Origin of the sequence: Leuconostoc mesenteroides subsp. mesenteroides ATCC 8293 (genome assembly GCF_000014445.1) — a bacterium.
In the GTDB taxonomy this organism is placed as follows: Bacteria; Bacillota; Bacilli; order Lactobacillales; family Lactobacillaceae; genus Leuconostoc; species Leuconostoc mesenteroides.
Map to the genome: position 1 here is coordinate 1,978,015 of NC_008531.1, position 57,671 is coordinate 2,035,685.

60 protein-coding genes and 1 tRNA gene (2 of these 61 only partly in view) are annotated in these 57,671 nt (G+C 37.8%); 18 read left to right on the top strand and 43 right to left on the bottom strand.

The annotated features are described in order from the left end of the window. Nucleotides 1–568: the 5' portion of an aldo/keto reductase gene (locus LEUM_RS09785; RefSeq protein WP_011680530.1), read on the bottom strand. The gene continues 407 nt to the left of window position 1, outside the view; only the first 568 of its 975 coding nucleotides appear in the window; it begins with the start codon at nt 566–568; the stop codon falls past the left edge of the window. Between the two features lie 92 nt (nt 569–660). Between LEUM_RS09785 and LEUM_RS09790 the strand changes: the two genes are divergently transcribed. After that, nucleotides 661–1,131 carry a MarR family winged helix-turn-helix transcriptional regulator gene (locus LEUM_RS09790; RefSeq protein WP_010285549.1) on the top strand — a complete coding sequence of 157 codons (471 nt, stop codon included), beginning with the start codon at nt 661–663 and terminating at the stop codon, nt 1,129–1,131. Between the two features lie 10 nt (nt 1,132–1,141). On the opposite strand, the gene LEUM_RS09795 is transcribed toward LEUM_RS09790, so the two are convergent. Continuing rightward, nucleotides 1,142–2,119, bottom strand: coding sequence for an aldo/keto reductase (locus tag LEUM_RS09795; protein ID WP_011680531.1), 978 nt, complete (start codon nt 2,117–2,119; stop codon nt 1,142–1,144). A 543-nt stretch (nt 2,120–2,662) separates the two neighbouring features. On the opposite strand from LEUM_RS09795, the gene LEUM_RS09800 reads away from it, so the two are divergent. Next, nucleotides 2,663–3,175 carry a hypothetical protein gene (locus tag LEUM_RS09800; protein WP_011680532.1) on the top strand — a complete coding sequence of 171 codons (513 nt, stop codon included), beginning with the start codon at nt 2,663–2,665 and terminating at the stop codon, nt 3,173–3,175. Between the two features lies 1 nt (nt 3,176). Here the strand turns inward: LEUM_RS09800 and LEUM_RS09805 are convergent, their stop codons facing one another. Next, the gene (locus tag LEUM_RS09805; RefSeq protein ID WP_011680533.1) at nt 3,177–4,409 is read right to left on the bottom strand and encodes an MDR family MFS transporter; all 1,233 of its coding nucleotides are present in this window, start codon (nt 4,407–4,409) and stop codon (nt 3,177–3,179) included. Nucleotides 4,410–4,824: 415 nt separating this feature from the next. Between LEUM_RS09805 and zwf the strand changes: the two genes are divergently transcribed. Further along, nucleotides 4,825–6,285, top strand: a complete 1,461-nt coding sequence (gene zwf, locus LEUM_RS09810) for a glucose-6-phosphate dehydrogenase (protein ID WP_002815576.1) — start codon at nt 4,825–4,827, stop codon at nt 6,283–6,285. 46 nt (nt 6,286–6,331) lie between these two features. Here zwf and LEUM_RS09815 read toward each other — a convergent pair whose 3' ends face one another. Beyond that, nucleotides 6,332–7,231 (bottom strand): D-alanyl-D-alanine carboxypeptidase family protein, encoded by a 900-nt coding sequence (locus LEUM_RS09815; RefSeq protein WP_011680535.1) that lies wholly within the window; start codon nt 7,229–7,231, stop codon nt 6,332–6,334. Nucleotides 7,232–7,326: 95 nt separating this feature from the next. On the opposite strand from LEUM_RS09815, the gene LEUM_RS09820 reads away from it, so the two are divergent. Together LEUM_RS09820 and LEUM_RS09825 are read left to right on the top strand one after the other, a co-directional pair. Then, nucleotides 7,327–7,767: a MarR family transcriptional regulator gene (locus LEUM_RS09820; protein WP_010285771.1), complete on the top strand. Its 441-nt coding sequence runs from the start codon at nt 7,327–7,329 to the stop codon at nt 7,765–7,767. Further along, nucleotides 7,764–8,645, top strand: a complete 882-nt coding sequence (locus tag LEUM_RS09825; RefSeq protein WP_010285772.1) for a metal ABC transporter solute-binding protein — start codon at nt 7,764–7,766, stop codon at nt 8,643–8,645. The genes LEUM_RS09820 and LEUM_RS09825 overlap by 4 nt, the downstream gene beginning before the upstream one ends. Before the next feature lie 104 nt (nt 8,646–8,749). On the opposite strand, the gene ubiE is transcribed toward LEUM_RS09825, so the two are convergent. The 20 genes from ubiE to LEUM_RS09925 form a co-directional block, all read right to left on the bottom strand. Further along, on the bottom strand, nt 8,750–9,460 hold the full coding sequence (ubiE, locus tag LEUM_RS09830; RefSeq protein WP_011680536.1) for a bifunctional demethylmenaquinone methyltransferase/2-methoxy-6-polyprenyl-1,4-benzoquinol methylase UbiE: 711 nt from the start codon (nt 9,458–9,460) through the stop codon (nt 8,750–8,752). Then, complete coding sequence (locus tag LEUM_RS09835) at nt 9,457–10,896, bottom strand: o-succinylbenzoate--CoA ligase (protein WP_011680537.1); 1,440 nt, start codon at nt 10,894–10,896, stop codon at nt 9,457–9,459. The genes ubiE and LEUM_RS09835 overlap by 4 nt, the downstream gene beginning before the upstream one ends. Nucleotides 10,897–10,971: 75 nt before the next feature. Continuing rightward, nucleotides 10,972–11,487, bottom strand: a complete 516-nt coding sequence (locus tag LEUM_RS09840) for a GNAT family N-acetyltransferase (RefSeq protein ID WP_010295526.1) — start codon at nt 11,485–11,487, stop codon at nt 10,972–10,974. Between the two features lie 157 nt (nt 11,488–11,644). Further along, nucleotides 11,645–12,670, bottom strand: a complete 1,026-nt coding sequence (locus LEUM_RS09845; RefSeq protein WP_011680538.1) for a HoxN/HupN/NixA family nickel/cobalt transporter — start codon at nt 12,668–12,670, stop codon at nt 11,645–11,647. 492 nt (nt 12,671–13,162) lie between these two features. Continuing rightward, a complete protein-coding gene (locus LEUM_RS09850; RefSeq protein ID WP_011680539.1) occupies nt 13,163–14,140 on the bottom strand; it encodes a DUF4097 family beta strand repeat-containing protein in 978 nt (325 codons plus the stop codon). A 1-nt stretch (nt 14,141) separates the two neighbouring features. Next, nucleotides 14,142–14,747 (bottom strand): DUF1700 domain-containing protein, encoded by a 606-nt coding sequence (locus LEUM_RS10535; RefSeq protein WP_011680540.1) that lies wholly within the window; start codon nt 14,745–14,747, stop codon nt 14,142–14,144. A 4-nt stretch (nt 14,748–14,751) separates the two neighbouring features. After that, nucleotides 14,752–15,060: a PadR family transcriptional regulator gene (locus LEUM_RS09860; RefSeq protein WP_011680541.1), complete on the bottom strand. Its 309-nt coding sequence runs from the start codon at nt 15,058–15,060 to the stop codon at nt 14,752–14,754. A gap of 204 nt (nt 15,061–15,264) precedes the next feature. Further along, entirely contained in the window at nt 15,265–16,053 is a 789-nt protein-coding gene (locus LEUM_RS09865; RefSeq protein WP_011680542.1) for an L-threonylcarbamoyladenylate synthase, read from the bottom strand. A gap of 17 nt (nt 16,054–16,070) precedes the next feature. After that, entirely contained in the window at nt 16,071–17,357 is a 1,287-nt protein-coding gene (locus LEUM_RS09870) for an MFS transporter (RefSeq protein WP_011680543.1), read from the bottom strand. A 10-nt stretch (nt 17,358–17,367) separates the two neighbouring features. After that, nucleotides 17,368–17,952 carry a 3-isopropylmalate dehydratase small subunit gene (gene leuD, locus LEUM_RS09875; protein ID WP_010290567.1) on the bottom strand — a complete coding sequence of 195 codons (585 nt, stop codon included), beginning with the start codon at nt 17,950–17,952 and terminating at the stop codon, nt 17,368–17,370. A 9-nt stretch (nt 17,953–17,961) separates the two neighbouring features. Beyond that, nucleotides 17,962–19,338 (bottom strand): 3-isopropylmalate dehydratase large subunit, encoded by a 1,377-nt coding sequence (leuC, locus tag LEUM_RS09880; protein ID WP_011680544.1) that lies wholly within the window; start codon nt 19,336–19,338, stop codon nt 17,962–17,964. Beyond that, entirely contained in the window at nt 19,335–20,408 is a 1,074-nt protein-coding gene (leuB, locus tag LEUM_RS09885; protein WP_011680545.1) for a 3-isopropylmalate dehydrogenase, read from the bottom strand. The genes leuC and leuB overlap by 4 nt, the downstream gene beginning before the upstream one ends. Before the next feature lies 1 nt (nt 20,409). Further along, nucleotides 20,410–21,582 (bottom strand): 2-isopropylmalate synthase, encoded by a 1,173-nt coding sequence (locus LEUM_RS09890; RefSeq protein ID WP_011680546.1) that lies wholly within the window; start codon nt 21,580–21,582, stop codon nt 20,410–20,412. A 302-nt stretch (nt 21,583–21,884) separates the two neighbouring features. Further along, complete coding sequence (locus LEUM_RS09895) at nt 21,885–22,190, bottom strand: metal-sulfur cluster assembly factor (protein WP_011680547.1); 306 nt, start codon at nt 22,188–22,190, stop codon at nt 21,885–21,887. A gap of 3 nt (nt 22,191–22,193) precedes the next feature. Next, on the bottom strand, nt 22,194–23,624 hold the full coding sequence (sufB, locus tag LEUM_RS09900) for a Fe-S cluster assembly protein SufB (protein WP_011680548.1): 1,431 nt from the start codon (nt 23,622–23,624) through the stop codon (nt 22,194–22,196). 13 nt (nt 23,625–23,637) lie between these two features. Further along, nucleotides 23,638–24,072 carry a Fe-S cluster assembly sulfur transfer protein SufU gene (gene sufU / locus LEUM_RS09905; RefSeq protein WP_010289660.1) on the bottom strand — a complete coding sequence of 145 codons (435 nt, stop codon included), beginning with the start codon at nt 24,070–24,072 and terminating at the stop codon, nt 23,638–23,640. After that, nucleotides 24,059–25,285, bottom strand: coding sequence for a cysteine desulfurase (locus LEUM_RS09910; RefSeq protein WP_011680549.1), 1,227 nt, complete (start codon nt 25,283–25,285; stop codon nt 24,059–24,061). The genes sufU and LEUM_RS09910 overlap by 14 nt, the downstream gene beginning before the upstream one ends. Further along, nucleotides 25,272–26,456: a Fe-S cluster assembly protein SufD gene (gene sufD, locus LEUM_RS09915; protein WP_011680550.1), complete on the bottom strand. Its 1,185-nt coding sequence runs from the start codon at nt 26,454–26,456 to the stop codon at nt 25,272–25,274. Before sufD ends, LEUM_RS09910 begins: the two co-directional genes overlap by 14 nt. Before the next feature lies 1 nt (nt 26,457). After that, nucleotides 26,458–27,258, bottom strand: a complete 801-nt coding sequence (gene sufC / locus LEUM_RS09920) for a Fe-S cluster assembly ATPase SufC (RefSeq protein ID WP_011680551.1) — start codon at nt 27,256–27,258, stop codon at nt 26,458–26,460. 1 nt (nt 27,259) lies between these two features. After that, the gene (locus LEUM_RS09925; RefSeq protein ID WP_011680552.1) at nt 27,260–28,102 is read right to left on the bottom strand and encodes a helix-turn-helix domain-containing protein; all 843 of its coding nucleotides are present in this window, start codon (nt 28,100–28,102) and stop codon (nt 27,260–27,262) included. Between the two features lie 448 nt (nt 28,103–28,550). Here LEUM_RS09925 and ilvD point away from each other — a divergent pair, with 448 nt between their 5' ends. The 3 genes from ilvD to LEUM_RS09940 are packed head-to-tail and all read left to right on the top strand — an operon-like array spanning nt 28,551 to nt 31,653. After that, entirely contained in the window at nt 28,551–30,293 is a 1,743-nt protein-coding gene (ilvD, locus tag LEUM_RS09930; RefSeq protein WP_011680553.1) for a dihydroxy-acid dehydratase, read from the top strand. 35 nt (nt 30,294–30,328) lie between these two features. Beyond that, nucleotides 30,329–30,649 carry a metal-sulfur cluster assembly factor gene (locus LEUM_RS09935; RefSeq protein ID WP_011680554.1) on the top strand — a complete coding sequence of 107 codons (321 nt, stop codon included), beginning with the start codon at nt 30,329–30,331 and terminating at the stop codon, nt 30,647–30,649. 41 nt (nt 30,650–30,690) lie between these two features. Further along, nucleotides 30,691–31,653: a bile acid:sodium symporter family protein gene (locus tag LEUM_RS09940; protein WP_011680555.1), complete on the top strand. Its 963-nt coding sequence runs from the start codon at nt 30,691–30,693 to the stop codon at nt 31,651–31,653. Nucleotides 31,654–31,743: 90 nt separating this feature from the next. Here LEUM_RS09940 and LEUM_RS09945 read toward each other — a convergent pair whose 3' ends face one another. Both LEUM_RS09945 and tyrS read right to left on the bottom strand, forming a co-directional pair. Beyond that, nucleotides 31,744–32,733, bottom strand: coding sequence for a D-2-hydroxyacid dehydrogenase (locus tag LEUM_RS09945; protein WP_011680556.1), 990 nt, complete (start codon nt 32,731–32,733; stop codon nt 31,744–31,746). Between the two features lie 30 nt (nt 32,734–32,763). Continuing rightward, complete coding sequence (gene tyrS / locus LEUM_RS09950; protein WP_011680557.1) at nt 32,764–34,011, bottom strand: tyrosine--tRNA ligase; 1,248 nt, start codon at nt 34,009–34,011, stop codon at nt 32,764–32,766. Nucleotides 34,012–34,404: 393 nt separating this feature from the next. On the opposite strand from tyrS, the gene LEUM_RS09955 reads away from it, so the two are divergent. From LEUM_RS09955 to LEUM_RS09965, 3 genes are read left to right on the top strand one after another with little or no spacing between them, the layout of a single operon-like run. After that, entirely contained in the window at nt 34,405–34,755 is a 351-nt protein-coding gene (locus tag LEUM_RS09955) for a PadR family transcriptional regulator (RefSeq protein ID WP_010293234.1), read from the top strand. Then, nucleotides 34,742–36,076 carry a DUF4097 family beta strand repeat-containing protein gene (locus LEUM_RS09960; protein ID WP_010293237.1) on the top strand — a complete coding sequence of 445 codons (1,335 nt, stop codon included), beginning with the start codon at nt 34,742–34,744 and terminating at the stop codon, nt 36,074–36,076. The genes LEUM_RS09955 and LEUM_RS09960 overlap by 14 nt, the downstream gene beginning before the upstream one ends. Before the next feature lie 55 nt (nt 36,077–36,131). Further along, the gene (locus LEUM_RS09965; RefSeq protein ID WP_011680558.1) at nt 36,132–36,395 is read left to right on the top strand and encodes a PspC domain-containing protein; all 264 of its coding nucleotides are present in this window, start codon (nt 36,132–36,134) and stop codon (nt 36,393–36,395) included. Between the two features lie 81 nt (nt 36,396–36,476). Here LEUM_RS09965 and LEUM_RS09970 read toward each other — a convergent pair whose 3' ends face one another. After that, complete coding sequence (locus tag LEUM_RS09970; protein ID WP_011680559.1) at nt 36,477–37,370, bottom strand: alpha/beta hydrolase; 894 nt, start codon at nt 37,368–37,370, stop codon at nt 36,477–36,479. A 128-nt stretch (nt 37,371–37,498) separates the two neighbouring features. On the opposite strand from LEUM_RS09970, the gene LEUM_RS09975 reads away from it, so the two are divergent. Beyond that, entirely contained in the window at nt 37,499–38,953 is a 1,455-nt protein-coding gene (locus LEUM_RS09975; protein WP_011680560.1) for a glutamate--cysteine ligase, read from the top strand. 35 nt (nt 38,954–38,988) lie between these two features. On the opposite strand, the gene LEUM_RS09980 is transcribed toward LEUM_RS09975, so the two are convergent. The 4 genes from LEUM_RS09980 to LEUM_RS09995 all read right to left on the bottom strand — a co-directional run bounded on the left by LEUM_RS09980 (nt 38,989) and on the right by LEUM_RS09995 (nt 42,434). Further along, nucleotides 38,989–40,170, bottom strand: a complete 1,182-nt coding sequence (locus LEUM_RS09980; protein ID WP_011680561.1) for an ABC transporter permease — start codon at nt 40,168–40,170, stop codon at nt 38,989–38,991. Beyond that, the gene (locus LEUM_RS09985) at nt 40,157–40,846 is read right to left on the bottom strand and encodes an ABC transporter ATP-binding protein (protein ID WP_002815509.1); all 690 of its coding nucleotides are present in this window, start codon (nt 40,844–40,846) and stop codon (nt 40,157–40,159) included. Before LEUM_RS09985 ends, LEUM_RS09980 begins: the two co-directional genes overlap by 14 nt. After that, a complete protein-coding gene (locus tag LEUM_RS09990) occupies nt 40,839–41,879 on the bottom strand; it encodes an efflux RND transporter periplasmic adaptor subunit (RefSeq protein ID WP_011680562.1) in 1,041 nt (346 codons plus the stop codon). The genes LEUM_RS09985 and LEUM_RS09990 overlap by 8 nt, the downstream gene beginning before the upstream one ends. A 66-nt stretch (nt 41,880–41,945) precedes the next feature. Continuing rightward, nucleotides 41,946–42,434: a hypothetical protein gene (locus tag LEUM_RS09995; RefSeq protein ID WP_010287976.1), complete on the bottom strand. Its 489-nt coding sequence runs from the start codon at nt 42,432–42,434 to the stop codon at nt 41,946–41,948. 428 nt (nt 42,435–42,862) lie between these two features. Between LEUM_RS09995 and LEUM_RS10000 the strand changes: the two genes are divergently transcribed. From LEUM_RS10000 to LEUM_RS10010, 3 genes are all read left to right on the top strand, one after another. Beyond that, the gene (locus tag LEUM_RS10000; RefSeq protein WP_011680563.1) at nt 42,863–43,630 is read left to right on the top strand and encodes a helix-turn-helix domain-containing protein; all 768 of its coding nucleotides are present in this window, start codon (nt 42,863–42,865) and stop codon (nt 43,628–43,630) included. A gap of 459 nt (nt 43,631–44,089) precedes the next feature. After that, the gene (locus LEUM_RS10005) at nt 44,090–44,878 is read left to right on the top strand and encodes a 2-keto-4-pentenoate hydratase (protein ID WP_010280823.1); all 789 of its coding nucleotides are present in this window, start codon (nt 44,090–44,092) and stop codon (nt 44,876–44,878) included. Nucleotides 44,879–44,914: 36 nt separating this feature from the next. Next, nucleotides 44,915–44,985, top strand: a tRNA-Ile gene (locus LEUM_RS10010). Nucleotides 44,986–44,997: 12 nt separating this feature from the next. On the opposite strand, the gene LEUM_RS10015 is transcribed toward LEUM_RS10010, so the two are convergent. Beyond that, a complete protein-coding gene (locus LEUM_RS10015) occupies nt 44,998–45,990 on the bottom strand; it encodes a YeiH family protein (protein ID WP_011680564.1) in 993 nt (330 codons plus the stop codon). A gap of 139 nt (nt 45,991–46,129) precedes the next feature. Between LEUM_RS10015 and LEUM_RS10020 the strand changes: the two genes are divergently transcribed. Further along, entirely contained in the window at nt 46,130–46,957 is an 828-nt protein-coding gene (locus tag LEUM_RS10020; protein WP_011680565.1) for a LysR family transcriptional regulator, read from the top strand. Here LEUM_RS10020 and LEUM_RS10025 read toward each other — a convergent pair. The 7 genes from LEUM_RS10025 to rpmH form a co-directional block, all read right to left on the bottom strand. Continuing rightward, nucleotides 46,952–47,521, bottom strand: coding sequence for a xanthine phosphoribosyltransferase (locus LEUM_RS10025; RefSeq protein ID WP_010293912.1), 570 nt, complete (start codon nt 47,519–47,521; stop codon nt 46,952–46,954). The genes LEUM_RS10020 and LEUM_RS10025 overlap by 6 nt on opposite strands. Nucleotides 47,522–47,640: 119 nt before the next feature. Next, nucleotides 47,641–48,564, bottom strand: coding sequence for a magnesium transporter CorA family protein (locus tag LEUM_RS10030; protein WP_011680566.1), 924 nt, complete (start codon nt 48,562–48,564; stop codon nt 47,641–47,643). Further along, nucleotides 48,561–49,025, bottom strand: a complete 465-nt coding sequence (locus LEUM_RS10035) for a GNAT family N-acetyltransferase (RefSeq protein WP_011680567.1) — start codon at nt 49,023–49,025, stop codon at nt 48,561–48,563. The genes LEUM_RS10030 and LEUM_RS10035 overlap by 4 nt, the downstream gene beginning before the upstream one ends. Continuing rightward, nucleotides 48,994–49,599, bottom strand: a complete 606-nt coding sequence (lepB, locus tag LEUM_RS10040) for a signal peptidase I (RefSeq protein WP_011680568.1) — start codon at nt 49,597–49,599, stop codon at nt 48,994–48,996. The genes LEUM_RS10035 and lepB overlap by 32 nt, the downstream gene beginning before the upstream one ends. 117 nt (nt 49,600–49,716) lie before the next feature. Beyond that, on the bottom strand, nt 49,717–50,553 hold the full coding sequence (locus LEUM_RS10045; protein WP_010280494.1) for a YidC/Oxa1 family membrane protein insertase: 837 nt from the start codon (nt 50,551–50,553) through the stop codon (nt 49,717–49,719). Further along, nucleotides 50,550–50,900 (bottom strand): ribonuclease P protein component, encoded by a 351-nt coding sequence (gene rnpA, locus LEUM_RS10050; RefSeq protein ID WP_010280488.1) that lies wholly within the window; start codon nt 50,898–50,900, stop codon nt 50,550–50,552. The genes LEUM_RS10045 and rnpA overlap by 4 nt, the downstream gene beginning before the upstream one ends. Nucleotides 50,901–51,038: 138 nt before the next feature. Continuing rightward, entirely contained in the window at nt 51,039–51,173 is a 135-nt protein-coding gene (rpmH, locus tag LEUM_RS10055; protein ID WP_002816117.1) for a 50S ribosomal protein L34, read from the bottom strand. A 278-nt stretch (nt 51,174–51,451) separates the two neighbouring features. On the opposite strand from rpmH, the gene LEUM_RS10060 reads away from it, so the two are divergent. Further along, nucleotides 51,452–52,126 carry a Crp/Fnr family transcriptional regulator gene (locus LEUM_RS10060; protein ID WP_011680569.1) on the top strand — a complete coding sequence of 225 codons (675 nt, stop codon included), beginning with the start codon at nt 51,452–51,454 and terminating at the stop codon, nt 52,124–52,126. 79 nt (nt 52,127–52,205) lie between these two features. Next, complete coding sequence (locus tag LEUM_RS10065) at nt 52,206–53,561, top strand: FAD-dependent oxidoreductase (protein WP_011680570.1); 1,356 nt, start codon at nt 52,206–52,208, stop codon at nt 53,559–53,561. Nucleotides 53,562–53,736: 175 nt separating this feature from the next. On the opposite strand, the gene LEUM_RS10070 is transcribed toward LEUM_RS10065, so the two are convergent. The 4 genes from LEUM_RS10070 to LEUM_RS10085 form a co-directional block, all read right to left on the bottom strand. Further along, nucleotides 53,737–54,006 carry a hypothetical protein gene (locus LEUM_RS10070; protein WP_010279386.1) on the bottom strand — a complete coding sequence of 90 codons (270 nt, stop codon included), beginning with the start codon at nt 54,004–54,006 and terminating at the stop codon, nt 53,737–53,739. Nucleotides 54,007–54,216: 210 nt separating this feature from the next. Next, nucleotides 54,217–55,080, bottom strand: a complete 864-nt coding sequence (locus LEUM_RS10075; protein ID WP_011680571.1) for an NAD(P)-dependent oxidoreductase — start codon at nt 55,078–55,080, stop codon at nt 54,217–54,219. A 54-nt stretch (nt 55,081–55,134) separates the two neighbouring features. After that, nucleotides 55,135–55,944, bottom strand: coding sequence for an HAD-IIB family hydrolase (locus tag LEUM_RS10080; RefSeq protein ID WP_011680572.1), 810 nt, complete (start codon nt 55,942–55,944; stop codon nt 55,135–55,137). 107 nt (nt 55,945–56,051) lie between these two features. Next, on the bottom strand, nt 56,052–57,671 hold the 3' portion of the coding sequence (locus LEUM_RS10085) for an FAD/NAD(P)-binding protein (protein ID WP_011680573.1). It continues 231 nt past the right edge of the window; only the last 1,620 of its 1,851 coding nucleotides appear in the window; its start codon lies beyond the right edge, outside the window; it ends in the stop codon at nt 56,052–56,054.

The following is a 57,671-nucleotide window of genomic DNA, read 5'->3' on the forward strand; positions in this document are numbered from 1 at the left end:
GTAGTAAATTATATTTAACTTGATTGGAAGCAAGTGTCATCCCATACTCTTGCAGTAAATGATGGGCTTTGACCATTTGTTTAGCAGAAAAGTTGCTCACCCCAATCTGTTTCACTTTGTGTTGTTCTGCAAGCGACACCATGGCTTCAATCTGCTTTCTTAAAGATGACCGAGATGTCGGTTGATGAATTTGATATAAATCAATGGTCAGTATTTGTAGGTATTCTAAACGGTCATCAATCGTTTTAGTAATTGATGACGCCGAACGAGCCAAAGGAAACCATTTACTCGCGATGAAAGGATTGGTTGCTAAGGCTTCTTCTCTTTGCAAGCGCTGCGTTACTTCCCCAATAAATGTTTCAGAGGTTCCATTGCCATAAATTTCAGCTGTGTCTATCCAATTCATCCCATTCTGTAAGGAATGCTTGATAATTTCATAAACTGTCTCCGTCTCGGTATTTCCCCACATTGAGGTTCCGCTGCTATTTTTTGTGCTATATTGCCAGGTACCTAGTCCCAGTGGAGATAAATACAGGTCAGTCTGTCCTAATTGTCTACTTTTATTCATGGTTATTTTATTTCCTTTTTTATTTTCAATCGTACGATGTTTGTGTAGTATGCTATTATAGATAAAAATACTTTTACTATAGGATGAAGAAAATGAATGATGCTGATTTATTAAGATATCTTATCAACGCTGTCCAAAAAGAAGGACAGAAAAAATATGCTGAGTTCTTAGCTCCTCTTGGTATAACACCTAATCAAAGTGAGGTGTTACAAGTTTTGTCAAAAAAAGAACCTCTATCATTAAAAGAATTAGGTAATCTACTAATTTGTGAAAGTAAGAGTCCTAGTCGATTAGTGCAACGATTGGTGCAAAATGGTTTCATCTATAAAAGTAAAGCCATTGATGATAATCGAAAATCAGTCCTACATTTGACCTCTAAGGGCCGTGAGTTAATACCTAGTATCAAGGAGAAAGAAAACCTATTTAATGCATATAATCTCTCCTCTCTATCTGACACGATTGATATTAAAACCTTTATTTCTGTTTTGAGATACCAAATAACTGGTACAGAGAGTGAACAAAAAATTGAAAAAAGAATGAAAATAGATTCATCATTAACTTGATGAATCTATTTTACTTTTCCAATTCGTCCATTAACATACTAGGATAACGACTGCCATGTGTATTAGATTCATCAAATATTTTATCTAAAATATGAATTATTTTATCATCAAGATCAATATGACTTGATGCAATATTTTCGTTAATGTGCTGAATTGACTTACTTCCTGGGATAGCTATTAAGTTACTGTTTTTTTGCAATAACCATGCCAAGGCTAGTTGTGAAGATGTCATTCCTAACTTTTGTGATAAATTACGAATTACTTTAAATACTTCCTGATTAGCAGTGAGATTGTCACCCTGAAACCTAGGCAAATATTGGCGTACGTCTTCTTTCGACGCATCCAAACTAAAGTCATCTGCAAAAAATCCTCTGCCCAATGGACTGTATGCTACAAATCCAATTTCATTTGCTTGTAAATAAGGCATTATTTCTTTCTCAACACCACGACTCCACAATGAATATTCGCTTTGAACCGCCGTTATAGGATGTGTTTGATGAGCTCTTTTAATCGTTGACAAAGAGGCTTCTGATATCCCAATGTATTTAACTTTACCCTCTTCAACTAGTCGAGACATTTCACCAATGCTTTCTTCAATTGGTACATCTGGGTCTACTCGATGCAGGTAGTACAAATCAATATACTCTCTATCTAAACGAATCAAAGACTTTTCAACTTCAGATCTAATATAATCAGGACGACCGTTGATTCTCTTTTGGTTCAATTGCATTTCTTGAATGCCCACTTTTGTGGCCACTGTTACTTGCTTGTCCACGCCTTTAAGTGCTTTTCCTAATAATTTTTCATTATGTCCGTTACCATAAACATTTGCAGTATCAAACAATGAAACGCCATTAACGACCGCCTGCCTAATTGACGCAATTGATTCCTTGTCATCAGCGCGACCGTACGTGCTACTCATACCCATGCACCCCAACCCGACTGATGAAACTTTTAACCCTTGCGACCCTAAATTTCTTTGTAGCATTTTCTTTTCCTTTTTTTGTAATAATTTGATAAATACATGATACATCATCTATTGTTTATAAACAACATATAATTAATAAAATTTATAGTTTTATATAAATAAAATGACTAGTCATTTTTAACTATAAAAAATGTCGACTATATTCATAATATATAAAAAGAGTGCAAAGTACCTGCACTCATAAAAACAGTTTATTAGACACCTATCTACCAACCACAACAAAAAACAGCCTGCTCTCAGGTGACAAACATAAGACCCATACATCTTATGCGTCACCATCGACCCTAATTACCAGCCACATGTACGTTTTCACACGTCCATCACTTTCCAACTAGAGTACTGAGCAAACTGTCCTGGATTAAAGAAAATCCGCTTAAGCTATCATTCGTATAGCTTACACAACTTGAATTGTTTTAGGACTCTCTCCTAATCTATACTTAAATTGTAACATGGTTCTTGTTTTTTTGCAAGCGCTTACACCGAAAATATTTGTCTGTTCGGTATAATTAAAAAGAGCAACATTTTTATAAAGGAGAAAAAGTAATGAAAAAAATAGATGCCTTTCTGATCATCGCAAAGGAATTGAATAAGGTAGCAATTACTCCTGTCCTGATGGGTTCTGTTGGTCTAGAATATTTAACAAAAATAGATTGGCAGGCTAATGATATAGACATTCATGTACCCGGAAATCCTAACGGTTGGGATGCACCAGACCGTCTAAGAATCTACCAATGGGACTTGATTCTAAACATCATGCTTGGTTTGGGTTTTCAACTAACGAATTTGCATGAACATGAATTCCAAAAAGGGGATTTATCAGTGACATTTGGTAGTATAGATTGTTTACCACAATTCGCAAATGTTGATTTACAGGATTTAGTTGAAAATAACCTCGGCAGTATTAAATTTCTGACGCCCACTTTACAACAATTTATGAATATTTATACAGCATCTTCAATGGACAGTTACCGCCAACAACAGGGCAACCAAAAAGATTTATCCAAAATTGTCTTTCTTAAGAAACAACTTTCACTGAAAAAGGAGAATAACAAATAGTTTATTTGTTATTCTCCACTGTTTTTTTAGTTCGTTTCGCCATTGTGATCGCTAACAAAGCTGTGATAATTAACATGATTATAAATACTGATAAAAAAAGAATTTTCATCCAACCTCGATCCATCATCATACCCGAATAAATGGGACCAATGACTCGACCTGAGCTGATCATCATTGAAACAAAACCTTGTGCCTGTCCAGCTACTTCTTTGGGGGTAATTTGCGCAACCCATGCTGGAACCTGCGGACTTTGTAACATTTCTCCAATCGTTAGTAATTCAAACACTAGCACAATTTGCCAAAACTCTTTTACAAATATTAAAAAGAAAAAGCTAGAAGCAAAAATAATACTACCTAAAATAACTGAAACTTGATATGGTCGCTGATTTGCCCAATTAGAAACAAACTTCTGAAGCAAAATAATAGTTACGCCGTTAATCATCCATAAGTCTGCATAATTACGCGTTGGCATACCTAAACTTTTCATGTGCGGTGCCATCACGGTTTCCCACAGCATGTAGGATAAATACGTAATGAACAGCAATGCCCCAATGGCAACTAAAACTGGCGTCAAGCGAAAACGTTGATTTGGTGCACCGACACTGCTTACTTTTTCTGTTCCTTCAGGCGTCGTAACGCCTGTTGCTTCAGTATTCGTGCGAACTACCGGAACATTAAATTTGGTTGCAATAATTAACATTAATGTAAAATATAATGCTGCCGAAATCATCATCAACAGGTTAAAACCGTAATCAAATAAATATCCTACTGCTAAGGTTCCCAAAACCACCCCAATATTCAACACAATGTACATATTATTGAATACGATGCGCGTTTTTTCACCAGGAATTGTTGTGGCAAAAGAGTTAACTAACGTTTGTTCCGCGCCCATACCAAAATTAGCTAGCCAAATAAAAAAGGCAAATACGGGCCACCCATTCCAAATAATTAGACTGGAAACAGCAATTAAGATGATAAAACTCGTAATTACCATCGCTTCATATGGCCGCCAATTATCAAATAGTTTGCCACCAACAAATGAGCCAACCATACTAATAAGTGATCCCACCATTAAAACTAGTCCCGCCATCGTAAAACTTTGGTGCAAAACACCGGTCATATAAAGTGTCGTGACTGGCCAAATCATTGAATTTCCAGTGTTGGATAATAAAGTACCAAAAAGTAGCCACTTTTCATCAAGTGGCCGCGGCTTATCAGTTAAGTCAATTTGCATAAATCCTCCGAATAATAGAATAATTGTAACACGAAACCTATTCATATAACGGAAAATTAAGTGCTTAATTTATCATCATTTGCGCATATCCCGTTTGTTTTTTATTAATCGAAGGATGACATATATAATACCCATTAAAATTAGACCCTCGAACGCCACACCAATACCTAAAGTGAAAGTTAGAATTAAAAATAAAATAATAATCAAGTAAAACATTTAGCACCATCCCGTTGTAAAATTATATTGTGAATATATAGTTTATTTAACATACTTAAACCATATTTTTAGTATAAACTAGTCATTTAATCAATTTTTGACTTGTTCAACGCTTAATATGTTTGTGAATCCCGTACTTTTCCAGACCTTTTTGCGTTATAATGGAGAGTGAATTTAATTATAATATAAGGGGAACATCATGGTTTCAGAAATCAAAACGTTGGTAACTTTCTTTGGCGGAACTGGTGATTTAGCAAAGCGTAAGCTTTACCCATCAGTTTTCAACCTCTACAAAAAAGGATACTTACAAGAACACTTTGCCATTGTTGGGACAGCACGTCAACAATTAAGTGATGACGAGTTTAAGCAATTGGTTCGTGATTCAATTAAAGACTTTACTGAAGATCAAGCACAAGCTGAAGCGTTTATTGCGCATTTTTCTTACCGTGCGCACGATGTCACAGATGCCGCTTCTTATGGTATCTTGAAGTCAGCGATCGAAGAAGCAGCAACCAAATTTGACATTGATGGCAATCGTATTTTCTATATGTCAGTTGCCCCTCGTTTCTTCGGTACAATCGCTAAATATTTGAAATCAGAAGGTTTGCTAGCTGAGACTGGCTACAATCGTTTGATGATTGAAAAGCCTTTTGGTACATCATACGCCACCGCAGAAGAATTGCAAAGTGATTTGGAAAATGCATTTGATGATGACCAACTGTTCCGTATTGACCACTATCTTGGAAAAGAAATGGTACAAAATATTGCAGCATTACGTTTTGGTAACCCAATCTTTGATGCCGCTTGGAATAAGGACTATATCAAAAACGTACAAGTAACTTTGGCTGAAGTTCTAGGTGTTGAAGAGCGTGCTGGTTACTACGATACCACTGGCGCCCTTTTGGATATGATTCAAAACCACACAATGCAAATTGTTGGTTGGTTAGCAATGGAAAAACCTGAATCATTCAATGATAAGGATATCCGTGCAGCTAAAAACGCCGCCTTCAATGCATTAAAGATTTATAACGAAGAAGAAGTGAATAAGTACTTCGTTCGTGCACAATATGGTGCTGGTGATACAGCTGATTACAAGCCATATTTGGAAGAAGCAGATGTCCCTGCTGACTCAAAGAACAACACATTCATTGCTGGTGAATTGCAGTTCGATTTGCCACGTTGGGAAGGTGTTCCTTTCTATGTTCGTTCAGGTAAGCGTTTGGCTGCCAAGCAAACACGTGTTGATATTGTATTTAAGGCTGGCACATTCAACTTTGGTTCAGAACAAGAAGCACAAGAATCAGTACTCTCAATCATCATTGATCCAAAGGGTGCTATTGAATTGAAGCTTAACGCTAAGTCAGTTGAAGATGCCTTCAACACCCGCACAATCAACTTGGATTGGGCAGTATCTGATGAAGACAAGAAGAACACACCAGAACCATACGAACGTATGATTCACGATACAATGAATGGTGACGGATCAAACTTTGCTGATTGGAACGGTGTATCAATTGCTTGGAAGTTTGTTGACGCAATTACTGCCGTTTACGATGCAGATAAAGCACCATTGGAGACATATAAGTCAGGTTCAATGGGTCCTGAAGCATCAGACAAGCTATTAGCTGAAAATGGCGATGCTTGGGTATTTAAAGGATAAGCACATTTAAAAAGACCATCAAACAAATCTTTGTTTGACGGTCTTTTTATATTGTCTGATTTAAGATGCGTTTGGTTTCACGGAAAACGGCTGACAAATTGGTGTATTGATCAGCATGCAATACAACCGTGATATAATGCTTCCCTTTATATGTAAATAATCCCACATAAGAAACGCCTGATTTAACAGAGATACCAAGTTTAGCACCGGTGACCGTATATTTCGTATTTTTAAAATAATTTTTCATTAAAACATAATTACTATCTTGTGTAATGCCATCAAATTGATTTTGTGATTGATGAACAATTCTCTTTATTCGTGGTGTTTTTTCTAAAATATTATCAGTCATAAGCGCAACATCAACAGCAGACATCTTATTTTCTGCATTATCAGGCGCCTTAACGCCATCATCCATTGCTTCATCATTACGGATTCCTGCTGCATTATACCATTGCGCTGATGCAAGTCCCCAAGACTGACTAGTCTTAGTCATTAATTTAACAAACTTTGTTTGTGAACCACTAACCTGATCACCTAAGGCAATAGCCGCGTCATTAGCTGATAACTGTAAGGCAGCACGCAATAATTCATCTGCTGAATAGGATTGATTACTATCCAAATTCACACTTGCCAGATTAGATTCTTCTCCGATTTTCATCGTGTTTGACGACGGCTGCACTTGCGTGCCTAAAGGTAACTTTTTTAGTACCAAATAGCCCGTCATTAATTTACTAATTGACGCAATCGCTAAAGATTTATGAGCGTTTTTTTCGGACAAAATTTTATCTGTATCCGCATTCATCACCACCGCTGCTTTCGCCGTTGTTGTGATTTTTTTAATTGATTTCTTTTTTTCACTTGCTTGGATTTGTTGTTGCCCATTCACAGGAAATGCTGTACTCAATGTCACAATACAAAATGCTGCCAGTAGTCCGCTTTTCTTCATGACTATAATTGTACTCAAAAATAACCTATTGACAATAGCTTCGCTTACATTATATAATTAACTGGTTAATTAACCAGTAAACTAAAGAGGTGTTTATGGAAAAAACAGATAAGATTATTCAAGAGCTTAACTCTTTTGTTCAAGAATACGCTACTAATTCTGAACTCGTAGCGGCAACTGCTAGACAAAAGATCAATTCAACACAAGCCCACTTACTGATGTTGCTTAAAATTCTGCAATCGCAGACTAACACAGAATTAGCTGCTGCAATGAATCTATCAAAGCCTGCTATCACCAAAGCTATTAAAAACCTGATGCGCTATCATTATGTCATAGCGGTGGTAGATGATTCTGATAAACGGAGCACTCACTATTTACTGACTGAAGATGGCGAAAAATTGGCACAACTCCACGAGCAGGCCCACGCCACGATGCACGATGATATTCATACCATCATGGCTGATTTCACACAGGAACAACAACAAACCATCACCCAGTTTTTAACAAAACTCAATAAAATAGGAAATAACTCATGAAAAAAATAATTATAGCACTCTCTGCCATTGTCGTCATCGTCATTGGTGTTGCCTTATTCAGAGGTAACTCCTCGTCGTCATCCAATCAAAAAATAACTATTGTTGCTTCAACAGACTTCTACGCCGAAATCGCCAAAACAGTAGTTGGTGAACACGGTACAGCAACTGCTATTATCAAGGACGCGAATGTTTCTCCCGAAGATTATGAGCCAACAACCACGGTTGCTAAAAAGGTTAGTGGTGCTGATATCGTTCTTGCTAATGGTCTAGGATATGACGCATGGCTAAATAAGCTTGCCAAAACTTCTAAAAATACAAAACTTATTCGCGTCGGCGAAGATGTTTTAAATAAAAAAACAGGCGTCAACCCGCACTTGTGGAATGATCCTGAAACGATGAGTAAAACAGCAAATTACCTAGCAACTGAGCTTGGTAAGAAAGACCCTAAAAACCGCGATTATTACAAAAAGAACGCCAAAAAGTACGTCGCTAGCCTGAAACCTGTGAATGATTTAATCACAAAAATATCCAAAAAGGCTGATGGCCAAACCGTTGCCCAAACTGAACCTGTTTTTGAGTATATGCTAGATGCCTTAGGATACAAAATAATGGATACAGATTTCTCTGAAGCAATTGAGGAAGGTAATGATCCTTCACCCGCAACATTAGCTGCACTTAAATCAGCAATTACAAACCATAAAATTGCCTTCTTCGTTAATAATACTCAGACATCAAGTTCAACTGTCTCTAACTTAATCGATTTAGCAAAGAAAAATGACATCCCCGTTGTTAATGTAACTGAAACCATTCCAAACGGTGAAAACTATGTTAGTTGGAAGCTAAAAGAACTGAAAGCAATCGAAAAAGTTACGCAATAAAAACCTCTCTGAAAAAAATTAAAAAGATCAGTTATCCAAATCATAAAGATAGCTGATCTTTTTAGCATTAATTTGCCTACCAATGAAATACTTTATATCTAACCCTATTTTGTCGCATAGTGTGCCGCCGCGGCACCCAAATTAAAACGAGAAATTCTAACTTTTTTGAAGCCCGACTTTAGCAGCAATTGCCCAAGCGTCATATAGTCCATAAAATGTTCTGTTGTTTCATCAAGATATTTGTATTCCTGATATTTTCCTTTAGCAAAAACACGCCCAAATAATGGCATGACATGACCGAAATATAACTGCCAAAATGGTTTAACAAGAGGGCTATCGGGTTGCGATGTTTCTAAAATGACAAGCTGTCCGCCTGGCTTTAAAATACGATACATTTCTTTGATTCCTTGTTTTGGATCAGGTAAATTACGTAATCCAAAACCAATGGTCACAATATCAAAGCTGTTATCAGGAAATTCTAAATCCATCACATCTCCTTGCTCAAGTGTGATTTTTTCCGAATAGTCACTTATATCAACCTTTGTTTGCCCGACCACAAGCATGGATTCACTGAAGTCTAAGCCAATGATCTCAGAATCAGAGTCACTGTTTTCTGCCAATGCAATTGCCCAATCAGCAGTGCCGGTAGCTAAATCAATGATTTGCGCTTTTCTTGGAAAGACCATTTTATCCATAACTTTTTGGCGCCATTTTTTGTGTGCCCCTAGACTGATAATGTTATTCATCTTGTCATATTCTGGTGCAATTGTATTGAATAAAGATTTCACATCTGTATTTTTTGGAGATAATGTCATATCAATTCCTTTAATCTTTCAAGTTCAGCTAGGAAAGGTTTACGTTGTGTTTTTCCACTAGCAGTAGTGTGCCAGCTTTGAGCCAGATAAAATCGTTTTGGTATTTTATAATGCGCAATACGCTCTCGACCGAATTGAATTAAAGCATCTTTTTTCAATTCTTCACCCAAAACGATAGCTATTGGCACTGAACCCCACTTTTGATCCGACACCCCGACGACGACTATTTTATTTAATCCTGGGTATTCTGCGTAAATATCTTCAACTTCATTGGGAAAAATATTCTCACCACCTGAATTTATCATATCACCTTCACGCCCTTGGACAAACAAATATCCTTCAGCATCCAAATAACCATAATCTTCAGTATTAAACCAACCATCTATCATATGTTCAGCTAGTTTATCTGGTTGATTGAGATATCCTGTCGTTAGCGTTGGTGATTGAATCCAAATATTCCCTTGCTGGGACACTTTTCCAGCATGATCAGCAATTTTTAAACGAACTGGAAATAATGGTTTCCCCACAGAACCCACTTTTTGAACCGCATCTTTTGCATCAAGCGCCACAATTTGCGAGGCAGTCTCTGTCATGCCATACGATTGAATGACAGGAATTTGGTGAAGCTGTGCCTGTTTCAATGTTACAAGGTCTGTTGGTCCACCGCCAAGAAGCATTGACCGAAAATGATTATTATAATGAGCACCTTTTGGTAGGTCAGCAACTAACTGTTTTAACATCACTGGAACGACTGATATAGCAGTAATCGATTGTTCAATCAACAGTTCATTAATCTGATGGGCATCAAATTTAGATTGTAAGACCACGCGCATACCATAAATTAATCCACGCATAATGATCGAAAATCCACTAATGTGGAAGATAGGTACAACAGCTAACCAACTATCATCAGATGTTAATCCTAAATTCAAAGCACTCCCCATCGCAGAATAGAAATGGTTTTGATATGTTTGCATAACACCCTTGGCTTTACTCGTTGTACCCGAAGTATACATGATACTTGTCACAAAGTCTTCAGGAAAAGTTTCAATTGGTGTTATCTTTTGCTGTGTGGACAAATCACTGAACTTAATTTGCTTATCAATACTTAGCTCGCTCATGTAATCATCATCTGTTAAAACAGTTGTCACACCCGCATCTGCAAGCTGATAATTAATTTCTGCTACTGATAAACGCCAGTTTATAAAAACGATGGTCTTGCCAAGTTGCTGCAAAGCCATAATCACCAAGTATCCCGTGAGCGTATTATTCATTATCAATGCCACGCGAGAATTATCTTGGGTAACTTTCGCAATTTTTTTGGCCATATTGTGTGCTTGGTCAGCCACTTCTTGAAATGTTAATTGTTTATTTTTATACTGTACGGCGATCCGATTCGGCGTAAGCCGTGCACGTTTTGTAAGCCAGTTTTCCATTTTTATATCATACCGCAGAATTTCTTTGAAAACAAAAATGTTGCTGTGTCACAAATATTGGTTTTATGGCTAAAATTACTCAACCTGAGCTTCAATTCCTAATTCTGAGACTGCGTTGAGATAGTCATCGTCAGAGATTTCATCTGTCGTACGCAATAGATGGAAAGTCCCGCCCATATTTTTAGTCACGAGATGCGCATCGTTAACCCCATTGCGCTTATAAAAATCATATCGTTTCACACGTTGCATTTCATTATCTGCCTGTTGGCCTGTGATTTCTGATTCTAATATTACCCCATTTGGGTACTGCTCTTTTAATGCAGCAATTGTTTTACTCCCAATCCCTCTTCCACGAATATTCGCATCAACGGCAAAATAGAGCACAAATACTTTTTGTGCTGATATTTCAACCAATAACAAAATACCAACTGGTTGTTCATCAACAACTAAAGCCATCTTAACGGGTTCTTTTGTCTTAGCCAGCTGAGCTAACTGCATAAAATCAAGGCGTTCATATTCTGGAAATGATTGCATATAAATGTCTTGCCAATAAGCTTTATCCTCTTCGGTTACGTTAACAATTTTTATCATTAGAATGATCTCCATGTACATAGTAGCGATTGTTCTCATTTTATCATAATTCAAAGAAAGATAGGTCTACGCTATTTAAAATAAAAAACGCACCAAGCGTATCAACTTAAAGTAACACTTTTTTGATCTGCCTTAGTGTATTTTTTATGATGATGGTTCAAATTATTTGTTCTTTATCAGCTAATTTAAACACGTGCCAAATAGTAATCGCAACGACCCATGCGATAACAAACAATGCGACCAGTATGACGCCCATCTGGTTAAAATCTAGCGAAGCCGCCCATCGTGTCAATGCGTTGTTCCAATTAAACATAACGCTAAATGACTGAACAAAATCAATAAATCCAATAAATCCGGCTGCCATTATAGAAATCCCTGTAATTGTTAAATTGTAATACACTTTACGATAAGGTGATGAAAATACCCAACGATACGTCGTACTCATAAAAAAACCATCAATGGTATCCATCAAACACATACCAGCAGTAAATAATAACGGAAAAGCTAATGTTGCATACCAGGGAACTCCCGCATTTGCAGCTGTGGCAGATGTTGCTAATACCGCAATCTGAGTAGCAGTATCAAAACCTAATCCGAAAAGAAATCCAACAATTGCTACTTGCCAGTTATGCTTAATCATTCCTAATAGTTTCAAAAATAAACGATAAATCTTAGATGAATTGATTTGGTCATCTGTACCTGCTCTGGTATGATGATTACGCATAGCGACAAACTTCACCCAGATATCATGCAAGATAACACTATTCACGATGGCCAACATCATCAACATGGTAGCTGCAATAAGTGTTCCTAAGGCGCCTCCTATTTGCTCAAAAATAGGCATAGAATGTTTTGCCCATTCTACAAACAGAACGGTTACCAATGCCATCAACACCACAACCATTGAATGTCCAAATGAAAAACTAAAACCAACGCCGCGTGTATTTTTACCATCATTAAGCATCTTGCGTGTCATGTTGTCAATTGCTGCAATATGATCCACATCAAAAGCATGCCGCAATCCCATTGTGAAGGAAAGATAGGCTATCGCTATCATTTCAGGATATTGTGTAGCACTTGTCATTAACAACAGCATTCCCGATACCAAAAAAAGAATAATTATTGCCCCATAGCGTATCGCATCGGACTGAATAGTTGCTTGTTTTTTTATATTTAACATCATAAATTTTTCTCCCTTTTTGCTGTAGAAATAAGATTATCACAGCACCTGTTATTGCGTAAATATGCTGAACAAATTGTGTCCCTAATGAACTAAACATGTCCTTTCATACTACATTCGATTATTTTTTAGCACGATGCTCATTCGAATTCGCGCTACTACCTCTTTAAGTTGAAAAGGACAAAAAACACCCCAACCTTTAACAGTTGGGGTGTTTTTACTCACTTGTCCCAACTATCTACTAATCAATGTCACATTGGTTTAGTAGATAGTCACTCAAAGAACCTACTAAACATCAACTGAGAAGTAGGTAGAGGAGAGAATAGTTCATTTTTTTAATTGTTTTGTTCATAATTTTTCCTCTTTTTCATATAATTTATATTTTTTAATATGAAACTAATTATATTATCTTACTCTAATTAAGTCAAACGTTTTATTATCTTATTTTAATAATATAACTAATGATACTAAACAGCTACTGAGCAAATGTATTAACTACTGCTTAATCGTCACATCGCCGCTATCTGTTGATATTACGTATGCTCCAGTTGTTCCTTTATGTGTGTAACTTGTCTGATCATCATCATGACTATTGAAAGCAGAAATATCCCCGTCAAGCGTTTTAGCAGTCACACTACTTTTCCCAATCATTGCCGATATATCGCCATCTTGTGCTGTAATGGTAAGCTGACCAGATAGTTGGTTATTCATTAAAGTGACATCCCCATATGATGTGTTTATTTTACCCGTATTAATATGATTATGATGCATGCTCAAGTCACCATTTTCAAGTTGAATGTTCATTCCATCGCTAATTCGTGTATTTTGTATAGTTAAATCACCATTATCACTTTTAATTGTAGCTGTCGATGTAGTCACGTCATTTAAATCAGTATCTTCAATATCATCAAGCGTTAAGTCATGTTGAACTATTATGTTTTTTAATCTTGTATCTGCAACATGTTGAATTGCTATTTTATCCGCTTTGACATCAGACAGGCTAACATCACTGCTATTCTGTCCGTCAATTTGAATATCAGACAAACTTTGTGATTGCGGAACTGTAATTACAATTCCATCTTGATCTCCCTGATTCTCATATTTCCAAGAAAACAATTCGATTTTAATATGACCTGGAGATACACTACCAGCCTGTTTATCAGTAATTTTCAAATGATTTTGCTGATAGCTCAACTCGGGTAGTTTTTGATACGTCATTACTTTAACGGTAGTTTTCTTAACATCCCCTGTGATAATACGTACAGGTAAAGATGTTGACACGTCAATATTTTTCACCTCGTTATAAGTATATGATTGTTGTACCATTTTTTCTTTTTGTGTTTTACGGTCAATAACTTTAGGGCCATTATTCCAAGAAATAGAACTGGACCCGCCACCAAAACCAAATCCAATTAAAGCTAGCACAGCACCAATAACTATCAAACTCAATCCAATTTTAACACTTCGTTTCATGTTATTTGTCCTCCCGATGCATGTACTTTTTATCAGTAAAGCGACGATAAATTGCCTTGCTTAATTGTGCTGTTTTATCAATTAGCCACCTCAAGAGACCAATACCAGCTGGCATTACTGTCAACATTATGCCCAATATGAGCAAACCACAACCAATATAATACAGCCCCGTCCAGATTGACTGCAGCAAAACACTCACTCCGATAATCGCTGATACCACACCTGACAAAGTCAACGCAATGACAACCGCAATAAAAGACGCTAAAACTGCAAAACCAACAGCAGCAAGCGTGACCAAGACAATAAATACAGGTAATGCTAACGGTGACGCCAGTAATGCTAATGCAATCCACCAAATCAGCTTAATATTTGACCGTGGATTTTTACTAGTTGTATCATCTGTTGATTTTTCATCTGCCTTAATTGAATAGTCAGCTAAAATTTTTCGTGAGAGTTGTTTTGGCGTGCCTAACTCACTAATGCATTGCTCATATGTGACTAAATCAGCATCCATCACGTACTCTCGATAGAAATTCATCGCTTCCTCTTTATCTGAATGGTGCAACTGATGTAGTAGTTGCTCTAACTCAGCTAAATAATTCTCCATCTGCTTATCTCTCCTTCAATAATGTGTCAACGTTTGCTTGGAACATTACCCAATCTTGGCGTATGCTAGCCAATCTGTCACGACCCTGTGTTGTAATCTGGTAATAACGTCGATTTCTGCCTTGATAAGGTTGATCATACGTTGTAACAAATTGATTATTTTTTAATCTCCGTAGTACAGGGTATAACGTCGATTCCGAAACAGAAATCGTACCCTGCACTCTTTGCGTTAATGCATAACCGTAATAATCTTCTTTATCTAATATCGCTAGAACGCAACCGTCTAATAATTCTGAACTCATTTGAATTGCCATACTTATTTTCTCCAATACTATACGACATATAATATATGTTCAAAAATATTATATGGATTTTTAATTGTTTTGTCAACAAAAAAATATCTCAACAAATGTCATCGTTGAGATATTTTTCGTTGCCTAATCATCTTTTAATAGCTCGCAATCAATAAAATAGATAGCGTAACGCTCGTTTGGCTTTTAACTGTTTTATGCAATTTTTTAGTAATAAAATCCGTGACGATAGTCCCATGACGAGAAAATATCACTCATAATTTTCATGATTTTGTCGACATCTAATCCTTTACGAATAACGATTGGCGCTGGTTGGATACCAACAGCACCATTTTGTTCTGGAATGAGCTTACCTGTCTCATCAACCATAGATACCATCACCCCTTGTTCGTAACGTGTATCTAACGTTTTGTCGGGTTGAATTGATGCCACGTAATCATCGGCCTCAATAATTAGGTCAGCAGCATTTTCAATTTGGTCACCAATGCCAGCTACCAAACCACGATTCCCCTTACCAGAAGGATTAGCTGAACTTGCAAATGAGAACTTACCGTACTTTTCCCACATTTCTTTGGCAATATTTTCACTTGGTGTACCAAACTTGATAACAAAACAACTAGTTTCACGTTTATCCATCATCAAATTTTTTGTCCCGTCATTTGGTATCTTGCTCTTTGCTTCTTCTTTCCATGGCAAGATACAACCCAACAAAATGTCCTCATCCCAATGTTGTTGATACATTTGTTCGATTTCAGGTGTCATTTGTGCTAATTCTTTAACTTGTTCTACTGAACCACATAGTACGACACCTGGCTTATTACGCTTACGATTCTTAGCAGCAAATTTTCGTTCCAACCCTTGATCATCTGAAGTCATGATAATGTAACCCACTTTTGTTGGACTAACGATCATCCCCCCATCTTCTTTCAAGATGTCAATGGCTTCACCTTGAACGCCACCATTCCAATTAATTTTTGCTGTTGTTGCTTCTGTCATGATAAAATACCATCCTTTTAATATATTGCTTTTTGTTTTGTTTCTGGCCCATAAACTGCGACCACAATAGCTGCAATTAGCGCCACTGCTGCGATAAAATAGAAAATCAAGTTCGCACTAAATTGTGTAATTGCCCACGCTGCAAAATATGGTGTTAAAACCGTCAATATTTTAGCAACGCCATTAGCATAACCCGTTCCACGGAATCTAAAGTAAGTAGGGAACAACTCTGACATATAAACCCCAACAACCGAAGCCATCAAAATATACATCATAGTTACGACCAAAAATCCTACAGTTAAAATTCCAACCGTTGTATGTTGCTGCGAATAAATCATCCCAAACACCGCAGTCATTACAAAGGCAGAAACAATGACCTTTTTACGACCTATCACGTCAACCAATAATGCGCCTATCAGTGCGCCTATTGGAGCCCCAGCCATCATAACTGCGGAGAATGTTAGTGAATGAACCACTTCGATTCCTTGTTTGATCAATAATGTTGGCATCCACGATGTAAATGTGTACTGTGTTAAATTAACTGCACTGACAGCAACCGTTGCAACCAACAGCCCAATGCCAATCCTAGTCTTCACTGGTTGTCGTTTTACACTAGAATCATTTGTGCTGTACGAACCATTCACTTCTAATTTCTCAATGATCTTTTCAGCTTTATCATATTCACCACGTGCAATTAACCATCGCGGTGATTCGGGAAAATGACGGCGAACAACCCATAAAATCAATGCTAACACACCAACAATAACAAACATTGCACGCCATGTATAACGAGGAATAACGCTTGCTGCCAAAAGTAAGGTCAATGGTGCAGCCAAATTAGCAATCACAGAAGTTACGCCACTCCACCGACCACGATTTTTAATTGGGGCAAATTCATTAATTAAAGCGTAACCTGTCACAATTTCTGCGCCTAACCCAATTGCGGCGAAAAAACGTAGTCCGACTAACATCCAAATATTAGTTGCAAATGCCGCACATAGGGTTAGTACACCAAATATCAACAAATTAGTCGAATACGCTTTTCTTCTGCCCAGAAAATCACCGATAAATCCAGCAAAAATGGACCCAAAGAAAAGACCTAAAAATCCAGAGGAAAGAAACACAGAACCTTGTGCAAGTGTGGCAAAATGTGTGCTAACTATTGCACTATTTACTGCACTAGCAAGATAAACGTCCGCCCCATCTAAAATCATACCAGCTGCAATCATCGCAAAGACACGGTAAAATGTCGCTGTTTCTTTAGTCGTGTCCATCCGTTGTTGCAAATTCATTGCCTGTTCCATGGACTGCCTCCTAACCAAAATTTGGTCGTTGCTTTTCGAATGCAGCGATCAATTTTTCATATTTCATCGTGTTATCAATATCATCTTCACCATTGATAAACTTTTCTTTCCATTGTGAGTTGATATCAAAGTGGAAAGTATAGTTTTTATAAGTCACAGTTTGTTCGGGTAAATCAATTTGAATATTTTCATCTGCTTGAATACCCCGTAATATTTTCCGATTTTCTTCGGGCAACACAATCGGTAACAAACCATTCTTAGTTGAATTCATGTAAAAAATGTCTGAAAATCCGCCGCCAATCACTGCCCTGAATCCATAATCCGTTAACGCCCATACTGCGTGTTCTCGTGATGATCCCGATCCAAAATCATTTCCTGTAATTAAAATTGAAGCCCCTTGATGTGCTGGTTTGTTCAATTCAAACGCCTCATTCAACGAACCGTCGGCATTGTAGCGCCAATCAAAGAATAAATCTTTACCAAAGCCGGTCTTTAAAATGTTTTTCAAAAATTGTTTAGGCAAGATAATATCAGTATTAATGTTGTCATTTGGAATAACAACCGCTCTACCTGTTTCTCTTACAAAAGCTTCCATATTATTCCCCTATACAAATTCATCTGTCGTAATATCAACGAAGTGACCAGCAATCCCTGCTGCAGCAACCATAGCTGGAGAAGCCAAATGCGTTCTCGATCCTGCACCTTGGCGTCCAATGAAATTTCTATTTGATGTTGAAGCAACATGTTTCCCTGCTGGAATTTTATCGGGATTCATCGCCAAGCATGCCGAACATCCTGGTTCACGCCATTCACAACCAGCTTCTTCAAATATTTGAGCAATACCCGATTTAATCGCACGATTTCTTATCGCACGACTGCCAGGCACCACCCAGGCAGTGACATTAGGCGCCAAGTGATGCCCCTTCATCATATTCGCAGCAATTTCAAGATCTTCATAACGACTATTCGTGCATGATCCGATGAAAATGTAATCTAAATTAATGTCAACTGGCTTCATATTGGGATGCAAGCCAATATATTCATAGGCATTGGCATCATTATCATCTTTGATTGCTGGCAAAGACTGATCAACAGGTGTGGCCATGCCTGGATTTGTTCCCCATGTCACCATCGGTTTCAAATTTGATACATCAAAGGTCAACGTCTCATCAAAATCACTTTCATCATCTGTGTAGAATTGTGACCAATAGTTTTTAGCGGATTCAAAATCTTTTGGTGCTTGTTCACGACCTTCAATGTAGTCAAATGTCGTTTGATCTGGTTGCACCATACCAGTTCTTGAACCAGCTTCAATCGACATATTACACATCGTCATACGAGCCTCCATTGAAAGGTTCTCAACAGTTTCTCCGTAAAATTCGATCGCATAACCGACTCCAAACGACACCCCATATTTAGCAATGATGCCCATGATAATATCTTTGGCGTATGTATTTTTAGGCAGTTTTCCAGTAACCTTAATCCCCATGGTTTTTGGTTTAACTTGCCAAATTGTTTGGGTCGCTAGCACATGCTCAACTTCGGAAGTGCCAATGCCAAAGGCGATTGCTCCAAACGCACCATGTGTTGCTGTGTGGGAATCACCACAGACGATTACTTTGGCAGGCTGTGTCAGACCCCGTTCAGGCCCCACAACATGCACAATTCCCTGCTTGTCATCACCAATTGATGCTAATGGGATGTCAAATTCCTTCGTGTTTTTGACCAATGTATCCATCTGCAATCGAGACATTTGATCTTGCACATTAAATATATCTTTCGTTGGCACATTATGATCCATGGTTGCAAAAGTTAAATCTGGTCGTCTAACGCGACGGTTCGTACTTCTCAACCCATCAAAAGGTTGAGGTGATGTCACCTCATGTACCAAATGCAAATCCACATAAATCAATTGAGCCTCACCAATTTCCCCAGTAATGACGTGTTTTTCCCAAATTTTATCAAATAGTGTTTTGCTCATTTTATATCCGCCGATTCATAATTTTTTATGTAATCAACCATTTTTTGTGTGACTTCATCGGTCGTCATCGTGCCACCCATGTCTGGTGTCACACAGTGGTTTTCAATAATGTAGTCTACTGCTGCAGTAATTTTATCGGCAATCCTTTTTTCATCAAAGCTTTCCGTTAACATCATAGCTACCGTATTTACCATAGAAATGGGATTGGCTATGCCTTGCCCAGCAATGTCAGGTGCTGAGCCATGAATTGGCTCATACAAATTAGGGCCGCTTTCACCAACTGACATAGAAGGTATTTGTCCAATTGAGCCTGTAATTTGTGCTGCTTCATCACTTAAAATGTCCCCAAACAAATTAGGTATAATCACAACATCAAATGTTGTGGGCTTGGCCATAATAGCCATTGTCATCGCGTCAACATAGTAATAGTCGATTGTCACATCCTGATAACTTTTGCCAACTTCATTAGCAATCTTTCGCCAAAACTTTGATGTAGCCAATACATTTGACTTATCAACAATGGTGACATGCTTGTTCCGTTTTTGCGCCATTTTAAAGCCTTGGTGCATAATACGAGTTACTTCTTCTTCACTGTAATACATCGTATCAATTGCTTGATGTGCTTCGAGCTTACGTGGCTTTCCAAAATAAGCACCAGAGGTCAGCTCACGAACGATTACAAAATCCGTATTTTCAACATACTCTGGCTTCAGTGGTGAACGGTCAATTTGTGCTGCCGTCACTTTTGTTGGCCGGATATTAGCAAATAAGTTAAGTTTTGATCTAATTTCTAATAGCCCTTGTTCTGGACGTCGTGGCGCATTATCCCATTTCGGCCCACCAATTGCACTAAGTAGCACCGCATCAGCTTGTTTTGAAACATCAATAGTTGACTGTGGTAGCGGGTCACCAGCTCGATCAATACCATCACCACCAAATGGTGCATCTATAAGTTCATAAGCAAATGTTGTATCCTTTGTCGCAGCGTCCAATACTGCTAAACCTGCTGTCATGATTTCGGGACCGATATAATCGCCTTTTAAAACTACTATTTTTTTAACTGATGTCATATTATTGATAACTCACCATTTCTTTTTCTTCAACGACTTGCATAATAACCTTTAATTGATCATCTGTAATCAAATCAGACTCTTCGGCAACTGATTTAAAGATTGGGAAAATTGATTTCATATCATCACGAGTCACCTCATAACCTAGGCTATTTAGTTTTGACATTACCGCATGCGATCCCGACAATTTCCCCAGAGGTAGGGATGCCGTAGCACCAACCATTTCTGGCTTCAAAATTTCATAAGTTTCTGGATTTTTTAAGTAACCATCCTGATGAATCCCAGATTCATGAGCAAAGGCATTGCGTCCCATAATGGGTTTATTACCCGCAACTGGCATGCGGGTTGCGCGTGCGACAATGTCAGAAATGGCTTTTGACTGAGCTAAGACAATATCTGTTTCTGCATTAAACTTTTCATGACGCACATGAATAGCTGCTGCTGCTTCAATCATATCAACGTTTCCGGCACGTTCACCAATCCCGTTGATTGTACCTTGAATTTCCGTCGCACCATGCTCAATGCCTGCCAAAGCATTAGCCGTTGCCATACCCAAATCATTATGTGTATGTGTTGACCAACCAACTGTGTCAAAACCAACAATATTTTGACGCAAGTTTTCAAAAACTTCACCGTATTCTTCTGGCGTATCATAACCAACTGTGTCTGGTATGTTAATCATTGTTGCTCCAGCGTCAATAGCTGTTTGCACGCTGGCTACCAAAAAATCAGGTTCAGTTCGTGTCGCATCTTCAGGTGAGAATACAATATCTTGCATATGTTGCTTAGTAAAAGTAACGTCTGCTTTGATTTTGTCCAAAATTTCTGCTTTGGTCATGTGTAATTTAAACTCACGATGAATTGGTGAAGTTGCAATGAACACATGAATCATTGGATGTTTTGCATCCTTGGTTGCCTCAATAACCGCATTAATATCATTTCTGACCATTCGTGCCAAACCGACAACTTTTGCGTTATCCACAACTTCTGCAATTCTTTTCACTTCTTCAAAGTCTTTCTGAGAAGCCGCAGGAAATCCCGCTTCAATTGCTGCAACGCCATAATCATCCAATCCTTTTGCTATTTCAATCTTTTCTTCAATTGAAAAGTTAACCCCAATTGTTTGTTCACCATCACGCATTGTTGTGTCATAAAAAGTTACTTTGCTTGCCATAATTTTCTCCTTAAATTAAAATCCCGGACCAGTCAATTTGACTAGTCCGGGATCATGCACTCACATCCTTTTATTCACTAGCCATTAGATAAGTACCTAACAACCAGCTCAAAAGCTCAACTTGCTAGGGTAGTCTAAGCAAGTTGAGGAGAAGGGCTGCATTTGTAATATTCGTTTGTACAGTAGCCTGATTTCTCATGTGAAACACTTCCTTTTAATTTAATAATCCAATCATAACTACTTTATAATTCATCGTCAATTACAAGGTGTGTTTTATTCCAATTTTATATAATTTAGTCGTTTTATAATCCTAACGCCATTTTTGCGTATCGCGACATTCGATCAATTTCCCAAGCTGGTTCCCATGTGAGTTCAACTTTGGTTGTCTTTACTTCAGGTAAAATTTTTAATGCTTCGTCAATCATTTCTTCCAACACACTAATTAACGGACACCCCATCGTTGTAAGCGTCATATTAATGGTTACATCACCGATAGAATTGATATCAACAGCATTGATTAATCCTAAGTTAACAATATCAACTCGCAGTTCTGGGTCAATGACTGTCGTTAAAGCATCCATGATACTTGCCTCAACTTTTTTATTCATACCTTATCCTACCGATCCCACCATTTCAAATTTCATTAATCGATTTAACTCAACAGCATATTCCATTGGCAGTTCTTTTGTGAAAGGTTCGATAAAGCCCATAATAATCATCTCTGTGGCTTTTTCGGCAGAAATACCACGTGTCATTAGATAATACAATTGCTCTTCAGAAACACGCGATACTTTTGCCTCATGCTCCATTGACACATTACCATTCAAAATTGTATTGTATGGAATCGTATCAGCTGAAGATTTATCATCAACTAAAATCGTGTCACACTCGACGTGAGCAAATGACCCATCAGATTCGCGACCAAATTTCACTGTGCCACGATAATCTGTAGAACCACCATCGTGTGCAATTGACTTTGAAATGATAGATGACGACGTATTTTTAGCATTATGAATCATTTGCGCACCAGAATCTAAGTTAACGCCTTCGCCAGCAACAGCAATCGAAAGCATTGTACCCTTTGCGCCCTCGCCTTCCAAATAGACTGATGGATACTTCATCGTCGTTTTTGAACCAAAATTGCCATCAACCCATTCCATCGTTGCGTTTTCATGCGCTGCTGCACGTTTTGTTTCTAATGAATACACATTATTAGACCAGTTTTGAATCGTAGTGTAACGGCAATATCCGTCTTTTTTAACAATCACTTCTACCACAGCAGCATGTAGTGCATCCCCTGAATACATTGGTGCTGAACAGCCCTCAACGTAATCAACATGCGCCCCTTCATCAACAATAATAAGTGTCCGTTCAAACTGACCTTCATTTTCAGTATTAATTCGAAAATAAGACTGAATAGGTGTCGTAACGTGAACATCTTTAGGGACATAAATGAATGTACCACCAGACCAAACTGCTGAATTTAAGGCCGCTAATTTATTATTGGTTGGTTTAACCAGTGATCCAAAGTATTCTTGAATAAGCTCTGGATATTCTTGGACTGCAGTATCTGTGTCGGTAAAAATAATACCTGTCTTAGCGAATTCTTCTTTCATCCGGTGGTAAACCACTTCAGACTCGTACTGGGCAGAAGACCCTGCTAGCCACTTCCGTTCGGCTTCAGGTACACCCAAACGCTCAAAGGTTTCCTTTAATTCAGCTGGTACATCATCCCAATCACGATATTTATCATTTGTTGGCTTATTATAGTAGTAAATATCTTCAAAATGAATTTCACTTAGATCTGGCCCCCATGTATGCATAGGCATTCTGAGGTATGTTTGATAGGCTTGTAACCGGTAGTCTAACATCCATTGAGGTTCATTCTTTTTAGCTGAAATTTGACGAATAATGTCTTCGTTTAACCCTTTTCCTGTTGAAAATACAGCCTGGTAGTCATCTTGAAATCCTAGTTCACTGGCCTTATCATTTGAAATGGCTGCTTTTGTTTGATTAATAGCTTCTTGTCTATCTATTTCCATTATCGAAACCTCTTTATTTCTCTACTGATAATAACTCGTCCAAGGCATGCCATGCTAAAGTTGCGCACTTTATTCGTGTGGGAAATTTAGTAACCCCTGCTAAAATTTGTGCTTCTCCAAGAAGTTTTGTATCAGCTACTTCGCCACGTGTCAGTTTTGAAAACTCCTCAAGTAAGGTAGCGACAGCTTCACGACGCTGTCCCAGTACTAAATCTGTCATCATTGAAGCCGAAGCCTTTGATATAGCGCAGCCATCCCCATAAAAATATATATCTGTCACTTTATCGTCAGTCATCTCAAAAGCTAAATCAATAATATCACCACAAGTGGGATTATATTTTCGAACATGATAAGTTTCTGTACCCAACATAGGCTTATAATGATGCGGATGTTGGGCATATTCCATGACTGTTTGGCGATATAAAAGATCTAAATTATGCAAACTCACGGTTAAAATACTCCTTAATATCTTCAATGACACTAATAAATCGATCGATTTCTTCACGCGTATTATAGATATACAAACTAATACGAACTGTCGCTGCAATATTCAAATATTTCATCAGCGGCTGCGCACAATGATGTCCTGCACGAACCTCAATTCCTTCTTGATCCAAGGCCGTGGCTAGGTCGTGGGCATGGACCCCTGCTAAATTAAATGCAATCACGCCTGAATGCTGTTCACTGTTTTGCGGACCATAAATGGTGACACCCGCAATACTTTTTAGCTTTGGCAAGGCATAATCAACTAGAGACTGCTCATAGTTTTCGACCTCTTTCATTCCGATATTTGTCAGATAATCAATAGCGGATCCTAAAGCAATTGCACCAGCAATATTGGGCGTTCCCGCCTCAAAACGCCATGGTGAAGGCTGAAAGGTCGCTTCTTGCAAGTCTACCAATTCAATCATTTCTCCACCAAATTGAGCAGGTTTCATATTTTCTAAAATATCATGTTTGCCGTAAAGAACTCCTATACCTGTTGGTCCAAGCATTTTATGACCCGAAAAAGCAAAAAAATCAACATCCATATCTTGCACATCAACACGCATATGCGGAACAGATTGGGCGCCATCAGCAATCATGATAGCATCATGTTTGTGGGCTATTTTTGCGATTTTTTTTATGGGATTAACAACCCCCAACACATTAGAAGCATGTGTGATTGATACAATTTTAGTTTTGTCTGTTATTTTCCGTTCAAGATCAGCCATATTTAAGGTGCCATCGTCATTGAGTTCGACATATTTTAAATGAGCCCCAACACGTTGCGCTAATTGTTGCCACGGCACAATATTAGAATGATGTTCCATGTAAGATATTAGGATTTCATCTCCTTGTTTAACATTTTCTGCACCATAAGTACTTGCCAACCAATTAAGCGACTCAGTTGTGCCACGAGTGAATAGAACTTCTTCACGTTTTTGAGCATGAATGAATTTTTGTACTTTATCGCGGGCTTGTTCATATTGTTGTGTCGCACGCTCTGATAGCTCATAAATACCACGATGCACGTTTGCATTATTATTTTGATAATAATTCACTAATGAATCAATCACATACTGGGGTTTTTGTGACGTAGCCGCACTATCAAAATAGAGCAGCTCTTGCCCATTGACTGTTTGATTTAGTATTGGAAAATCATGTCTAATCGTCTTCATGTCGTAACTTTCTTTCTATTTCTTCAACTACTTGCCTTTGTGCCACTTTTGTTGGCATTTTTGCTAAAACTTCACCCATAAAGCCGCGAATAACTAGCTTTCGAGCTACTTGCTCACTAATACCCCGACTCATTAAATAATACATTTGATTTTCATCAACACGTCCCACAGAAGCTGCATGCCCCGCCGTCACATCGTTTTCATCAATTAGTAACAAAGGATTTGCATCTCCACGTGCGCGACGTGATAGCATCAAAACACGCGATTCTTGCTGTGCATCCGATCCTTTAGCGCCCTTAATAATTTTCCCGATACCATTAAATACTAAAGTTGACCGATTGAGAATAACGCCTCGTTGGAAGATATGACCAATGGTATGGCGACCACGATTCAAAATGGTTGTCACCAAACCTTGCGTTTGTTTTTTTGTGGTAAGTCCGATGACATTTGTATGTGACGTAGCGCCTTCACCATTTAGTTGACTAGCTAATCGTATGATTACATTACCGTCATTAAACTCAGCATTTTGCCAATCCACAGTTGCATGATCTCTTACTTCAACTTCTCGATTAATAAATGCTGTCGTTTGTTCACCAAAGGCATCAATATTAGCGTAAGTGACTTGGGCACCTACATCCGCTACAGCTTCGATAACAACAGAAGCCTTTGTTTTTTGAGTCCCGATTGTATGCATTTCTTGTAGTATGTCAACCTTGGCATTGGCGCCAACGTATACAAAAATACGAGCCACAAAATCCTCTCCAGATATAGCTAAATGATTCAATGACAGGTGCAAAACATCATCAAATTGAACGTTTTCTGGTATATAGACAAAAATTCCTGTGTTAAACTGTGCAAAATTTTGTGCTGATAATCGATCGGCTGTTTTGGAAATCACACTACCCAACAGCTTTTCAACTAATGCTGGATGTTCAATCTGTGCTTGTGCCATATTCATCAGAATCACTCCACGAGCGATCATGTCATCCGATAATTGCTGATAAGTAGTGGATAGCCCACTAACTTCGATGCCATGAACATTATTCTCAGTGAAATATGACGTTGTCGTTTCTTCCTTGGCTGCTATCATTTCATCAAGTTGCCAGGAACTGTATCGAACTTTAGCAAATGTTGGTAGTGGTAAAGACTGTATTGCGCTATTATCAACCATATCAATCCTCCACAAAATACGAATTCACATCTTCATCTGTCAAATGAACGTTCAATCCGAGTTCATCTCGCAATCCCGTATATCCCTCAGATTCTAGTTTCTTCGCCAAATCCGCACCGCCTGTTTTAACTATTTTCCCGCCCATCATCACGTGGACAAAATCAGGCACAATATAGTCAAGTAACCGTTGATAGTGCGTAATCATAAGTGTGCCAAATTCACTGGAACGCATTTCGTTAACACCACGAGAAACGACCTTTAAAGCATCAATGTCTAATCCTGAATCAATCTCATCTAAAATAGCAATTTTCGGCTCTATCATCATCATCTGTAAGATTTCATTACGTTTTTTTTCACCGCCAGAAAATCCTTCATTAAGATAGCGTTCTGCCATTTCTTCTGACATCGATAAAAATTCGCGTTTTTCATCAAGTTTTTCAATAAAAGACATAATACTGATTTGCTCGTCTTCAGCACGACGAGCATTAATGGCTGCTCGCATAAATTCAGCATTGGTCACCCCTTGAATTTCAGATGGGTACTGCATGGCCAAGAATAGACCTGCACGAGCGCGTTGATCAACTGACATGTCAGCCAAATCTTGATCATCCATGTAAATATGACCTTCAGTAACTTCATATGCTGGATGTCCCATAATTGTTTGTGATAAAGTTGATTTTCCAGTCCCATTAGGTCCCATAATAGCGTGAATTTCACCAGTGTTGACGACTAAATTAACGCCCTTTAAAATTTCTTTTCCTTCTACTGAAACATGTAGATCCTCTACCTTGAGTGTTGCCATATTATTTTTCCCCTTTTCGCTGACTGATTTTTTGTAAAATAGCTTCGTTTTTATGTATTTTAGCAATCACACGCGCATTTTCAATCATCTCATTTACAATAAAATTCTGACTATCCCAAGTATCACTAGCTTGCACCAATAGCCAAAAAAAGTTTTCTAAGAAATAAGTACTATCGCTTGCGTTCGCTAAATCAATGCCATAAGTTGCCAACATCATAGCATATTTGTAGTTTTTAATCGACATTTGATATTGTGCTAACAAATAAACAATCGCCGCTTGAAATCCAGAATGGTCTACTGTTGTACTTTCCTTTTGGTAGCGCCAAACGTCTTCAAAAGCCTGGTGAGCCTCTTTGAATTGGCCTCGTTGATAATAGTAATGACTCGTTATGGCATAAAACAATAACTTGTGTGACTTGTTAAGACCTGCTATATCAATTTTTTTAATGATTTGTTTTGCTTTTAGACAGTCTTGTTTTAAGATAACTGCCGAAAAATATTGCGTAATTTGATAGGTTGGCCGTTCGGTATCAACCATTTTATCAATTTCTACTTGTTTGATTAGATGCTCAAATTTTCCAATATTTTGATAAAAGAGTGCTTGTGTGGCCAATGTTAAAACACGCTCATTGTTTGTTTGACGCGCAGTAACATTGATTGGAAAAACATCATTCAACGTTAACCCTAACCGTTCACACAGAGCAATCATGATATCAAAAGCTGGCACTTGTTGATGCTTTTCAAATTTGGACAAAGTAGCTTGTGTACAGATATCAGTACATAGCGCCATTTGTGAAATTTTTAAGCGTTTTCTCGTGCTGATAAATTTTTCTATGTTTATCATTGATCCCCCAATCCTATGAAAAAAGGCACCTAACTGCGTTCACAGTTAGGTGCCTGAACAAAAAATGTCCCAACTGTCTACTAAATCCAAATCGATTAGTAGACATTCACTCAAAATAACCTACTAATCATCAGCTGATAAGAAGGATAATGAGAATGTTGTTCAATTTTTTTATATTTTTATTCATTATGTTATCTTTCGTTTCTGAGTAAAAACTCACATTAATATTGAAATAATTATATTCCTATAATTTTAAAATGTCAAACGTTATCGGAAGATAAGCAAGATTGTCTCTATATTTTTACAGTCATCGTCATAATCTGGTCATTTTATAGATGAAGCGATAAATCATATAAATTTGGAATAGTTCGTTGACAATTGAGTTTATACCCCTATACTCATATTAGTAAAAACATATTAAAAATTAGAAAACGCGGAGATTTATTTCATGACAGACACTTTTTCATTTAATGTAAATAGCGATGACTTACAAAAACGATCTGATCATATCAAAATGGGTATTCATCAAGCTCCAGCCCGCTCGTTATTATATGCGACAGGTCAAGTCAGTAACCCCGAAGATATGAAAAAACCATTCATTGCCATCTGTAATTCCTATGTAGAAATCATCCCTGGCCACGTTCATCTGCGTGAACTAGCTGATGTCGCCAAACAAGCCATTCGTGATGCCGGTGGTATTCCTTTTGAGTTTAACACCATTGGTGTGGACGATGGTATTGCGATGGGGCATTTAGGCATGCGCTATTCGTTGCCATCTCGTGAATTAATCGCCGATTCGGCTGAAACTGTCATCACAGCACACTGGTTTGATGGTGTATTCTTCTTACCAAACTGTGACAAAATTACGCCTGGCATGATTATGGCTTCTTTACGCTGTAATGTACCCTCTGTATTCGTCTCCGGTGGCCCCATGAAAGCTGGTTTAGATCCTCAAGGAAAAGCCACGACTTTATCTTCTATGTTCGAGGCCGTGGGTGCATTTAAATCAGGACTAATGACTGAGGAAGAATTCTTAGAAATGGAGCAAAATGCCTGCCCTACTTGTGGATCTTGTGCTGGTATGTTCACAGCTAACTCCATGAATACCTTAATGGAAGTGATGGGTATCGCCTTGCCGTTCAATGGTACTGCACTAGCAATTTCTGATGAACGACGTGATTTAATTCGCGATGGCGCCAAGCAATTAATGCGTATGGTTAAGGAAAATGTTAAACCACGCGATTTAATTACAAAAGAAGCGCTTGATGATGCCATGGCACTTGATATGGCCATGGGTGGCTCAACCAATACTGTTTTGCACGTGTTGTCTATCGCTCATGAAGCTGGCATTGATTATGACCAAGCAGACATTAACGAAATTGCTAAAAAAGTCCCTTACCTATCTAAAATTGCCCCTTCTTCTAAATGGGCAATGGAAGACGTGCATAATGCTGGTGGTGTGCCCGCTATTATCAATGAACTAATTCGTATGGGTGACGTTTTGCACCCTGACCGCATGACTGTAACCGGTAAGACATTGCGCGAAAATGTTGCTGATCATGAAATCATTAATGACGAAATTATCCGGAAGTTCGATGTTAATCCCTATTCAAAGCAAGGTGGCTTATCCATTTTATATGGCAACTTAGCACCCAAAGGTTCAGTTATTAAAGCAGGTGGCGTTGACCCAAGTATTAAAGATTTTACCGGAGAAGCCATTGTCTTTAATTCTGAACAAGAAGCGGTTGAGGCGATAGATAGCGGTCAAATTCACGCTGGTCACGTGCTGATTATTCGCTATGAGGGACCAAAAGGTGGCCCTGGTATGCCCGAAATGCTAGGACCTACATCAGCTATTACTGGTATGGGTCTAGGAAAAGAGGTGGCTTTGGTTACGGATGGCCGTTTTTCCGGTGCATCACGTGGTATCTCTGTTGGCCATGTTAGTCCCGAAGCCGCTGATGATGGTCCAATTGCACTGGTTGAAAATGGTGACAAGATTACCATTGATCTTGTCAATCGTACGATGCATTTGCATGTTGATGATACAGAGCTAGCGGAACGCCATGAACATCTCAAACCCTTTGTTCCTAAAATGCGAAATGGCTGGATGGCACGTTATCAAGCCTTAGTCACTTCAGCAAATACTGGCGGCGTATTAAAGGGCGCTGATGAATTATTCCCTAGCTAAAAGCTATCCTCAAATGTCATAAAGGACGCTGACACATGGAAAATAAAACACAAGAACTACAAGACCAGATGTTGGAAGCCTTATCACAGGTAATCGACCCCGAACTGCGTTGCGATATTGTTAGCTTAGGATTAGTTTATGGACTAGCTATGGATGAAAATGGACATGTCACTGTTAAGCTTACTTTGACCACGATGGGCTGTCCATTGACTGCGGTATTAGATACGATGATTACACGTGCACTCATGGCAATAGATGAAGTACACGATGTCAAAATTGAATTAGTTTGGGAACCGGCATGGTCTACGGACAGAATGAGTCGCTACGCAAAAATGGTTTTGGGTGTCCATAATTGAAAAAAACAGCCAATTTATTATAAGTTACTGGGAGAGCAACTATGAACACAATCAAATCACTTTCAAAATTTCTTACTAAATACTTTACCTTTTTTGTTATTTTAGTAGCTTTATTGGCTATTTTTATTCCTGGACCAGGTACTACGCTTGCTACAACAAAAGTGGGCAACCTCTCGGCTGTATCAATCTTACTGATGATTGTCTTATTTGGTATGGGTATTACGTTGACACCAAATGACTTTAAAAGGGTTGCTCGTAATCCCCTACAAGTTATTTTAGGAACGATAGCACATTATATTATTATGCCTTTCATTGCTTTTTTACTGGTACATTTGTTTGGGTTAACCGGCGCTGCAGCTGTTGGTGTAATTTTGGTAGGATCAGCGCCCTCTGGCACATCCTCTAACGTTATGTCCTTCTTATCTGGAGGGGATGTTGCGCTTGATGTTTCAATCGGCCTGCTCTCTACATTGTTAGCACCTGTCATGATTCCGACACTATTGAAGCTATTAGCCGGAAAATGGGTGAATGTACCTTTTTCATCAATGTTTTTTTCTGCATTTCAAATTGTTGTCATACCTATTGTTTTGGGTATCATCGTTCATACGATTTTTAAAGAACATGTCCAAAAAGTCATTGAGATTATGCCTTTAATATCCCAAGTGGCTATATTAGTGATTATTCTAGCCGTGTTGTCAGCTAACTCTAAAACCATTTTAGCAGTATCAACCCTAATTTTGGTGCCAGTCATCATATTACATAACTTGCTTGGTTACTTACTGGGTTACGGTTTCTCGAAACTAATGAAAATGGATACCCCTCAACAAAAGGCAATTACCTTCGAAGTTGGTATGCAGGATTCGGCACTTGCATCAACACTGGCCATTTCATTTTTTGAACCTGCTTCAGCCATCGCAGCCGTGATGTTTTCTGTCTGGCACAACATTTCTGGTTCAGTATTAGCTTCTCTCTGGAAAAATCACACAGAGAAAGCACCAGACTAAAAACATTTTAAAAAGACGATGAATTCAATATCATCGTCTTTTTTGATAAAAAAACGCCAGTTTATTACTGACGTTTGAATAATCTGAACTTTACCGCAAAATTTCGTTTTCAGTAACGCCGCCATTTACCATCGTTACGGCATCATTTAAAGCCATTTCCACCATATTTTTTATTGCTGTGTTTGTATAAAAAGCAATATGTGGTGACAGTAGAAAGTTGTCATATTCGATTAAGCGCTTTACATCTGCTGGTAGCGCCGTTATATCTTGCTTTTGGTTCATAAAATCATTTTCATTTGGTGTCACATCAAATGCTGCACCAGCCAATAACTTTGATTCGAGTGCTTTTTCAAGCTCAACCATGTCAACAATTTCACCACGCGCAAAATTCAACATAATTGTTCCTGGCTGAATTTTAGCAAAGAAATTTTCATCAGCCATATAGCGCGTCTCGTCATTTAATGGTGTATGAAAACTAATAACATCCGCTCGAGACAAAGCATCATCTAATGTCGTATAAGTTACAAATGGTTCGTTCTGGGCACGATATATTGGGTCCACACCTAACACTGTTGCGCCCAGCGCGTGAAGCATTTCTGCAAGGGCTGTCCCAATTCGACCTACACCAATCACAGCAACAGTTAAATCATGAATTTCTCTCGCTTGACCACCAGCAGCCCAAGTATAGTCACCCGTATTCATGGCGCGATCAAACTTTTTATTGTGTCGAATTAAATTAAAAAGCTGTGTTAGCGTGTATTCTGCAATTGCTCGGGGTGAATAGGCTGCAACATTAGACAAACGAATATTGTGAGCAAAGGCTTCTGGCAAGTCCAACACATCATAGCCAACCTGTCGAATAGCGATTTGCTTAATATTGAATTGAGCTAGTTGCGCATAAACTGGTGCATTAATGGCTGTTGTTTGTTGTGTGGTAATTGCATCAAAACCTTTAGCGCGATCCACCGTCGTTTCGTTAAGTGGTTGATCAATGGTCACTACTTCGTGGCCTGTTTTTTCAGTCCATTTTTCAACATATGGCATTTCGTCTGAAACTGTATTGTACATTAAAATTTTCATAATATCCTCCAAAGGTGCGCTAGCAATAAGTTATTTAACTTTTCCCAAGAAATATTTTTTCTTACCACGACGAACCAATACAAATTCACCATCATAATGTTTTGTTGGATCAATTTCAAAGTTAACGTCCGTTACTTTTTCACCACTAATGGTAATCGCCCCATTTGTAACATCTTCACGCGCTTGACGCTTTGATTTCTCGACTTCTCCGTCGACTAAGAAATCGACAACATTTTTCTTTTCCGATGTAATGTCAAAGCTTGGCACACCACCAAATGCATCAGCAATATCTGCTGCAGATAAATTAGCAACATCACCACTAAATAATGCTGCTGATAGCTTTTCGGCATCAGCAACAGCTTGTTCTCCGTGAACAAATTTAGTTACCTCTTGTGCCAAGCGTTTTTGTGCTATACGACCTCCAGGGTTATTTTTGGCTTCTTGTTCGAGGTTATTAATCTCATCAACACCCAAAAATGTAAAGTATTTCAAATACTTCACAACATCTTCATCACTTTGGTTATACCAGAATTGGTAGAAAGTGTAGGGTGAAGTTTTTTCCGGATTCAACCAAATTGCATTTCCTTCTGACTTACCAAACTTTTTACCTGATGAGTCAGTCATCAAAGGAATTGTTAGACCAAAAGCTGTCGCATTATTCCCTTCAATTGAGTGAATTAAATCAATGCCAGAAGTAATGTTCCCCCATTGATCTGAGCCACCAATCTGCAATTGTACATTATGACGACGCCATAGTTCATGGTAATCAATGCCTTGCAAAATCTGGTAGGTAAACTCTGTAAATGAAATACCTGTTTCTAAACGTGAAGCTACGACGTCCTTTTTCAACATCACATTGATAGAGAATAACTTACCATAATCGCGTAAAAAGTCTGTCAATGTTAATTTGCCAAGCCAGTCGTTATTATTAACAATAGCAGTTTTTTCATCACCAAATAGCTTGGTTACTTGCTCAGTAATTCCTTTTTCATTCTGACGTAACTGTTCTGGTGAAAGTAATTGACGTTCTGTTGTTGGACGTGGATCACCAATAGCACCAGTTGCACCGCCAATAATAATAACGGCTTTTCCGCCAGCATTTTGAAAACGTTTTAACACCATAAATGGAATCAAGTGCCCCAAATGTAATGAATCAGCTGTTGGATCGGTACCCACATAGGCCCCAATTTCTCCTGATGCCATTGCTTCAATTAATCCTGCTTCATCTGTTACTTGGTTCAGCGCACCGCGCCATTTCAAATCTTCAATAAAATTCATTGCCATCTCCTTTAATTACAGAAAAAATCGTCCTAATCTTAATAGACTAGGACGATTTTCACCGTGGTACCACCTAAATTGTAAGTCATCGGACCTACCACTTAATATGCCTTATCGCGGCACACGTCATTGATTTGCACACTGTGTAACTCAACAATATCCACGGATTAGCTCACAGCAGCCGCTAACTCTCTTTGACGCGTATGATATTATCTTTATCAGTGTAATGAATGTTTTTATTATACCAGAATATTAGATAAAAAAGGACATTTTAATTTTACAAGAAAACGATCAGAATGTTTCATGTGAAACATTCTGATAACAGCCTATACTAAATTACTTTGACAACCACAGTAATATGTTATATTATGTAGTTATAAGAGGTAACTGCATATGGATATATCAAAAGATCTCATTCGTGGTCATACGGACACCATTATTTTAAATATTCTTAGTCAAGGTGATTCTTATGGATACCAAGTTTCAAAATCCATTCGCCAATTATCCAGTAAGCAATATGAACTGAACGAGGCAACACTGTACACTGCGTTTAGACGCTTGGAAAAGGTCGGAGACATCCGTAGTTACTGGGGTGATCAAACCCAGGGGGCTAGACGAAAATACTATACCCTTACTGATCAGGGCCAAGAACATTTTAAATCAGCACAACAAGAATGGGACTTCGCCAAAGATATCATTAGCCATTTAATTAGCGGAAGGATAAAAGATTATGATGAGCGTTGAAATGGAAATTAGAACCCGTTTGGATGTTATTTTTTCTAAATATACGCCGAACGCACAATTAACGGAATTTAAAGAAGAACTTGTAGCCGATTTATTAGAAGCTTATCAAGATTTTTCCAAAACTGATCGGTCCCATAATGAAGCTTTGGACGATGCTTTTGAGCAACTAGGTGATATTGATAGTTTGTTAAAAGACTTAAGTGAACCCAGTACAAAAGAGGAAACAGATAAAGAATCTGAACCAAAACGACCTTACGTGGATATTTCAAATAAAGGCGTGCACATTGGAAATTTACACATCAACAAAAAAGGCGTAACACTTGGTGATGATATCATACTTGATGGCAAAAATAATAAAGTCCAATTCGGTGACTGGTTGCACGTTGACCGTGATGGCGCCCGTGTGGGCGATAAATACTATAAATTTGAAGATAATGTTGATTCAGATATCAATGATACTTTTGAAAATAAAGACTTCAAGGAACCTAACTGGGCTAAATCTCACCATCAATTGACCGTGCCAACCAGTACCAAAGATTTTGTAATTGATTACAGCGAAGCTTCGATTCACTTCTATACAAATGATAAAATCGACCTCATTACTATTGATGAATACTTTAGTCGTGATAATAGACGTTATTTTGCCACTATCTCAGAAAATGATGATAAAATTGTAGTTAACCAGGGTGAACATCCAATGCTCTTCCATGTCCGCACTGCTGTGAACATAGGAATTCCGCGCTCGTTCACCACCGGGAAAATAGAAGTACGAAACCAAGCAGGTAGCTTATATGCACAAGACTTAGTTACCGAGAAGTTTAACGTTCAAATTAACGCCGGAAGTTTCAAAGTCAAAAATATGGATACCAAGACTGCAGATTGGCAGCTTGCATCCGGATCAATAAAGGCAACACATATCAAGGCTGAACAAGCTAAAATACATGCTCAATTAGGTGCTGTTAATATCAGCGATGCAACTATTGATTATGCTAAAGTTAACGCTGACTTTGGTTCTGTACGTATAGACAATCTTGTTGGTGGCGGAGAATTCACGATTAATTCTGGTTCACTTCGTTTGAGAGTTGACCAACTAACAAACGATTTGAAACTAAACTCTAATTCTGGGACCATTCGCTTAACGGCTCCAGCTGATCAAGACTTCAATTTTGAACTAGCAACTAACTCAGGGGCAGTTCATTTGGATCGCAATGACATCCATTATAATAAAAGTTTCGATGGCTATAAAAGTGGATTTGTTGGCGCTAACCCTGAATTTACAATCGATGCACAAGCAGCTATGGGTTCTATAAAGATATACTAGTACCTATATATGATTTCTAAGCCTAAATCAACAATTATTACATGGAGGAATAACAATGACAAAACATAAAAAATTAACTCGCTCACGTGATAACCGTGTGATTGCCGGTGTCCTTGGTGGAATTGCTAACTATTTTAATTGGGATGCTACGTTAGTTCGAATTATTTTCGTGGTATTAGGATTCTTACCCGTTCTGCCCGGAATTTTAGTTTATATTATCGCTTGGGTGTTGATTCCTGATGAACCACGTCAGACACATTATTATTCAGACGGTTCCAGAAAAGATGTCACACCTGATGACTACGATGATCGCCCTTAATTAAAACATTAATCTCAAATAGACCCTGTGGACTTTTTTATATCCACAGGGTCTATTTACTTGCTTTGCAAAAACGCATTGTTAGTTAGTATTTTGTCTGATAAATGCCAATTTTTTTGCATGAATATCATCCGTGTTGAAATCACGTGGTCCATGATACGCATCATCAACTAGTATCACCTCAGCTCTTTTACCCACTTTCTGATAATACTTTTCAGCCAATGAAACACTCTGTAAATAAGGTACTACGTCATCCTTAGTTCCAGCAAATAATAACAAGGGCGGCATATTCTTTGAAAAATAAGTTGCTGGGTTCGCTTGTGCAACTTTGCTTGGCATCTGGTCCGGCCGTTTGGTACCTAACATTATTCCTTCAAACGACTGTGCCTCACCAGTTTCGCTGAACTGTGGTTTTATGTTGAGCGCAGCAAATTGTTTAGAAAAATCGTCAACTTTGTAGGGCCCATACATCCCAATCACGCAACTAATTTTTGGAAAAAACGTGTGTTCCGCTACATCTTTGAGTCTGCCCAACAATAAATGCTCAGATATTGTTGCTGCCGTTAAAACAGCTAACTGGGCTCCGCTAGATTCCCCAATCAATATAATGTTGTCCTTATCAAGGCCATACTGCTTTGAATTCTTTATCAAAAAATTTATTACTGCACGAATCTCAGCGATTTGGACAGGGAAAGTTTGTTCACCTAGCTGATTAAGTGAATAATCTGGACTCACTACTGCAAAACCATCATTCAAGAACCGTAAACTGGGATTAAGTTTATATGAGGATTTTTGGCCTCGAAGCATACCCCCACCATATATGTCTACAATAACTGGACAATTCTCCCCCGCTTTAGGTAAATAAAGGTCAAGCTGATTACGATCTCCAACCGAATAGCTAAGATTATGAAACACCCTAGCATTTTTTGGCATATTTGCTGGAACATATTTATATGTTTTATCTTTGAATAACATACTTTCATTATAAAACAATTAACGTATCCGTCAAATTGTAATAATAATATTAAAACTGATACAAATTTTACCACTACCAGCTTATAATAAGTTAAAATGGTTTAAATATAACAATTGGAGAACGTTGTATGCTTCAAAATTCTATACAACTTACAGATAACAAGCTACGTGAAATACTATTTGCTGGTCGTTTTGGTATTGAAATAGAAGAACACCGTGTACAATCAGGAAGTAAAAGCCTATCCCAACATCCACACCCTCGTGATTTAGGCAATCGGCAGTATCAACCCTACTTCCAGACTGATTTCTCTGAAAGTCAAGAGGAACTAGTCACCGGTACTAAACATTCTTCAAAAGATGCCTTAATGCATTTGCACGAACTCCAGACTATTTTGGCATCTGAACTGGCTGAGGATGAAATTATTTGGCCACTTTCGATGCCCCCACATTTGTCTGCCAACGATATTGATTATTTGCTTAATCATTTTGAACGATCTTGGTATCAAGAATATCGGGATGTTTTAGTCAAACGTTATGGGCCTTTTAAGCATATTATGGCTGGAATTCATGTTAATTTTTCACCAGCTGACGACTTAGTTTGGTGGTTTGGCTCTCAAAAAGAAATCAATTCCTATCCTGCTGCCAAAAATGAGTTATACTTTCAAATCGCTCAACAGATAGCTAGTTATAGGTGGCTACTGACCTATCTTTTTGGTGCAAGTCCCGTTTCTGAAAATTCAACAGATAGTTTACCAACTAATTTCAAACATAGGCAACCGGTTCGCTCTTGGCGCGCCAGCAATTTTGGTTTTGCAAATCATAACGATATTGAAATTGACTATACTAACTTTGAAACGCATATGAAACAAATTCAACATTATGTTGATACTGGCAAATTCTATGATAAAAGTGAGTTTTATGGTCCAGTACGTTTAAAGGCTCCAGGAAGTTTGACTAATATGGCACAACGTGGCGCCTCATACCTAGAATTTAGGATGTTTGATACCAATCCCTTCACACTAGATGGTATTTCACAAGATGCGTTAAGCTTCCTCCATTTGCTAATCATCGATGCCATCATTAATCCACAGCAATGGTCAGATGACGACCTAAAAAGTGCGCAGTCTCTAAACCATATGGTAGCTTTACAACATCCAAATGCTCCCCTCATCCCATCACTCGCCACTTCTGCTAAACAATTGATTCAACGCTTGGAGGATATTATTAAGCTGTCCCCCGCTGAACTACAGGAAGATTTTTTTAGCGCTCTCACGTTCGCTAAGGATGCCCTTGCTGATCCAACGAAAACTATTGGGGCCCAGTTATCAAACTTCATTAGTAATGATTCTCTGGAAGCATTTGCTTTGAAACGCGGACAACAGATTTTGTCAGAACGAAAATCCAGCAGTAATAATTTTGTTTTTGCCCCAAATCATTTAAAACAAACTTACATCCAGGCGCATAAATTAGGATTTAAAACATTATTGCGCAAGGACAATTGTCTACAAATAAGCCAAAACGACCATGTCTGGACGTTTACAAAAAATACAGACTTAACTAAATATGTCAAAACAAAAAAGTAATGATACGGACTGTATCATTACTTTTTTAGTAGTTGTTATCTTAAAATATCAATCAGGTTTTTATTACTTGCTGTTTTTGCTGGTAAAATACCAAACACTAGACCAACAACTGTTGACGTTCCGAAAGCCAATAAGAATGTTGATAGTGAAACACTAGCTTTAAATGGTAGGAAAGCAGAAATTCCCATCGCTACCCCTAACCCTGCAAGGTAGCCAATCATCCCGCCACTAAGTGTTAACATAACTGCTTCAATCAAAAACTGCCATAAAATTTGTTTCTGAGATGCCCCCACAGCCATCCGAATACCAATTTCTTGAGTCCGCTCGCTGACTGCAATATACATCATGTTCATGACCCCAATGCCGGCAATAAATAACGAAATACTTGCGACAGCAACAATAAAGTAAGTAATACCCTTAATGACTGCTGTTATACCTTTAAGCATAGCTGCCGTATCAAAAAACTCATAGGATCCGGAAGCATGTTGTGAACCAATTTTATTGAGTTGATCTTTAATATCAGTTGTTGCTTTAGATATATTTGTTCCAGACACAAATGTTAGCTTTAAGGTATTCGCATTAACCGTTGCGTTACTGTTCTCAAACACGTGTCGTGGCACAACAACGTCGTAATTGTAAAATTCACCCTTTACCGCATTATTATTAATAATACCAACAATTGTATACATTGTGCCATTGATTTCAATTCCTGAATTCAACGCATTTCGATTTGTTCGATAACCCTTCTTGGCAATTGATTGACTAACCAATGCAACTGGGTTATCCATTGAGATATCTGTTGCTTTAAGGCCATGCCCAGTAATTATCTCACTGTCATTTGCTGTTGTTGCTAAATATACTGATGCTGTTAAGCTCTTACCATTAATGGTCCCCTCACTGGATAAGATACCATGATCATCAGACTGTACCGTAACTTTGCTGACTTTGGCATTAGCGCGAATACGCGCTAAATCATCATTATTAAATCCGGAAACTTTACCATCATTACTTGGCGAAAATGTAATTTCCGTCGACTGCTGTCCACTACTATCGGCCTGCAAATTTTTCAGCATTTCAATTCGTGCACCATCGCCAAGAGATAGGATGGTAATCACCGAAGCAATACCAATAATAATTCCAATCATAGTTAAAATACTGCGACGTTTATTTGAAATTAATGACCTGAATGAACTGACAATTAACTCACGAACCTGCATGTTGCACCTCCATGTCACTTTGTAAACGACCGTCTAAAATTCTAATCAGACGATTTGTTTGGCGTGCAACGTTTTCATCGTGTGTCACCATAATGATTGTTGTTCCATTACGATTTAGCTCTTCAAAAAGTGCCAATATTTCTCGAGATGTCGCCGAATCTAATGCCCCCGTAGGTTCATCTGCCACTAGAAAGTTAGGCCGTGTGACAATTGCACGAGCAATTGCAACACGCTGCTGTTGTCCACCCGATAAATTTTTAGGTAGTTTATCATAACTGCCGGGCAATCCCACTTGCTCCAACACATCATTTACACGAGCAATAATATCACGTCGCTTCAAACCAGCATATAATAACGGCAACCCAACATTTTCGCCTACACTTTGGTTCCTAATTAGTTTGAAATTTTGAAAAATAAAACCAACTGATTGATTACGCAATCGAGCATGATCGCGTCTATTCAAATCATTAACTACAGTGCCGTTGAAATTATATTGTCCATCAAAATTATTGTCTAAAAAACCAATAATGTTAATCAATGTTGATTTCCCTGAACCGGACGGTCCCATAATCGCAACAAATTCACCAGCATCAATATTTAACGAAATTTCATGTAAAGCCTTATAATTCTCGTTTCCCTGTCGATAACTTTTGCTGACTGAAACTAAGTTAATCATCAACAACCTCTCCGTTTGTCAACTTTGCATCCGGATTAGTAACCAATTCTTCCCCTTTACTAATACCAGAGTTAACAATGTACGTATCTCCATTTTGCGTTAAGTCAGCTTGAGCTCGACTAGCCTTACCATCAATAACTTTGTAAACACTACCTTTATATACCGCTGATTTTGGAATTTTCAACTCTGACTGCGGCACCTTTACTTTAACGCTTTGTCCGTACAAAAAGTCGTTATTAACACTGGCAGAGAAAGGATAATACGTTGTTCCTTTGCCCTGATTAGATGGAATTTGTTCAATTTTTGTAATCTTAGTACTTTGTTTTGGCGAGCCATCAATACCGCTCACTGTGACAATATCTCCAGCGTGTACCTTACTGTAATCATATTCTGACACATTAGCTTGCAAAACTTTTTGACTTGAATTCATTGTAATGGCTGGTATACCATCTTTTGTATCGTTACTAACTGAAACAACCCCGTCAAAAGGTGCCTTTAAAGATACAGTTAATTTACCTTGTAATTCTGCTAGCTTATTTTGGGCATCTTGCAAATCACCATTTGCATCAGTTAATGCTTGTTGCGCTTGTGTAACAGTGTCCTTTAGCGAAATTTTAGTATCCGCATCTGCTTGATTGTAACTTTGTTGCGCATTTTTCAGAGTAGCTGATGCGCTGCTAACTGCGCGATTGGCTTTATTTACAATGTCCTGTTGTGAACTAATAGACTCTTGCACGTCTGTAGCAGTTACGGTAAGTAAAATATCACCATTTTTAACAGACTGCCCGTCTTTCACATTAATTTGTTGCAATTTCCCAGTTGGTGAGTTTAAAGATTGTGTTTTTTCAGCAACCACTTTTCCTGACATTGTAAGTGGTAAGGCGCCGGTTACTTTATACACTTGATACTTGTTTTTAGCAGTTGATGTGGGCTTTACCAGTTTATGATAAGCTTGCACGCCAGTGGCAGTTAAAATACCAAGTGCAGCAATACTTCCAACAACAGTTACTATAATTTTTGTCTTGCGTTTCATATACTTCCCCTACATAACATGTTAATGATTATTCAAAACTCTTTACATCTCGTTAACTACAAAAAGTTAAAACGCAAAGGCCATCCCAGTGCCTAGAGCTACTGAAATCACAATAAAAATAATCTGTGTACGTTTTGTAATCGTACCATCCTGACGCAAAATTAATGTATATAAGAATGTCGCAACAAGATCACCAATAATGCTTGCTACTTTATTATCATTCTTATATAGATTCAAAACAGTTATTAGAAACAGATTAATGATTCCAACAGGTAACGTACTTACTACTGTGGCGTACCATGAATTCATGAATGATACGGATTGCTTTGCCTCTTGACCAAGTTGCGAAAGAAAAATAAATAATTTGCTGAATAACGCACTAAATATAACGTATGCTGTTGCTCCAACAGCTATACTAATCATTACATACAAGTTTTGAGTACTAGATTCAGTACCACTTACGTCTTTTATAGCGATCAAACTACTAACCATCGTTATTCCGATTAGAACCAAAGTACCAACGATTGTTAACACAATCTTAACTGTTTTTGTCATATTTCTCCCTGTTGATTACCAAGACTACAAGACTACAAGATTCATCATGCTTGCACCTAATAATAGTTCAAACTGTAACAATACTTGAAGTAAAATAGATGAGTTTTGAAAATATCCCCACAGACTTTCAAAAAATCATCTATTTTTTAAATACAAGTATAAGTGAACTATTCAGATAATCTCTTTTCTCCTTTATTTGTATCAGGCCTATACTATTTAGCCGATAGTTATTATTATATCAAAATCAATACGACCAAAATTCATCAAAAGTTACGTCATATCGTATTTTTTGCGATAAATATTTTATTGACTTTTGTTGTAAAATCTGATAATAATTGTTTTAATTAAACAAACGACAAATAAATGTCATTTTTTACCCATGTTTTTCGGACTTTATTATTAATTTATAAAAAAGTAGTGGTATTTTCATGTATGAAATTAATAAAATAATTAAAAAAATTAGAGATGACAACAAACTCACGCAAACAGAGTTTGCTGCTTTTTTGTCTGTATCTCACCAAACTGTTTCAAGTTGGGAACGTGCGAGAACCCGGCCCACACTTGTGATGTTGAAAAAAATATCCCAATCATTTAATATACCACTTTCAAAATTACTACCCGTCGATAAGGTGCCAAAGAAAAGTAAACGTGATCTGGATAAAGAAAAATTAGCCCATGCATTCTTATGCTTATTATCTCGCTCTGATATGCGAAACGTCACTATGCAAGATATTATTCTTGAGTCCGGCCTAAGTCCACATTATGTCTCATCGCTTTTTTCAACACCTTTGGATATATTAACTTTTATTGCGATGAAAATCGAACAGGAAATATCGATTGCGCTGGAACATACAACAGCAACTGACCCTTTTATCATACTTGCTGATGCTATATTGCCTATTTTATATCAGCATTGTCACGTTCTAAAAATACTCTATTCGAAAAATTATGCAAATGGCGAATGGCTGCATTTTTTAGAGCAGAGATACATTAAATGGGTGACTCCGTTTTTTAATAATTATTGTGTTGAAAACGCCCCAGTTAGTCGATCATTTGCTATTGAACTCAGCGTGAAAATGACACTCTCAATTATTTCAACTTGGCTAACTCAACCTATCCCCGAAACACCAGAAACTTTTCGAGTTCATTTCTTACAATTAACCAAGATGTCTATCACTGACATAGCCACGTTATAATTTTTAAATAAAAACACCGTATTTTACTAATACGGTGTTTTTATTCAATAATTATGCACACAGTATAATTATTGGTTTTGATTAATTTCATATTGTGATTTTGTTAACTTTTATATAAACTGAGCTATCTCGCTATCTATGAATAAAAATACAAGCACCATGTATTATACCTGCTTTCATCATTAATAATGGCACTTAAATTATAAAACTAAGAATAGTGTTGCTTTTTTATGTTGTTTGTTTTATACTTAGAAACATGAACAAGCAAATGAACTCACAAGTAAACAATACAATTATCAACGCAATTATTATTATTTAATAGTTGGGTTGTTATTTAACGTAACGACTCGTAATATCTGGTCGTTACGGTTATAAAGGAGTTTAAAATCCCATTTAATAACTGTAATAGTTATTAAATGGGATTTTTTGTTTGAAATAACAATAAAAGAGGAAAATATCATGACAACATCAACAACACACACCGTACAAGAATTAACTACTAAACTCTTCCAAGCATTTGATACCAACACGCCACTTGACCGAGACGAATATGTCGGCGTCGTTGATAATTTCGAAAATGCCTATAAAGTCCAAGATGCCGTTCTTACTCAAAAGAATGATCCAGTTGCTGGTTACAAGGTTTCCTTAACGTCTCAGGAAACACAAGATTTATTTAACTCTGATTCACCACTATATGGTGCCCAATTAGCTAATCGATTTGTCCAATCTGGTTTCAATTTAGATTTAACAGCATACAATGAACCGCTAGTTGAGGTGGAATTAATGTTTACTGCAAAGAAGGACCTAACCCCATCAATGAGCGAAGTAGAACTACTCCAAAATACAACTGTTGCACCAACTTTAGAATTACCAGATGCCCGTTTCAAAAATTGGTTCCCAAAGCTCGACAAGTATCTCGTTTTGTGCGATGCGGCCGTAGGGGGTGCCGTCGTTTATGGTAATCAACGTGATGGCGCTGACTTAGATTTAGCTACTTTAGCTCGTGTTTCAGCTGTTCTGTCGCACAATGATCAAGAAGTTGCCAATGGCGTTGGCAGTGAAGTCCTTGGCAACCCAGTTACATCACTAAAATGGCTTGTTGAAAAACTATTTTCACAAGGCAAAGATTTTCCAGCAGGAACGCATGCTTCGACAGGAACATTTCTACTCCCCTTGTCACTTACAGCCGGCACTTGGAAAGCGCAATTTACTGAAGGCTTTGGTTCTGTTTCGGTTCATGTGAAATAATAATAAAAAGTGTTCCACGTGGAACACTTTTATAATAGGCTTGTAGCTCAATGGCAGAGCGTTGCGCTGATAACGCAGAGATAGAGGATCATTACCTTTCAGGCCGATATATACTAAATTTAAAATAGAATTTTTATTAAAATAATAGCAAGTATGACCTGTACTGCTCCAGTCACAAGGCCAAAGCTAAGAAACTTTCCCCCAGACTTTCTGATTGTGTCCAGCTTAAGATTCAATCCGATTCCCGCTAAGTTCACGACGCCGAAAAAACCAGAAATCTGTTTGGCTCCACTTGTTATTAAGTTGGGTAATGGAATAAAACTATTAACTAATAGTAAAACTACGAATGCCATGATGAACCAAGGAATTTTGACACCTTTACTATTAATATTTGTTGCTGAATCGTCTTTTTTTTGTGCCATTTTAGCAAAAACTAACACAACAACTGTCAACATGATGACACGTAGCATTTTAAACAGGGTCGCATACGTGACAACAGTAGGATTAATCAATGATGCTGTTCCAACGACTTGCCCAACTGACTGAACCACACCACCAACTAGTGCACCCAACAGTAAGTTATGGTCTCCTAACACGTGTGGCCCAAGAATCGGCAATATCAGTAACAACACAACACCAGTCAAACTAACAGTCGCAACACTTGTTCGTCGTTGATCATCAGTGGCCCCTATCGCTGGTGCTACTGATGCAATAGCACTTGATCCACAAACAGCATTACCTGCGCCCATTAACATGGAGGATTTGTCAGAAACTTTGAAAACACGACCACCCATCCAAAGAACAACCAAAATAGTTAATGTCATCTGTATCAAAATGAATGCCAAGCCATTAATACCAAGATTTTCAATGGTCCGGAGTGTAACGGTAAGCCCCATCAACGCAATACCAATTTCGATGGGAAATTTTTCTGCCCATTTCATCCCCGGTGCGAAAGATGGCTGATTCAAAACAGTATTACCTAATAAAATACCTAATAACATTGCGATTGCTTCCGCGCCTAAAAACGGCAGCCACGTAGCTAATACTTTAGCAACTGCAGACAATATTAAAGTAATGATAATACCAGAAATCATAGTCTTTTTAATTTTCATGTCAATTCTCCCACACGTTTAACAGCACCAATGGGCTGCTAAATTCTAATTTCGATAGTTATTATGTTACCCCCACCTTTGCTATTTGTAAAATAAATATTTATAATATATTCAATTAAGTATTTTAATAGGAAGTCATATGTTTAAACGAATCCAATCCTTTATCGCAGTTTATGAAACACGTTCTTTTTCAAAGGCGGCTGAACAATTATTTATTTCTCAACCTACAGTCAGTGTGCATATTAAACAGTTAGAGTTGCAATTAAACACTACGTTATTTGAACGAAACGGGCGTACTGAATTAGTACCTACTACAAATGCCAGAAAATTTTACCAACATGCTCTACATCTACTGGATGACTGGCAAAATGCAACAGACAGCTTAGATTTAGCTGAAGAACGGCCACGTACTACAGTGAGAATAGGTGCATCGCAGACCTCAGCAACCGTTCTACTGCCCAAGATTTTTGCACAAATAAAAAAAGATGAATTTAACACCATTGATTTCAAAATTGAAATGCATAATTCTGAAGAAATCCTGGCTGGTGTTTTAAATCATCAATTTGATTTTGGCATAATTGAAAAACCGATCACACATGATTTTATTACTCGTGATGCGATAGCCGGTGATCAACTTGTTTTGGCTGGTAATCTGGACAGCACTGTTTGGTTGGTTCGGGAAAAAGGTTCTGGGGTGTATCATTACACACAACAATACTTTAAACAGCATAACATTGTACCAGATCATTTCTTAACTATTGCAAATAATGATATTATTGTAAAAATGCTGGCACAAAATGTTGGTAAATCTATTGTTAGTATTCAAGCTTTACCAGAATCTGTTCCTTATAAGAAACTGGATGACGCGTTTAACCGTCAATTTTATATTATTCACCATGAACATAGTAATCAGAGTGCTATCAAAAATGAGATCGCACGCTTTATTCAGATTGCCAAAAATTTATAAGAAAATAACTTCATCGTTTTCAAAACCTTTAATTCTTGCCAAACTTTCAACACGTACCCCGCGCTCATCTAGAATTTGACGGCCTTTTTGAAAAGTCTTTTCTATGACAACCCCAACCCCAACAACATTAGCATTTGCATCGTTGGCGATCTTAAGCAGCCCCTCGACAGCCTGTCCATTAGCTAAGAAATCATCGATTATTAAGATATTTTCAGCGGCACTTAGGAAGCGATGATCAATCATAATATGATTCGTCGTTTGCTTTGTAAATGAATACACATCTGCAGTCCAAACATTCTCTGGCAATGTTAAAGATTTATTTTTTCGTGCGAATACAACTGGCACATGAAGTGCCAAACCTGCAAAAACTGCCGGAGCTATTCCAGATGATTCAACCGTTACGATCTTATCAATTTTCTCATCAGAAAATATTGTTGCAAATTCTTCACCCATGGCTTGCATAAGTTCTGGGTCAACTTGATGATTTAAAAAAGAGTCCACTTTTAACACATCTTTACCCAAAACACGACCATCTTTTTTAATTCTTTGCTCTAATATTTTCATCATTCATTTCCTTTTTCATTTACTGCCACTATTGACAACCACTACCTTTTTAATTTGAGACGTTTTTAGAAAAAAATGGCGACAAACTATCGTAATCAATACAAAATTTGAAATAATCACTATTTTCGAAAAAAACCAGAAATCATCATCAAAATGCTAACCAACGCCATTAATATAAGGGTAATAACAATCGTTACCCACCAACCACTTTGTGCATCAGCAAACGGCAACCACTTCACATTTTCACCATAAAACCCACTTACAATAGTTGGGACTGTCAAAACAATTGAGTAAACAGTTAATACCTTCATCGTCCAATTCAAATCACGATTACTGAGATTGCCCATCGCGTCACTAACTGAATTAATCACTTCTAGTGCCAAGTTAGCCATTCGCTTAGCTTGTTCAACTTCAACTCTTACATCATCAATATGTTCTAGTTCAAACTCTTTCAATAATGTTTTAAAATCTGTTCGAAAGCTATCTAGCATCACATGATTATTGGCCAGTGAATTTTGAATATAAATCATTTGTGTTTTTAAATATAATAACTCATTCATTTGGTGTGTCGTTTGTTTTTGTTGACCAAATTGTGCCTGAATGACACGCCGTTTTTTATTAATTTCTGTTATTTCGTCAACATACTTTATCATTAAAGAATATAATCCTGTCATGATAAAATCAAATGCACTAATTTCGTCCTCTTGCGCTCGTATTTGTTGATTTTGCGGATCTAATATAATCGGTTTGATGTAATCTGTAGGCTCATGCGTAAATGTATAGACATCATTATGAGCAAATAAAATACCAATTGGCCTCGTCTCTACATTGTTGTCTTGATGTACAATCACGTCAATAACCATCAAAGTTTCGTCCGCATGCCGATCATATTCCATGCGCACACTCTCATTATGATCAACAGCATATCCTATCATTTCATTGGTTAAGTGGTGCTCTTTGACTAAGCTTTCATGTTCTTCAACTGTCAAATTTGAAACGTGATACCATGTAAAGTTTTTTACGTTCTTAACTATCTCAATCATTTTCTGCCATCCCTATAAGTCAGATTTTGTGGCTTTGCAAACACTGATTTTCCAGCAGCTAAAAACCCTTCTCGTTCGTAAAAACGTTGCGCAGCAACATTAGCTGTAACCACTTTTAATTCTAACGCTTGCGTTGCTTGATTGCGTGCCCAATCAAGTAATTTTGCACCAATGCCACAACCATTCCAGCCTTCTTTAATAAATAGCAGATGTAAAAAACTGTCACGCTCTGATAAGGATGCAAATCCTACAATTTCTTGATTAATAATAGCGACCTCGACCACCTCACCATGAGAAACTCTAGCAAAATCCTCTAATTTAGGATGTTTAACCCAAGAAAAATTATGTTGTCGAGCACCTAAATAAATACGCGCAAGTGCCTCTGAATCGTCAGGTTGCATTGCGCGTAGTACTAGATTTTTCGTTGATTTAGTTTGCAAAAAATTTTTTTGACTGGTCATTAACATTCTCTTTTGATTGATTATCTGAGTTCCAGAATGGCACATAGATTTTACCAAGTACATGCTTCTTTTCAACGTAACCAAACATACGACTGTCATTTGAAACCGATCGGTGGTCGCCTAGTACAAAGTATGAATTCTTTGGTACAACTGTTTTGTTACGATCTTTCTTTTGCCAAAAATCTCGAGATGATAGCGTTTTTAACGTCCAATCACCCCAAGTGCCCCCTGATTGTTGCTCTAATCCAATGTAATCCTGATTAACTTTTTTACCATTAACATATAGATTCGCACCTTTATGTGATACTATATCACCGCCAACAGCAATTACGCGTTTCACGTAATCCTTGTGCCCAGATTTAATTTGTGGATCCTCATTGGTTGCGTCAAAAACTATGACATCCCCACGTTTCACAGTAGATATTTTGCTCTCAACAACTAATTCGCCATTGTCTAAATTGGGATTCATTGACGGTCCGTCAACTGTCACCAAAGTAAACAGAAATGTGCGGATAATCAAAGCAATGAAAAGACCAATGACAATGGGTATTACCCAGTTTTTTATAAAGTTCATATCCTATCTGCCCCTCTAACATTAAATAATATTATATCAGTTTTTAAAAAATATTTATACAAAAAAAGCTGGAAACAGTGTTATAACAACATTGTTTCCAGCTAATAATATCATTTTTTACCGCTTACGGCGTTTTGCTTTTCTGATTTTACGTTGTTTTTCTTTTTCAAGTTGCGCTGCTGCTTCACGTTCACGTCGTATTTTGAAAGGATTTTGCAAGAAAAATGTCTGTACAGTTTGGAAAGCATTTCCCACAACCCAGTACAGTGACAAAGCACTCGGAACGGCTAGAGCAGAGAAAAAGATGATCACAGGGAAAATGTATGGCATAGCCTTAGTCATACCATTTTGATCGGGGTTAGATTGCATTGAAAGCCATGATGATGCAAACGTGAACAATGCGGCCAACACCGGTAAAATAAAGTACGGATCATTACTTCCCAATTGTAGCCACAGAAACTTTCCCGATCTTAGAACAGGTGAATTCCAAATTGACTGATACAGTGCAATTAAAATAGGCATTTGCACAATTAAAGGTAACATTGAAGCAAATGGATTTACGCCAGCATCCTTATAAAGTGCTTGTTGCTCTGCCATCATTAACTGACGACTTTCAGTATCCTTACCTGGATACTTTGCTTGTAGTTCTTTTAAAGCCGGCTGAACCACTTGCATTTTCATCATTGATTGCACTTGGTATACCATTAGTGGCAAGATCAAGAAGCGAATAAAAATAGTAAACAGGATAATACCCATACCATAGTTATTGCCAAACCAACTTGAAGCACCCAAAATAGCTCTTGTAAACACCGCGACAATCGCACTCCAGAAACTATGTGATGTCACATGTCCATCATACGACAATCCGGACACAATGATTAAGACCAAAGCTACTCCTGCCATAATCAAAGGTAACGGTCCAATTCTCTTCAAAATATTCTCAAATCGCTTCATTCGTTCTCTTCTTTCAATATCTTAGCCAACTTTAACACATGAATCATTTGATTTTTCAAAAATTTTTGACTTCTATGTGCTGCAGCAGGGCGTGCAATGACTAATAAATCCAACTCTTGAGGTAATTCAGGTTTCAATTCTAACAAGCTTTGACGGATACGACGTTTAACCCAAACCCGCTCATGTGCTTTACCTACTTTTTTACTAACCGAAAGCCCAACACGAAAATGTTTTTGCTCTGGTTTATCCATTTGATAAACAATAAAATACTTATTAGCTACAGAACGGTGTTTATTAAAAACATGTTGAAATTCTTCTGGTTTTTTTATGCGGAATGTTTTTCTCATGAAATTACTCCCTATTTATGTACGTAGCCGTATCAACATGCCTAAATGGTTACTAAAATGTTCATCTTCACGATAAATAATATATTATTTATTTCTTCATGTACTAAATAAAAAAGCCACTGCATAGCAGCGACCTTGTTAGGCAGATAGAACCTTGCGGCCCTTTGCACGACGGCGAGCCAAAACTTTACGACCGTTGCTCGTGCTCATACGCTTACGGAATCCGTGTACGCGTTCACGATGACGCTTTTTTGGTTGGTATGTACGCTTCATGTGTGTTCACCTCCATTCACGATTTTTACCTGCAAAAACTTTGCAATTCGAGTTTAATCATATCATGAAATCAACCCCAGCACAAGCGTACTAGATTTTTTTTCAAATACTTAACTATTATACGCTCTTTGCTATGTTAATAGCAATATAATCCTCATCTCAGCATTGACAATCAAACTTTTGTTACAATAAATTTTAGAAATATACTTATATATTATTTTAAAATTTTTTAATCCTATTTGCTCAAATATTATCAAGATACTCTAAGGACTCTTCTTATGCGTAAATTAACACATCCTAACCACAATTGTATTTCAGAAACTGTTCTATTTAGTCAGCTTCCCCAAGATGAACTAAATATGATTAGCAAACAAATCAATTACATTGAATACGCGCCTGGGGAAACCATTTTTGATGTAGGGGATGATTCTGATCGACTACTATTAGTACATCAAGGCAAACTAAAGATCAGCCAAACCTCCAGCAATGGAAAAGAACAAACGCTTTATTTCTTAAATGAAGGTGACATTGATGGAGAAGAATCTTTAATTATAGGTTCACGCCACGCAGTAACGTGTGTCGCTGTGATAAAATCTCGCATTTGTGAAATTCGCAGAAGCGATTTTATGACCTTAACAAAACGACAACCAACCATTGGTCTATCATTAGCCATATCTATTGCTGAAAAGATGCAGAAATTACAGACACAACAAGCTAATCTTTTAACTGGATCTGTGGAAGATAGATTATTGAAGTTTTTAAAGGATACTGCCGAGGAAACAGATAGTTTAAGTTTTGAACTACCTATGTCAAAAAAAGAACTAGCAGCATATCTCGGCACTATTCCTGCTACCCTGAGTCGAAACTTTACAAAACTTGAAGAAAAAAGAATTATCAGTAATAGCTCCAAAGGTAAAATCGTGTTAAATATCACAAAAATAGATAATCCTTGACTTAGGTCAATTACTTATGTGATTGTTTGAGCTTATAATTGATGTACAGATTACAATTACTAATCGGAGGACATACATCATGAAAATAGGTATAATTGGTGCTACACATGCTGGCGTATATGCAGCCAAACAAATCAAATCGGAGCATCCCGAGGCAGAAGTAACTGTATTTGAAAAAAATACTACTGTTTCATTTTTGTCGTGCGGCATAGCTTTGTGGATTGGTGATCATGTTTCTGATCCTGAAAAAATGTTCTACGAAACTCCTGAATCAATGCGCAACCAAGGTATTACCATGTTGATGGCGCACCAAGTTAATCAGGCTGACCTAAAATCTAAAACATTAACAGTAACTAATTTAGATACAGAAGAGGTTACAACACAACAATTTGACAAAATAGTTATCACAACTGGTTCAAAGCCCGTTATTCCAAATATTCCTGGGATTGACAGTAATCGTGTGTATTTCTGTAAATCTTGGGATGACGCTACTCGTATCAAAAGCGTTGCCAAAGATCTCAAGCGTGTAGCTGTCATTGGCGCTGGTTACATTGGGGCTGAGTTAGCTGAACAACTTTCTGTTACTGGAAAACAAGTGACGTTAATTGATGGTGCTGACCGTGTGTTGGCAAAAAACTTTGGTCCGGCTTTCACCGAGCGTATTCAAAAAGAGTACGAAAAAAACAATGTTGATGTGGTTCTCAACCAGTTTGTATCTAAATTCGAAAACACGCCTAACGGTATCAAAATAACCACACCAAATGGCTCATACGAAGCTGATATTGCAATACTAGGCATTGGATTCTTACCAAACACCGATTTATTCAGTGGTCAACTTGAGACACTTCCAAATGGTGCGATAATTGTTAACGATTATATGCAAACTAGTGAAGACAACGTCTATGCCGCTGGAGATGCCAGTACTGTCTTTTTCAATCCAACCCAAGCCATTGATTACATCCCCTTGGCTACAAACGCTATCCGCCAAGGTATACTAGTCGGTAAAAACATTGTTGAACCAACAACTCGTTACCTCGGAACACAAGCTACTTCCGCAGTCGAACTATATGAACAGGCCATGGTTGCTACCGGATTGAATAGTGCGACTGCTAAAGAAAAAGGTCTTGATGTCATTGAAACAGTTATCGAAAGTGATTATCGTCCCGACTTTATGCTAAGTACAACTTCTGTTCTTAGTTCATTAACTTGGGAAAAAGATACTGGCCGAATTGTTGGCGGTTCGTTTATGTCTCAACATGATGTGTCGCAATCTGCCAATCTCGTTTCCATAGCCATTCAAAAACAAATGACAATTGATGAATTAGCAATGTCTGACTTTTTCTTCCAACCCAACTTTAGTCAACCAATTAACTACATTCCTGAGGTTGCTCTTGCCGCTGTCGCTGAGAAACAGGCTTTGACATTAGCTTATTGATGAATTTATTGAATTAATGTATACAAATAAAACACGACTTTCTATGACGAGTCGTGTTTTATTCTTGTATCGTGATTTTTATATTTAAATTATTAGTCTTTGTCACCTAAGATTGAAACCATAGAAACAGTAGAATTCCATCACTGTCAATCTTTGACCAAGGTTCTTTTTAATTTCAAAGGAGCCCTAGATTGTAAAGGAGCCCAAATAGCCATTCATCACGATGTAATTTTGTCATCAATATTCTGCCATCTTTTGACAAATTATGGTTGAGAGATAGTTTTCGAAGTTCATTAGTCATACTTGTTAATTCTCTGTATTCTGATACTTTTGGATTATTCAACTTTTTAGTTGTATCAGAGATTAATTTTTCTTCATCACGATTTAAATTGGGGTGTTTTTCTAAAAATTTCAATAAATATTTTTGTTTATCCGTTTTGAACATGGTTTTCCTTTTAATTTTTACGTTCGTTAATTGTTATCAAGTTTAAAAGTATGCATATTATTTAAACATATGTGGTAAGCGTCCGTCAATTTTTTGCTAAATTAACTAATATAAGCCATTTAACAAATAAAAATAGCCCAGTGAAAATGATTCGGGTCAATTTCACTGAACTATTTTTGTTTACTTTATACAGTCTATGCCACAAAAAGACTATTCAAATGAAGCCCACAATTTTACAATCGCTTGTACACCTTCATCCCCATGTTCTTGACTCAATCGCTCAAAGAGTTGCTCGGCAAGTTTGGTATTGGGCAAATCTATATCCATTTCCTTAGCAGCGTCTAACGCTATTCGTAAGTCTTTTAGTAAGTGCTTGACATAAAACCCAGGCGCATAATCACCTTGGAAAATACGTGGTATATAATTATCGACCGACCATGATCCTGCAGCGCCTTTACGCCAAACATTGTAGGCACTCTCTAAATCAAGGCCAGCTGCTTTTGCATAAACTAAGGATTCTGCCATTGTAATAACGGTTGCTGCAACACCAATATTGTTGCTCATCTTCATGTGTTGTCCCTTGCCCGCTGAACCAGCAAAAACAATTTGCTGTCCAATAACGCTTAATACAGGTTTAATCTCATCAAGAACTTGTTGTTCGCCACCAACCATAATCGCTAATGTCCCATTCTTAGCACCAATGTCACCACCTGAAACTGGCGCATCCAACACTTTGAATCCTAAATCAGCACCAGTTTGAGCCAATTGTTCAGCCAAACGTGGTGTTGAAGTTGTCATATCAACCAAAATTGAACCTTCTTTAGCACCAGCAAAAACACCATCTTCACTCGTCCACACTTCTTCAACATCTTTTGGATAACCAACCATCGTAAAAGTAATATCCGAGTACTGTGCAACTTTGGCCGGTGTATCTCGCCAGATAGCGCCATTGTTGAGCACTGTATTTGCTTTGCTATGGGTACGATTGAAAACGGATACCTCATAGCCCGCTTGCAATAAATTATTAATTATTCCTGTGCCCATTACGCCAGTACCAATAAATCCGATATTCATACTTCATCCTCCTTAATTTAAAAGCACCACACCATGTGCAATGCTTTTAAATAGCTATTTTGTAGTAATCAGTTGTTGAATAGTTTTTAAAACACCACTATGATTATTATCCGACAATGCAACATTAAATTGACCAATAATGTCAGCATCCGGCATTTTATATGGCAGCCCAACTGCGTTTAACATTTCCAAATCATTACCACCATCACCAAAAGCAACAGCATGAGACAAGTCAAGCGCATAACTTTCAGCTAACATTTTTAATCCTTCGGCCTTATTGACATAGGCAGGAACAATATCAATAGCCCCAGTACCTGTTTCCGTAATATGCACATCATCACCAAAGAATGCAAGGGCATCATCGTAAAACCTTTTTTCGTCAAAGTTTGTCCAACTCATAGTGACTTTGTAGATTGGTTCGTTAATTTCACGCACGTCACCGAAACTTTTAACGTACTTAAAGTATTTAAAATAACGCTTGTTACTTGCCATATCCAAATCCAAAGGCAAATAAGCGGTCTCATCTGTTGAAAAAACCAAGCCACGGTCTGGACGCATACTATAGTTATTCAAGAATTGTTGAATTTTACGCAAAGTTACCGGGGGGAGAACTTTCGAGAACAACACGGTGCCATCGCTTTTCACCACACGAGCCCCGTTATTGGTGACAAAATTCAAGGGCTCATTAAGAAAATCTTTAAATAAGATATTAATGCGTTCTTGATGAACACCTGTGGCTATCGTAAATTGAATATGCTTCTTATTTAATTCACGCAATACATTACGAAACAATGCTTGATCAAACTTCTTATCGTCCGTCAAAAACGTACCGTCTAAATCCGTTGCTATCAGCTGAATGGTCAATGTTGGAAAGTTCCTTTACCTGTCTACTAGTCTATATGCTATTCATTCTACCTTGATAAACTGGGTATAGCAAATCTGTCTTTTTGTTTCACGTGAAACAATCAAGATTATGCCAAAATCTGTTGTGCAATCCATGCCCCTTCGCGCAAAACAACCGTATTAACACCAGGGCGTGGAATAACTGTCCCGAACCATTTTTTGCCTTCAAGAGGGATACCATAAATATATAAGTTATGCATGCGCTCCCCTTTGGAATTAACAACCTCAAAGGTACGACGATCCGCATCAGCTGAACCCAATTTATAGGTTGATCCATCGTTACGTGTCCAAATAGCAGCTGCCAAAATGCCCTTCTCTCGCAGACTAGCAATCAATGGGTTTGTTGATAGGTCAATGTTTGTCATGCCAACACGCGCTTCAACTAATGCATTACCTTGCACTTCGTTTCCCCGAGCATCACGAGCAACAAAGTTACCTGATTCAGTGGTGACCTGTATGTTGGCAGCCATGACTTCCACAATTCCAGCTTTAATCAAGGCACGTAACTGCTCGACACGTTCCAAGGGTGGTCCAACAGATACCATAGCGTCTAACGGTCTGAATTTACTCAAAAATATTTCATATTCATCTGCAGAGAAATAATCATGCTCAACTACAAAACGAACCCGATCGCGTAAATCACGTAAAATATCGAAAGCACCTGCAAAAGGCGCTATTTTATTGCCTAAGCGAGCATCTTGAATGTCTTTTTCTAAGTAGTCTAATAACCACTCCGTATAATCAGCACTCTTAGGTAAATACTTTGCCGGTTGACGTATAGCCTCGATATCAAAAGGTGGCTCATCAATCAAACCAACTGATTCTGCTGTTGCATTTAAATCAGCACTCGTTAGTAACGCCTGCTTCAAATCCTGCGCCTGATCGTATGTCAAATTGCTAGTTGGACTGTCGATTCTATTCAGTAAGTGTTTATAGGTCAACTCCTTAACAAGCAACTTTTCAAAATCATCGTACTTGATTTGTCCATGTCCAGCTGCGCGCAAAGCTTCTAAGGCTGGTAGTGTGAAAAATATTGGCTCATAAACTTCACTTGTCTCTTTTTCATTGATACCACGCGCATGCAATGGCACGCCACTACGAGACCCGGCAATAATATGCGGTTCTCGTCCAGATGAATGATAGGTCAAATCACCATCTGTTTCGCGTTCAAAGTACCCCCCTTTTCCAATTGACAATCCTGCCATATAATCGAAAAAGCTTAGCCCGAGGCCACGAATGATGACTTTATCTTCTTGCGGAAATACGGAAAGATTGGCCTCAGATGGATGCGTAGGCGGTAAATACTTTAGACTATTTTCGTCTGCAAATGACTTAAACTTAGCTTCCTCAGCCGTTAAATCATTATTTGAATGTCCTAAGGCCATCACGACTTGATTGGCTAAAATTTGGGTCCCATCTGTCAAAACTACTTGGTAATTTGTACCAATTTGGGTAAGGTTTTCTACGCTTTGCTGCGTAAAGGTTAATGTTTGATTGCTACGGACTCTCTTTTTCAACCATTCAAAATACCAAGCCGCGTAAATGCCCATCATGCCTCTCGTAGCAAAATCACTAGGTGATGTTAAATGTTGTATTTCGGCTGTATAGGAATCATCAAACTCTGAATGCTTCTCCAAAAAAGTGCGCGCGTCTGACTTTAACCACTGAAACAAAGTTGGTCCATGTAG

Coding starts and splice junctions, on each gene's coding strand:
- LEUM_RS10065 (WP_011680570.1), top strand. CDS start 52,206: ATGAAAATAGGTATAATTGGTGCTACACATGCTGGCGTATATGCAGCC.
- sufB (WP_011680548.1), bottom strand. CDS start 23,624: ATGGAAATAGATAGACAAGAAGCTATTAATCAAACAAAAGCAGCCATT.
- LEUM_RS10075 (WP_011680571.1), bottom strand. CDS start 55,080: ATGAATATCGGATTTATTGGTACTGGCGTAATGGGCACAGGAATAATT.
- zwf (WP_002815576.1), top strand. CDS start 4,825: ATGGTTTCAGAAATCAAAACGTTGGTAACTTTCTTTGGCGGAACTGGT.
- LEUM_RS10035 (WP_011680567.1), bottom strand. CDS start 49,025: ATGACCAGTCAAAAAAATTTTTTGCAAACTAAATCAACGAAAAATCTA.
- sufD (WP_011680550.1), bottom strand. CDS start 26,456: ATGGTTGATAATAGCGCAATACAGTCTTTACCACTACCAACATTTGCT.
- rnpA (WP_010280488.1), bottom strand. CDS start 50,900: ATGAGAAAAACATTCCGCATAAAAAAACCAGAAGAATTTCAACATGTT.
- LEUM_RS09975 (WP_011680560.1), top strand. CDS start 37,499: ATGCTTCAAAATTCTATACAACTTACAGATAACAAGCTACGTGAAATA.
- tyrS (WP_011680557.1), bottom strand. CDS start 34,011: ATGAATTTTATTGAAGATTTGAAATGGCGCGGTGCGCTGAACCAAGTA.
- LEUM_RS09825 (WP_010285772.1), top strand. CDS start 7,764: ATGAAAAAAATAATTATAGCACTCTCTGCCATTGTCGTCATCGTCATT.
- LEUM_RS09845 (WP_011680538.1), bottom strand. CDS start 12,670: ATGATGTTAAATATAAAAAAACAAGCAACTATTCAGTCCGATGCGATA.
- LEUM_RS09850 (WP_011680539.1), bottom strand. CDS start 14,140: ATGAAACGAAGTGTTAAAATTGGATTGAGTTTGATAGTTATTGGTGCT.
- LEUM_RS09840 (WP_010295526.1), bottom strand. CDS start 11,487: ATGATAAAAATTGTTAACGTAACCGAAGAGGATAAAGCTTATTGGCAA.
- LEUM_RS10070 (WP_010279386.1), bottom strand. CDS start 54,006: ATGTTCAAAACGGATAAACAAAAATATTTATTGAAATTTTTAGAAAAA.
- LEUM_RS10045 (WP_010280494.1), bottom strand. CDS start 50,553: ATGAAGCGATTTGAGAATATTTTGAAGAGAATTGGACCGTTACCTTTG.
- LEUM_RS09935 (WP_011680554.1), top strand. CDS start 30,329: ATGGAAAATAAAACACAAGAACTACAAGACCAGATGTTGGAAGCCTTA.
- LEUM_RS09945 (WP_011680556.1), bottom strand. CDS start 32,733: ATGAAAATTTTAATGTACAATACAGTTTCAGACGAAATGCCATATGTT.
- LEUM_RS09890 (WP_011680546.1), bottom strand. CDS start 21,582: ATGGCAAGCAAAGTAACTTTTTATGACACAACAATGCGTGATGGTGAA.
- LEUM_RS09800 (WP_011680532.1), top strand. CDS start 2,663: ATGAAAAAAATAGATGCCTTTCTGATCATCGCAAAGGAATTGAATAAG.
- rpmH (WP_002816117.1), bottom strand. CDS start 51,173: ATGAAGCGTACATACCAACCAAAAAAGCGTCATCGTGAACGCGTACAC.
- LEUM_RS10060 (WP_011680569.1), top strand. CDS start 51,452: ATGCGTAAATTAACACATCCTAACCACAATTGTATTTCAGAAACTGTT.
- LEUM_RS10020 (WP_011680565.1), top strand. CDS start 46,130: ATGTTTAAACGAATCCAATCCTTTATCGCAGTTTATGAAACACGTTCT.
- LEUM_RS09960 (WP_010293237.1), top strand. CDS start 34,742: ATGATGAGCGTTGAAATGGAAATTAGAACCCGTTTGGATGTTATTTTT.
- LEUM_RS09985 (WP_002815509.1), bottom strand. CDS start 40,846: ATGATTAACTTAGTTTCAGTCAGCAAAAGTTATCGACAGGGAAACGAG.
- LEUM_RS10535 (WP_011680540.1), bottom strand. CDS start 14,747: ATGGAGAATTATTTAGCTGAGTTAGAGCAACTACTACATCAGTTGCAC.
- LEUM_RS09865 (WP_011680542.1), bottom strand. CDS start 16,053: ATGACAGAAGCAACAACAGCAAAAATTAATTGGAATGGTGGCGTTCAA.
- LEUM_RS09970 (WP_011680559.1), bottom strand. CDS start 37,370: ATGTTATTCAAAGATAAAACATATAAATATGTTCCAGCAAATATGCCA.
- LEUM_RS09835 (WP_011680537.1), bottom strand. CDS start 10,896: ATGGAAAACTGGCTTACAAAACGTGCACGGCTTACGCCGAATCGGATC.
- LEUM_RS09815 (WP_011680535.1), bottom strand. CDS start 7,231: ATGAAGAAAAGCGGACTACTGGCAGCATTTTGTATTGTGACATTGAGT.
- ilvD (WP_011680553.1), top strand. CDS start 28,551: ATGACAGACACTTTTTCATTTAATGTAAATAGCGATGACTTACAAAAA.
- leuD (WP_010290567.1), bottom strand. CDS start 17,952: ATGGAAGCTTTTGTAAGAGAAACAGGTAGAGCGGTTGTTATTCCAAAT.
- lepB (WP_011680568.1), bottom strand. CDS start 49,599: ATGAACTTTATAAAAAACTGGGTAATACCCATTGTCATTGGTCTTTTC.
- LEUM_RS10005 (WP_010280823.1), top strand. CDS start 44,090: ATGACAACATCAACAACACACACCGTACAAGAATTAACTACTAAACTC.
- LEUM_RS09910 (WP_011680549.1), bottom strand. CDS start 25,285: ATGAAGACGATTAGACATGATTTTCCAATACTAAATCAAACAGTCAAT.
- LEUM_RS09980 (WP_011680561.1), bottom strand. CDS start 40,170: ATGCAGGTTCGTGAGTTAATTGTCAGTTCATTCAGGTCATTAATTTCA.
- LEUM_RS09990 (WP_011680562.1), bottom strand. CDS start 41,879: ATGAAACGCAAGACAAAAATTATAGTAACTGTTGTTGGAAGTATTGCT.
- ubiE (WP_011680536.1), bottom strand. CDS start 9,460: ATGACATTATCTCCAAAAAATACAGATGTGAAATCTTTATTCAATACA.
- LEUM_RS09925 (WP_011680552.1), bottom strand. CDS start 28,102: ATGATAAACATAGAAAAATTTATCAGCACGAGAAAACGCTTAAAAATT.
- LEUM_RS10025 (WP_010293912.1), bottom strand. CDS start 47,521: ATGAAAATATTAGAGCAAAGAATTAAAAAAGATGGTCGTGTTTTGGGT.
- LEUM_RS10015 (WP_011680564.1), bottom strand. CDS start 45,990: ATGAAAATTAAAAAGACTATGATTTCTGGTATTATCATTACTTTAATA.
- LEUM_RS10030 (WP_011680566.1), bottom strand. CDS start 48,564: ATGATTGAGATAGTTAAGAACGTAAAAAACTTTACATGGTATCACGTT.
- LEUM_RS10000 (WP_011680563.1), top strand. CDS start 42,863: ATGTATGAAATTAATAAAATAATTAAAAAAATTAGAGATGACAACAAA.
- LEUM_RS09820 (WP_010285771.1), top strand. CDS start 7,327: ATGGAAAAAACAGATAAGATTATTCAAGAGCTTAACTCTTTTGTTCAA.
- LEUM_RS09870 (WP_011680543.1), bottom strand. CDS start 17,357: ATGGAACAGGCAATGAATTTGCAACAACGGATGGACACGACTAAAGAA.
- LEUM_RS09895 (WP_011680547.1), bottom strand. CDS start 22,190: ATGAATAAAAAAGTTGAGGCAAGTATCATGGATGCTTTAACGACAGTC.
- LEUM_RS09940 (WP_011680555.1), top strand. CDS start 30,691: ATGAACACAATCAAATCACTTTCAAAATTTCTTACTAAATACTTTACC.
- sufC (WP_011680551.1), bottom strand. CDS start 27,258: ATGGCAACACTCAAGGTAGAGGATCTACATGTTTCAGTAGAAGGAAAA.
- LEUM_RS09995 (WP_010287976.1), bottom strand. CDS start 42,434: ATGACAAAAACAGTTAAGATTGTGTTAACAATCGTTGGTACTTTGGTT.
- leuB (WP_011680545.1), bottom strand. CDS start 20,408: ATGACATCAGTTAAAAAAATAGTAGTTTTAAAAGGCGATTATATCGGT.
- LEUM_RS09955 (WP_010293234.1), top strand. CDS start 34,405: ATGGATATATCAAAAGATCTCATTCGTGGTCATACGGACACCATTATT.
- LEUM_RS09790 (WP_010285549.1), top strand. CDS start 661: ATGAATGATGCTGATTTATTAAGATATCTTATCAACGCTGTCCAAAAA.
- LEUM_RS09965 (WP_011680558.1), top strand. CDS start 36,132: ATGACAAAACATAAAAAATTAACTCGCTCACGTGATAACCGTGTGATT.
- LEUM_RS09860 (WP_011680541.1), bottom strand. CDS start 15,060: ATGGCAATTCAAATGAGTTCAGAATTATTAGACGGTTGCGTTCTAGCG.
- LEUM_RS09795 (WP_011680531.1), bottom strand. CDS start 2,119: ATGCTACAAAGAAATTTAGGGTCGCAAGGGTTAAAAGTTTCATCAGTC.
- leuC (WP_011680544.1), bottom strand. CDS start 19,338: ATGAGCAAAACACTATTTGATAAAATTTGGGAAAAACACGTCATTACT.
- LEUM_RS09805 (WP_011680533.1), bottom strand. CDS start 4,409: ATGCAAATTGACTTAACTGATAAGCCGCGGCCACTTGATGAAAAGTGG.